42 protein-coding genes and 1 tRNA gene are annotated in these 47850 nt (G+C 43.1%); 19 read left to right on the forward strand and 24 right to left on the reverse strand.

What is annotated here, in order from left to right; genetic code table 11:
• Nucleotides 1-47: 47 nt before the first annotated feature.
• The 7 genes from DD657_RS01255 to DD657_RS01285 all read right to left on the reverse strand — a co-directional run bounded on the left by DD657_RS01255 (nucleotide 48) and on the right by DD657_RS01285 (nucleotide 11850).
• Nucleotides 48-1844, reverse strand: coding sequence for a right-handed parallel beta-helix repeat-containing protein (locus DD657_RS01255; RefSeq protein WP_227461774.1), 1797 nt, complete (start codon nucleotides 1842-1844; stop codon nucleotides 48-50).
• A 274-nt stretch (nucleotides 1845-2118) separates the two neighbouring features.
• Nucleotides 2119-3978 carry a membrane protein insertase YidC gene (yidC, locus tag DD657_RS01260; protein WP_068690573.1) on the reverse strand — a complete coding sequence of 620 codons (1860 nt, stop codon included), beginning with the start codon at nucleotides 3976-3978 and terminating at the stop codon, nucleotides 2119-2121.
• An 86-nt stretch (nucleotides 3979-4064) separates the two neighbouring features.
• Nucleotides 4065-5660, reverse strand: a complete 1596-nt coding sequence (pyrG, locus tag DD657_RS01265) for a CTP synthase (RefSeq protein ID WP_021988270.1) — start codon at nucleotides 5658-5660, stop codon at nucleotides 4065-4067.
• A 132-nt stretch (nucleotides 5661-5792) separates the two neighbouring features.
• Nucleotides 5793-7637, reverse strand: a complete 1845-nt coding sequence (locus tag DD657_RS01270; RefSeq protein WP_287048117.1) for a DUF349 domain-containing protein — start codon at nucleotides 7635-7637, stop codon at nucleotides 5793-5795.
• 110 nt (nucleotides 7638-7747) lie between these two features.
• Nucleotides 7748-8791, reverse strand: coding sequence for a GNAT family N-acetyltransferase (locus DD657_RS01275; RefSeq protein ID WP_021988272.1), 1044 nt, complete (start codon nucleotides 8789-8791; stop codon nucleotides 7748-7750).
• Nucleotides 8770-9660, reverse strand: a complete 891-nt coding sequence (locus DD657_RS01280) for a DUF2156 domain-containing protein (protein ID WP_021988273.1) — start codon at nucleotides 9658-9660, stop codon at nucleotides 8770-8772. Before DD657_RS01280 ends, DD657_RS01275 begins: the two co-directional genes overlap by 22 nt.
• 189 nt (nucleotides 9661-9849) lie before the next feature.
• Nucleotides 9850-11850 carry a retaining alpha-galactosidase gene (locus DD657_RS01285; protein WP_287048120.1) on the reverse strand — a complete coding sequence of 667 codons (2001 nt, stop codon included), beginning with the start codon at nucleotides 11848-11850 and terminating at the stop codon, nucleotides 9850-9852.
• A gap of 211 nt (nucleotides 11851-12061) precedes the next feature.
• Here DD657_RS01285 and DD657_RS01290 point away from each other — a divergent pair, with 211 nt between their 5' ends.
• From DD657_RS01290 to DD657_RS01345, 12 genes are all read left to right on the forward strand, one after another.
• Nucleotides 12062-12940 (forward strand): lysophospholipid acyltransferase family protein, encoded by an 879-nt coding sequence (locus DD657_RS01290; RefSeq protein WP_287048122.1) that lies wholly within the window; start codon nucleotides 12062-12064, stop codon nucleotides 12938-12940.
• Nucleotides 12941-13020: 80 nt separating this feature from the next.
• Entirely contained in the window at nucleotides 13021-14031 is a 1011-nt protein-coding gene (locus tag DD657_RS01295) for a glycosyltransferase family 2 protein (protein WP_287048123.1), read from the forward strand.
• Nucleotides 14032-14094: 63 nt separating this feature from the next.
• A complete protein-coding gene (locus DD657_RS01300) occupies nucleotides 14095-14655 on the forward strand; it encodes an RNA polymerase sigma factor (protein ID WP_202668898.1) in 561 nt (186 codons plus the stop codon).
• 25 nt (nucleotides 14656-14680) lie between these two features.
• Nucleotides 14681-15067, forward strand: a complete 387-nt coding sequence (locus DD657_RS01305; RefSeq protein ID WP_068690565.1) for a hypothetical protein — start codon at nucleotides 14681-14683, stop codon at nucleotides 15065-15067.
• Between the two features lie 7 nt (nucleotides 15068-15074).
• The gene (locus DD657_RS01310) at nucleotides 15075-15524 is read left to right on the forward strand and encodes a hypothetical protein (protein WP_021988279.1); all 450 of its coding nucleotides are present in this window, start codon (nucleotides 15075-15077) and stop codon (nucleotides 15522-15524) included.
• A gap of 102 nt (nucleotides 15525-15626) precedes the next feature.
• Nucleotides 15627-15714: transfer RNA gene (locus tag DD657_RS01315), tRNA-Ser, on the forward strand.
• A gap of 401 nt (nucleotides 15715-16115) precedes the next feature.
• The gene (locus DD657_RS01320) at nucleotides 16116-17174 is read left to right on the forward strand and encodes an NAD(P)H-dependent flavin oxidoreductase (RefSeq protein WP_068692228.1); all 1059 of its coding nucleotides are present in this window, start codon (nucleotides 16116-16118) and stop codon (nucleotides 17172-17174) included.
• 282 nt (nucleotides 17175-17456) lie between these two features.
• Nucleotides 17457-18395 (forward strand): DUF1848 domain-containing protein, encoded by a 939-nt coding sequence (locus tag DD657_RS01325; RefSeq protein WP_287048126.1) that lies wholly within the window; start codon nucleotides 17457-17459, stop codon nucleotides 18393-18395.
• A 594-nt stretch (nucleotides 18396-18989) separates the two neighbouring features.
• Complete coding sequence (locus tag DD657_RS01330; RefSeq protein WP_118773254.1) at nucleotides 18990-21182, forward strand: glutamine synthetase III family protein; 2193 nt, start codon at nucleotides 18990-18992, stop codon at nucleotides 21180-21182.
• Nucleotides 21183-21305: 123 nt separating this feature from the next.
• Entirely contained in the window at nucleotides 21306-22130 is an 825-nt protein-coding gene (gene nadE / locus DD657_RS01335) for an NAD(+) synthase (protein ID WP_273134924.1), read from the forward strand.
• A gap of 10 nt (nucleotides 22131-22140) precedes the next feature.
• Complete coding sequence (gene dapF / locus DD657_RS01340) at nucleotides 22141-22974, forward strand: diaminopimelate epimerase (protein ID WP_287048130.1); 834 nt, start codon at nucleotides 22141-22143, stop codon at nucleotides 22972-22974.
• Between the two features lie 33 nt (nucleotides 22975-23007).
• Complete coding sequence (locus tag DD657_RS01345) at nucleotides 23008-24231, forward strand: LL-diaminopimelate aminotransferase (RefSeq protein ID WP_118773257.1); 1224 nt, start codon at nucleotides 23008-23010, stop codon at nucleotides 24229-24231.
• A gap of 165 nt (nucleotides 24232-24396) precedes the next feature.
• Here the strand turns inward: DD657_RS01345 and DD657_RS01350 are convergent, their stop codons facing one another.
• On the reverse strand, nucleotides 24397-24645 hold the full coding sequence (locus DD657_RS01350; RefSeq protein WP_021986888.1) for a hypothetical protein: 249 nt from the start codon (nucleotides 24643-24645) through the stop codon (nucleotides 24397-24399).
• Between the two features lie 10 nt (nucleotides 24646-24655).
• The gene (locus tag DD657_RS01355; RefSeq protein WP_021986887.1) at nucleotides 24656-25057 is read right to left on the reverse strand and encodes an ATP-binding protein; all 402 of its coding nucleotides are present in this window, start codon (nucleotides 25055-25057) and stop codon (nucleotides 24656-24658) included.
• A gap of 173 nt (nucleotides 25058-25230) precedes the next feature.
• Between DD657_RS01355 and DD657_RS15175 the strand changes: the two genes are divergently transcribed.
• A complete protein-coding gene (locus tag DD657_RS15175) occupies nucleotides 25231-25407 on the forward strand; it encodes a helix-turn-helix domain-containing protein (protein ID WP_227461775.1) in 177 nt (58 codons plus the stop codon).
• A gap of 556 nt (nucleotides 25408-25963) precedes the next feature.
• Here DD657_RS15175 and DD657_RS01360 read toward each other — a convergent pair.
• The 10 genes from DD657_RS01360 to DD657_RS01405 all read right to left on the reverse strand — a co-directional run bounded on the left by DD657_RS01360 (nucleotide 25964) and on the right by DD657_RS01405 (nucleotide 37985).
• Nucleotides 25964-27064 carry an OmpA family protein gene (locus tag DD657_RS01360; protein ID WP_287048134.1) on the reverse strand — a complete coding sequence of 367 codons (1101 nt, stop codon included), beginning with the start codon at nucleotides 27062-27064 and terminating at the stop codon, nucleotides 25964-25966.
• Between the two features lies 1 nt (nucleotide 27065).
• Nucleotides 27066-27602, reverse strand: a complete 537-nt coding sequence (locus DD657_RS01365) for a DUF3575 domain-containing protein (protein WP_118774331.1) — start codon at nucleotides 27600-27602, stop codon at nucleotides 27066-27068.
• Nucleotides 27603-27648: 46 nt separating this feature from the next.
• Nucleotides 27649-29157: a hypothetical protein gene (locus tag DD657_RS01370; RefSeq protein ID WP_287048137.1), complete on the reverse strand. Its 1509-nt coding sequence runs from the start codon at nucleotides 29155-29157 to the stop codon at nucleotides 27649-27651.
• Nucleotides 29158-29174: 17 nt separating this feature from the next.
• Nucleotides 29175-30200, reverse strand: coding sequence for a hypothetical protein (locus DD657_RS01375; RefSeq protein WP_287048138.1), 1026 nt, complete (start codon nucleotides 30198-30200; stop codon nucleotides 29175-29177).
• Between the two features lie 135 nt (nucleotides 30201-30335).
• Complete coding sequence (locus tag DD657_RS01380) at nucleotides 30336-31415, reverse strand: FimB/Mfa2 family fimbrial subunit (RefSeq protein WP_287048139.1); 1080 nt, start codon at nucleotides 31413-31415, stop codon at nucleotides 30336-30338.
• Nucleotides 31416-31438: 23 nt separating this feature from the next.
• Nucleotides 31439-32317: a hypothetical protein gene (locus DD657_RS01385; protein ID WP_273134940.1), complete on the reverse strand. Its 879-nt coding sequence runs from the start codon at nucleotides 32315-32317 to the stop codon at nucleotides 31439-31441.
• Between the two features lie 171 nt (nucleotides 32318-32488).
• Complete coding sequence (locus DD657_RS01390; RefSeq protein ID WP_287048142.1) at nucleotides 32489-33952, reverse strand: sodium:solute symporter; 1464 nt, start codon at nucleotides 33950-33952, stop codon at nucleotides 32489-32491.
• Nucleotides 33949-35211, reverse strand: coding sequence for an MFS transporter (locus DD657_RS01395; protein ID WP_021986733.1), 1263 nt, complete (start codon nucleotides 35209-35211; stop codon nucleotides 33949-33951). The genes DD657_RS01390 and DD657_RS01395 overlap by 4 nt, the downstream gene beginning before the upstream one ends.
• The gene (locus DD657_RS01400; protein WP_287048145.1) at nucleotides 35204-36529 is read right to left on the reverse strand and encodes a SpoIID/LytB domain-containing protein; all 1326 of its coding nucleotides are present in this window, start codon (nucleotides 36527-36529) and stop codon (nucleotides 35204-35206) included. The genes DD657_RS01395 and DD657_RS01400 overlap by 8 nt, the downstream gene beginning before the upstream one ends.
• Nucleotide 36530: 1 nt before the next feature.
• The gene (locus DD657_RS01405; protein ID WP_118774339.1) at nucleotides 36531-37985 is read right to left on the reverse strand and encodes a glycosyltransferase family 2 protein; all 1455 of its coding nucleotides are present in this window, start codon (nucleotides 37983-37985) and stop codon (nucleotides 36531-36533) included.
• A 174-nt stretch (nucleotides 37986-38159) separates the two neighbouring features.
• On the opposite strand from DD657_RS01405, the gene DD657_RS01410 reads away from it, so the two are divergent.
• Nucleotides 38160-38999 carry an ATPase gene (locus tag DD657_RS01410; protein WP_287048147.1) on the forward strand — a complete coding sequence of 280 codons (840 nt, stop codon included), beginning with the start codon at nucleotides 38160-38162 and terminating at the stop codon, nucleotides 38997-38999.
• Nucleotides 39000-39160: 161 nt separating this feature from the next.
• Here the strand turns inward: DD657_RS01410 and DD657_RS01415 are convergent, their stop codons facing one another.
• A complete protein-coding gene (locus tag DD657_RS01415; protein ID WP_287048149.1) occupies nucleotides 39161-39772 on the reverse strand; it encodes an NUDIX hydrolase in 612 nt (203 codons plus the stop codon).
• Between the two features lie 83 nt (nucleotides 39773-39855).
• Between DD657_RS01415 and pyrE the strand changes: the two genes are divergently transcribed.
• Together pyrE and DD657_RS01425 are read left to right on the forward strand one after the other, a co-directional pair.
• Entirely contained in the window at nucleotides 39856-40485 is a 630-nt protein-coding gene (pyrE, locus tag DD657_RS01420; RefSeq protein ID WP_068690542.1) for an orotate phosphoribosyltransferase, read from the forward strand.
• A 65-nt stretch (nucleotides 40486-40550) separates the two neighbouring features.
• Complete coding sequence (locus tag DD657_RS01425; RefSeq protein WP_287048151.1) at nucleotides 40551-41018, forward strand: hypothetical protein; 468 nt, start codon at nucleotides 40551-40553, stop codon at nucleotides 41016-41018.
• A gap of 33 nt (nucleotides 41019-41051) precedes the next feature.
• On the opposite strand, the gene clpX is transcribed toward DD657_RS01425, so the two are convergent.
• From clpX to DD657_RS01440, 3 genes are all read right to left on the reverse strand, one after another.
• The gene (gene clpX, locus DD657_RS01430) at nucleotides 41052-42266 is read right to left on the reverse strand and encodes an ATP-dependent Clp protease ATP-binding subunit ClpX (RefSeq protein ID WP_068692222.1); all 1215 of its coding nucleotides are present in this window, start codon (nucleotides 42264-42266) and stop codon (nucleotides 41052-41054) included.
• Nucleotides 42256-42948, reverse strand: a complete 693-nt coding sequence (clpP, locus tag DD657_RS01435) for an ATP-dependent Clp endopeptidase proteolytic subunit ClpP (RefSeq protein WP_021986741.1) — start codon at nucleotides 42946-42948, stop codon at nucleotides 42256-42258. The genes clpX and clpP overlap by 11 nt, the downstream gene beginning before the upstream one ends.
• Before the next feature lie 62 nt (nucleotides 42949-43010).
• Entirely contained in the window at nucleotides 43011-43736 is a 726-nt protein-coding gene (locus DD657_RS01440; RefSeq protein WP_287048153.1) for a DUF4396 domain-containing protein, read from the reverse strand.
• Between the two features lie 298 nt (nucleotides 43737-44034).
• On the opposite strand from DD657_RS01440, the gene DD657_RS01445 reads away from it, so the two are divergent.
• Both DD657_RS01445 and DD657_RS01450 read left to right on the forward strand, forming a co-directional pair.
• On the forward strand, nucleotides 44035-44295 hold the full coding sequence (locus DD657_RS01445; RefSeq protein WP_502696211.1) for a pentapeptide repeat-containing protein: 261 nt from the start codon (nucleotides 44035-44037) through the stop codon (nucleotides 44293-44295).
• 250 nt (nucleotides 44296-44545) lie between these two features.
• Entirely contained in the window at nucleotides 44546-45802 is a 1257-nt protein-coding gene (locus tag DD657_RS01450; protein WP_287048155.1) for a YeiH family protein, read from the forward strand.
• A gap of 30 nt (nucleotides 45803-45832) precedes the next feature.
• On the opposite strand, the gene DD657_RS01455 is transcribed toward DD657_RS01450, so the two are convergent.
• Nucleotides 45833-46711, reverse strand: coding sequence for a carbohydrate kinase family protein (locus DD657_RS01455; protein ID WP_287048157.1), 879 nt, complete (start codon nucleotides 46709-46711; stop codon nucleotides 45833-45835).
• Between the two features lie 185 nt (nucleotides 46712-46896).
• On the opposite strand from DD657_RS01455, the gene DD657_RS01460 reads away from it, so the two are divergent.
• Nucleotides 46897-47715: a NigD1/NigD2 family lipoprotein gene (locus tag DD657_RS01460; protein ID WP_068690529.1), complete on the forward strand. Its 819-nt coding sequence runs from the start codon at nucleotides 46897-46899 to the stop codon at nucleotides 47713-47715.
• Nucleotides 47716-47850: the final 135 nt, after the last annotated feature.

Here is a 47850-nt window from a genome sequence, read left to right on the forward strand (position 1 = left end):
AACTTTTTGGGGGCATATCATATCATATCAGTACAACCCGGTTTTCTTTATTTTTCAGTAACGTCCCGCCGATAATCGAATCCGCCGTCGAATTTATTATGACGGATATCTATGTTTTTGACCCGTTCAAAAAGAAAGCGTTTTTTGTTCCAATGGAAGGCCGGATATTCCTGATTCTGCCGGATCGTATTTTTACGAAAGACAAATCCGTCCAGAGATTTGGCATATACGACCGGTTGGTCGAAAGTCTCGAAAAAGTTGTTTTCGATAATGACACCTTTACCCGGACCTCCGTGGAAGTATAATTTTTGGGCTTTCAGATCCGGAATTTCCGGATAGATGGAGATGATTGCATTGGTGAACTGGAACATATTCGTCAATGCGTTGATAAACCGGTTATTGCGGATGATGACTTCCCGGCAGGCTCCGGTTTCAAACCAGCCGTTACAGTCGCCGCAGAGCAGAATGGCGGTGCCGGAAGTATGGTCGAACGTATTGTTTTCGACGATGGTCTTTTTCGGTGTACTGAATAAGGCACCCCGGGCTCTGTTGTTACGGACTGTGTTATTGCTGAAAACAACTTCCGGAGTCCATTCAAGGTTTTCTATTCCGCAACCGGTTCGGGCATTGATGGCCGTATCTATGGGATGTTCGAATTGGATCAGGTATTCCCGGGCACCGGTTATCTCCTTTTTGTCATACGGATGAATCGTTTTGATTTTGTTGCCGTTCCCGACTAACTCCATGGTAGACGAGTTGACGAATTGAACGGCGTCGCCCGGCCGTCCCCATTCGAATCCCCAGGCTTGGTCGTGCATGTATCTCCCTACCAATGTGTTATTGTCCAAGCGCCGGATCACTTTCAGGTAGGTCCCGTGTATGTTGATGGCGTCGTCCATCATACCTTCATACAGTCCGTTTTTGGAGATGATTTTACCTTTGCATCCGGAAAAATGGGTCGCATCGGCCTGGGTGGTGAAGTAACGGGGATCGTTTTCCCCTTTCAGGCATACGCTGAAACCGTCTAAAGTGATGTTTTCGCACAATTGGGCCAATAGGCCCATGCCTTCTGCATAATGTACTTTTACATTTTGCAAACGGGTATTTCGGTTGTGGGAAAGAAACAGTCCCGGAGTCGGGCGATACCAGGTGCGCATAGCAATGACAGTTCCCGGTATGAGGCGTTTGTCTTTCCATTGCGGAGCCAGAATTGTACGGGGCGCTACTTCCTGAGCTCCCTGTGTGTTATAGAATAAATCGCTTGTATTGTATACGATGTGGCGGCTTTCGGCTTCAAAAGCAATTCCCGTAGATTGACGGGCTACCCAGCCTTCTCCCGTCGTTTCGAAATAACCTTCTTCTCCGATACGGTATTTTACCCACGGGGCTACTTCAAATGTGATCCCTTCCTGCGGATCATTTTTTAGCACTTTGATTTGGGCAATGTGGGGGTTTTCAAAATCGATACTGAAATTTTTCAGTGTACAGTTTTCCGAATTCAGCAGCGAAAGAGGAATCATACGTCCGTGAAAGACAAATTCGGAATGCTGACCGTCGATGGTGACATGTTTTAAATTTTCCAAAGCAATTCCGACAATTTTCGGGTTCACCTGGTCGTGGTTGGAAATATAATATTCGCGCCGGCTGGCTCCCGCTTCGTGGAAATCATATCTTCCGGCCGGAAAAATAAGGGTAATCCGATCCCCTTCGTGGTATTCGCCTTTTATGGTTTCAATCGCTTGGACCAATAGGGGGGAAGCATTTTCACCGCTGTTGGCTTTTAAACCGAAATCGGCCATGTTGTATACTTTGCTTTTACCTGTAGCTAGGAAAACGACACACATGAACAGAATACTTGTCAGTAAGTATTTTTTTCTCATATCCACTAGTTTAAATTAAAAAATCAGAATCACACTGCCACTTTATAAAATAATGGACAAAGATAACGGTTTTCTTGGATAATATATATTCCGAAACGAATTTGGCTATTGGAAAGATAATTCAGGTATCTCCAGGGGATTTAATTATTTTAAATAGGAGAAACCGCTAGAAGTAAAATAGAAAACGGAGAAGTAAAATTTTATTTACTCCTCCGTTTAGGATATTCAGCTAAATTTCTTAATTCTTTTTCTTCTTTTGTTGTTGTTCTCTGGCGCGTTGTTCCTGCATCCGTTGCATTTGTTCCAGACGTTCCTGGAATTTGGATTTTTTTACCGGTTTGGATTTTGCCAATTCGATCTGCCGCAACAATTTCTCATCGTTTACATAACGCTGGATAACCCATGTCTGGATGATCGTAATCAGCGTGGCAACGAAATAGTAATAACTCAAGCCGGAGGAGTAGCTGTTGAAAATAAACAGGAACATAATCGGCATGAGGTACATCATAGTCTGCATGCCTTTCAACTGATCGTTTTGCGGCTGGTTTTTCTTATTCATAATCATGTAGATGATATTGGTAGCTGTCATCAACAGGCAGAATAAACTGACATGATTACCATAGAACGGTATGGTGAACGGCAGAGTGGCGATGGAGTCATAGGAAGCCAGGTCGGTGGCCCATAGGAAACTTTTTTGCCGGAGTTCTATTGCACCGGGGAAGAACCAGAACAGGGCGATAAGAATCGGCATTTGCAACAGCATCGGCAAACAGCCTCCCATCGGATTTACACCGGCTTTTTTATACAAGGCCATTGTTGCTTTTTGGCGTTCCAGTGCTTTTTCTTTGGGGAATTTTTTATTGATTTCGTCGATTTGTGGTTTCAGTACCCGCATTTTGGCCTGTGACAAATAGGATTTGTAGGTTAAAGGGAAAAGTACCAGCTTAATGATCAACGTCAATAATAGAATGATCAAACCGTAGTTGGTCGTTACATGATTTTCCAAAAAGCCGAAAAGAGGAATCACAACATATTGGTTGAACCAAGCCACCCATTTCCATCCCAGGTTTACGAGTTTAGGTAATTCTATGTCGGCACCGTATTCTTTTAAAACAGGAAATGAATTCGGACCGAAGAAAAATTTCATATTGTAAGCTTCGTTGGCTTTTCCTTCGTAAACCAGAGGAATCTCTGCGTATACTTTTTTCAGATAACCGGGTTCATTGCTTATCTGGGTAGATAAACTGACGTCGGTAAACGACTCGCCTGCGATCAATACCGATGTAAAAAACTGTTGTTTGAATGCCACCCATTTAATTTTATTGGTCAACGTTTCTTTTTCATCGGATGTCATGGACATGTTTTCTACATCGTCGCTTAAGAAATCATAATACACTCCGGTATAGCGGTTTTCAAAATCCTTGCTTTTTTCCAATTGCGGCATATCGGCTCCCCAGAATAGAGTCAGGAAAGAAGAATTGGAAGCAATGACATCATTCATATTGTGGGTGAGGATACTGAAGTCGGCCATATAACTGTCCGGAGCCAGTTTATATAAAAATTCGACGTATTTATTGTCCTCGGAATAGAGTTTCAGCGATAATGTCTGTTCTCCGTTTTCGGCGTAGAGCACGGACTCAGTTGTATTGGGCTGAAACAGATATTTTTCGGTATTGACCTGTTTGTTGCGGGCGTAAAAATTCAGGCCGAACGTACTTTTGTTTTCGTTCCATAAAATAAGCGGCAGGGAATCGTGGGTGCAGTAGTCTTTTAAATCCACATTTACGATGCGCCCTCCCAGGGTACTGATCTGGAGCCGGATTTTGGCATTTTCCAGAGTAATGATTTTTTCCGTCAGACTATCTTGTACAAAGACTGTATTCTGATTTTGGGGTAACGAATCGTTTTGCCGGGCCAATTCGAAATCTTTCTTTTCCTGCTCGGCAACCTGTGCCGCTCTTGCTGCTTCTACGCGGGCGATGGAATCCCGTTGCTCCTGGGCACGTTGAAGCTCTGCTTCACTCGGACGAGTTAAATATGAAAATCCGATAAGGATTAAAAAAATAAGCACTAAGCCGAAAATGGTGTTTTTATCCATATTTAAAGGGTCTATAAATTTTTATGTTAAAGAAATCGGAGCTTTACGCGGAAAATAATCCGTAAATACTCCTGGTCTCTGGTGTATTAAGATATACAAGCTTTTATAAAGGCTACAAACAAAGGATGCGGTTTGATGACCGTACTCTTGTATTCCGGATGAAACTGTGTTCCGACGAACCATTTATGGCCGGGTATTTCTATAATTTCCGTCAGTCCGGTGTCCGGATTGATGCCGGTTGTGATCATTCCTGCTTTTTCGAAAGCTTCTTTATATTCATTGTTAAATTCGTAACGGTGACGATGTCTTTCTTCAATGGTTTTCTGTCCGTAAGCTTCATAAGCCTTAGAACCTTCTTTCAGTTCGCATTTGTAAGCCCCGAGCCGCATCGTTCCCCCTTTTTCCGTTATATCTTTCTGGCTGTCCATAAGATCGATTACCGGATATTTGGTTTTTGCCGCTATCTCGGTCGAATCGGCACCTTCCAGATTCAGTACATTGCGGGCAAATTCAATGACTGCCATTTGCATGCCCAGGCAAATACCGAAGAAAGGGATATTGTTGGTCCGGGCATAGTGAATAGCTGTCAGCTTGCCGTTAATACCCCGGTGGCCGAAACCGGGAGCAACCAAAATTCCGTGCAGATCTTTCAGTGTTGCTTCAACATTTGCTTCATTCAGGGCTTCACTGTGAATCCAATGGATATTTACTTTGCAGTCATTGACGGCTCCGGCATGAATAAAAGCCTCTGAAATGGATTTATAGGCATCGTGTAATTCTACGTATTTACCGACCAGACCGATTTGTACTTCCTGACGGTAGTTCTTTAATTTATACAAGAATTTTTTCCAGGAATCGAGATCCGGCTCACTGTTAAGAGGAAGGTCCAGTTTTTCGAGAACAATCTCATCCAGTTTTTCCTCTTCCATCTTAATCGGCACTTCATAGATCGTAGAAACATCTATCGATTCGATGACGGCTTCCGGTTGTACATTACAGAATAAAGCGACCTTCCGTTTGAGATCACTGTTTAACTTGTGCTCCGTACGCAGTACCAGAATATCGGGTTGTACTCCGATTTCCAACAGCGATTTTACAGAATGTTGTGTCGGTTTGGTTTTTAATTCGCCGGAAGCGGACAGGTAGGGCACCAGTGTCAAATGAATCAATACCGATTTTTCTCCCAGTTCCCATCTGAGCTGGCGAACTGCTTCGAGAAAAGGTAAAGATTCGATGTCGCCGACCGTGCCGCCGATTTCGGTAATGACAACGTCGTATTCACCTTTGCTGCCCAATAATTTGATGTTTCGTTTGATTTCGTCGGTAACGTGGGGTACGATCTGAACGGTTTTTCCCAGGTAATCCCCCCTTCTCTCTTTGTTGATGACGTTTTGGTAGATCCTTCCCGTAGTAATGTTGTTTGCCTGCGAGGTCGGACAGCCGGTAAAACGTTCGTAATGTCCGAGATCCAGGTCGGTTTCAGCGCCATCGTTCGTGACATAGCATTCTCCGTGTTCGTAAGGATTGAGGGTACCTGGGTCGATATTAATATATGGATCCAGTTTTTGATTAGCTACTTTATATCCCCTTGCCTGAAGCAATTTTGCCAGAGAGGAGGCGATAATACCTTTTCCTAACGAGGAGGCTACACCTCCGGTAACGAATACATACTTTGTTGACACGATTCAGAATTTTTAGTCTTTTCAATCAAAGTGACAAAGGTAATAAATTTAAAAGTGAAAAGTGAAAAGAAGGGCGGGAAAATGAACGAAAAATGCAGAGGGTAAACTCTGCATTTTCACATTTATTGTGTTTTAAATCAATGTATCGAGGGCTTTTAATTTTTCCTGTAATAAAGCCAGGCGTTGTTTTGTCTTTTCGATTTTATTTTTCAGCTCCCGGATCAAGCCTTCCGATTTATTGGATTTTGCTATGAACCCGATGTTGTTTTCCCAGGTATTGATATCTGTTTCCAACTGTCTGATTTTTATAACTAATTTCTCCCGTTCATTGATGATTTTGAATTCTTTGTTTTCATCTGTATCCAGTGCATTGATTTTCGCCCTGTATTTTTCCAGATTTTTATCGAATTCGTCCAGGTTCATTTTATCGAAATACGTGTTGATGGCATTCCTGAATTCATCCTGGAGGGAATCTTTGAATTTGATCGGAACATAACCGATTTCATTCCAGCGGGTCTGGAAGTCTTTCAGCTTTTGAATGTTTGCTTCCGTATTTTCGGACAATGTAAATTGTTTTACTTCTTCCAGCAAGGCTTTTTTCAGTTCCATATTTTTTTCCTGTTCGGAATCGATATCTTTAAAATGAGCCTTTTTATTGTTGAAGAAAGTGTCACAGGCTGCCCGGAAGCGCATCCAGACTTTATTGGAATATTTGCGGGGTGCTGGTCCGATTTTCTTCCATTCTTTTTGATAAGAAATAATTCTGTCCGTGGTGGTCTTCCACTCCGTGCTGTCCTGGATAGCCTCTACTTTTTCACATAGTTTGATTTTCAATTCCAGGTTTTTTTCCTGGTCAACCAGCATTTGCTTGTAAAATTCCCGTTTGCGATTGAAAAATTCGTCACAGGAGGCCCGGAAAGTTTTGAATATCCGGTTGCGTTCTTTTTGGGGAACCGTTCCGGAATGTTTCCATTCTTCCTGTAAATCAAGCAACGCTTTGGCTCCGTTATTCCATTCGGCAATTCCGTTGTATTCGGCAGCAGCAATAACCGCTGCTTTTTCACAGATTTCTTCTTTTACTTTCAGGTTATTTTCCTGTTCTTGCTTTAAGGTCTCGAAAAAATTGTGGTAGCTTTCATTGATTTTGCCGGTGGCCGTTTTAAAACGCTCCCAGATAGGTTCTTGCTGTTCTTTGGGGATCGGACCGATCTCTTTCCATTGGGCATGCAAAAACTGTAATTGTTTGAATGCTTCGTTTATGTCGTTTTTCTCAATCAGTTGTTCTGCTTCTTCGCAGAGTTTGATTTTGGCATCCAGATTTTTCTTTAAATCCAGATCCCGTAATTCTTTATTGATCTTGATGTAATTGTAGAAATTTTCTACGTGATGATGGTAGGTTTCAAGTAAGTTATTTACCTGGCCTTGAGGAACAAGCCCGGTATTCCGCCAGCGTTCCTGTATGTCTTTGAATTCCTGGAATGTTTTATTGAGAGCTTCCTCTTTTTGAACGAGTTCCTTCAATTCTTCGATTAGCTGAAGTTTGATCTCCAGATTCTTTTCCCGTTCAGCCTCTGTTTGTTTAGCCATTGCCACCTTTTTGTCTTTCAGACTTTTACAGAGGTTGTAAAATTTCTCCTTGGCATCATTTTTGTATTTGAAATCGGTGGCAGGAGTCCCGTCGGCGGTAAAGTCTGCCAATGCCTGATCGAATTCTTTCTGATACTGCTTCTCGAATATGTCCGGAAGATGATCGGTCTTTATTTGCCCCGGAGCGTATTGCTCTATCAGTTTTTGTAATTCAGAAACAATCTCCTGGGTACTCAATAACGTGAAATCTACATTCGGGATTTCAGGTTTATCCGGAGATTCTGCGGTTTCTGACGATAATTGTTCCGGAACATTGCTTTCCGTTTCGTTTGCTGGTACTTCGGAAGTATTGTTCAATTCTTCGTTCAGTAACGTGTTGTCTTGCTCCATAGTTTGTATGCCGTGTTAGAATTCACTATTATATTAACATACGAAATTAGTTAAATTCTATGAGAAAGACAATATTTGACCCGAAAAAGTCAAAAATGGTTTTAAACGAACTAATCCAGCATCAGGCTGATATAGGCCGGATAATGGAAAACAAGTTGGGTTAGTTCCTGTATATCCAATGATAGATCAGGACGTTGTACGCCTGCGCCCGTCCGGAAAACCTGACCGTTTTTCAACCGGTAATATCCGTTGTTAAAAGGAAGCTGCTTGTCGGATAAAAAAAGCAGGACAGATTGATGGGGATGATTGGCCGCATAGATACCGAGTACTTGGCGGGCGTCGATGATCCGTGCCATTCCTCTGCGGCTGCTGTGTCCGGAACGTGCCGGCACTTTACAGCTGATCTCATTCGTATGCCATATTCCGGCCGCTGTATTCAACAGAGCACTTTTCTCTTCTTCGGAATCATACAGCAATTCGTTGATCCGGATATTATCCGTGGTGGGAAGAGTGAAAGCCATTCCACCCGGTTGTCCCGAAGGATGCCGGAATACCAGTAAGCTTCCGCCTGAAAGGTATAAGTCTTCCAGAATGATATCGAAGTCTTCGGAGGAATGCTGTACGCAATTGGGACGACGTAGCATATTCCGGTTGAAATACTTGTATAATTCCTGGCGTTGTGCGAGCGTTTGTGCAGCGGTCAGTGCAGTTACGGCAGGATGCTTATGGTAGACGGGTAAATAATAATTTTCGGATGTGTACCGGAACACCGGAGCATAACCCGCCTGGCTGTAATAGTCGTATAACCAATCCTCCTGGGGAATCAGTATGCTGAAAATGAATTTCCGGTTTTTCATGGTGAAAAACGCTTCCGTCAGCAGCTTTTGCATCAATCCTTTATTACGGGCATCGGGATGTGTCGATGCCCCGGAAATATAAGAAACCGGAACTTCTTGCTGATTCCAGGTCATTGTATAAGGAAGCATTTGCAGGACGGAAACGATTTGTCCGTTTTCTTCAATACCGATTGTATTTTCATCCTTGTATTTCCGTTCGAAATAAAAACGGATAAATTCCTCCGTGTCATTGAAGCAAATGCGCCAAAGGTTAATCGTACCTTCTTTGAGTGTTTCTATTTTTTTATCGCTATGCATTTTTCCAATAATATGTCAGGATGGTATGAGAGTTTTGCCTGACGTAACCCCGGAAGCCCGAGGTCTTCTTCCCGGTTGATATAGAGATATTGCTCCGGAAGATGGGCGGCAAATTCTTTATTGATGATGCTGTATGTACCGTCTATTTTCATCGTGGCTTTTTCAACATGTGTTGCAAATGTGGTTTCATTGACTGGAGAGCCGAAGGTGAAGGCAAGCATTTTATCACCGACCCATATCGCTCCGCCCAAAAGTCCTAGTTCTTCATAGTGATGGATGTTATAGGTCAATGCCCGGCGTTCGGCTTTCATGCTTGCCTGTACGACGTAGTCGTGCTCCATGCACCAGCGGGATTCAAGTTCGAGACATTGAGGTAGCATCTCCGGTGTCAGCATTGTATAACGATATACGTGCTCTTTTACAAATTTGTTGACATGGTTTCTCTTGGGTTGGTAATATTTCCCTTTCAATTCCGCTAATGCCGAGCGGCTATAGATGTAATCGGCATAATCCCGGTGTATATCATATTCGAAAAGTGTCGGATAGTATTTTTCGAGTTTATCCCGGGTGTCCGGATAAGGACCTTGCAATCGTAAAGGCTGACCTTCTGCTGAAGCTTCCCGTTCCAACAGGTCGATGACATGCATGATGTTACCTTGTCCGATAGGCATTAGGTAAATGACTCGGTTGTCTTCCATACGAAAACGGATGACCAGACAATTTTCAACCTCGGCGAAGCTACTGTCATTACTGAAATGCCACGCGCACAAATTAGCAAATGAAAAATCACAATCCTGTGGAGCGTAAGTCAGCGTATATGAAGTAATGAGGTTTTTATCTTTTAGGGTAATTGGTTTAAAATCAATCATATATATGTGTGCAGAAAAATAAACATTCTTTTCGTTCGATAATACGAAATTATCTGATTTTAGGTTTAGTTCTGTGAAAAGAAATATATTTTTTTACGCAAACGAAATAAATTCAACGATTGAATTGTAGAATTTAGACCGGACTTCCAATTCTCCCTGTTCCGAAAAAACGATCGTAAATTTTAAATCCTATTCGGTTTTCTTCAGTACCAAGGCAAATCCGCCTCCCGGAGCTTCCTGTATGACAACTTGCTTATCCGTTGTCAATTCGAATTCCTCCCGCTTGTAGTCTCTTCCGCTACGGTCTGCATTTATACCGTCTTTAAAGAGGATAGCCTGATATTTATCGTTGCCTAAGAAATTGAGATCGAGCGTCGTTTCCCGGGGGGTCCAGTTGGTCAGGCCTCCGATATACCAGTTTGCACCTTTACGCCGGGCAATGGTTACGTATTCTCCGATTTTCCCTTCCAGAACACGTGTTTCGTCCCAGATAACGGGTATGCCGGCGATAAATTCCAGGGATTCTTTTTCACGGAGGTAGTTGCTGGGATTGTCACACAACATATTCAAAGGGGATTCAAAAATAATGTAGGTCGCTAACTGACGGCAGCGTGTACCCTGACTCATCGGTTCGGAATATACCGGCGCATAAGCACCTTTAGCTGCATTCCGCATAGCTCCTTGTGTGTAGTCCATCGGGCCGGCCGCCATGCGAATAAACGGAATAGTAACGTCGTATGTCACAAGGTCTGTAGAAGCCGGAGCCCATTTGGCATTTTCCAGGCCGAATACACCTTCATTGTTGAGCACATTCGGATAAGTGCGTTGTAAGCCCGTCGGTTTATAAATGCCGTGTAAATCCAATACTAAATTATAACGGGCTGCCGTCGCTGCCGCTTCATACACAAAATCAACGACTTGCTGGTCGTCCCGGTCCATAAAGTCAACTTTAAATCCTTTTACACCTATATTGGCATAATGTCTGCATACATTCTCCATATCTTTGCGGAAAGCTTCGTAACCGGCCCAAAGGATAATGCCGACTTCTCTGTCCATGGCATAATTGACCAGTTCCCGGATGTTTATTTCCGGTATGACTTGCAACAGATCGGCCTGTTTGTTTACCGCCCAGCCTTCGTCCAGAATCACATATTCGATACCGTTGCGGGAAGCAAAGTCGATGTAATATTTATAGGTGTCGTTGTTGATGCCGGCTTTGAAATCCACGCCGTCGATATTCCAGTCGTTCCACCAGTCCCAGGCCACTTTTCCCGGTTTGATCCAGGTGATGTCTCCGATGCGGGAAGGTGAGGCCAGACGATACACCATGTCGCAGTCTGCCAGTTGCTTATCGTCGGTGGAAATGACTGCAATTCTCCAGGGGAAATCGCGTTTTCCCTCTACTTTTGCCATGTACGGTTCCCGGGCTGTAACCAGTCCTTGCAACATATTGTGACCGCCTTGTACAACCGTCTTGGGGTAGGGGGCAAATACGCCGGTCAGGGCACGTTCTTTTTGCCCGCTGTTGAGATATAGTCCGGGGTAACTTTCGAGATCCGCCTCTGTGATCAATACTTTTCGGTTCTGTTCCAGTTCTACGACAAGGGGCAGGAACATCAGTTTATCTTTGTTTAACCGGGAAATAGAGGTGTGAGTATATGTATTTTCAAAGGAATTGAAAAATTGAGTTTCGAACGATTTCTCTTTGTCATGGCGGGCTTTTACATAAGGTACAATGGTATTGTAATCTTTATCAAAGCAAAAAGCGGCTTCTTCATTCACAATTGTAAAAGCCTTGTCTGCCAGATTCCGGAAGCGGTAGGCGACGCCGTCGTCGTAGACCCTGAATACCAATCCCCAGTTGCCTTTGAATGTCAATGTCAACTGATTGTAAATGTCGGCAACTTGATTTTTTTTATAAAAAGGGGCTGTGATGATGTTGTCGGCAGTTTGTTTGCTTGTTTTCTGTATGCGGGCATTTTGTCCCCAGATTTCTCCGTTCCCCAGCGTGACAGACAGGGGAGACGGAGCAATAATGGTTTGGTCTCCGGTCTTTACACTCCAGGTAATAATATTTCCGATTTCTACGGTTAATTGCAACCGTCCGTCGGGGGAAGTGATCTGTTCCCGCTTTTGCGCCTGCGTTGAAACGATTCCAACGAATAAGAGAAAAGAAAGTATAATTTTCATAAATAGTCGTTTTTATGAATTCTGAATTGGAAATTTTAACCGGATGTTAAGTGGTTAAAGCACACTTCGCTGATTGAAATTTGTAAATTTCCTTATGCAAATTAATGTAAAAATCAGGATAAATCAAAATTTTACCGTTTTCCGGGCAAAATAAGTCCGTATTTGGATATGAGTAGGAAAGGCTTTATCTTTGATAGCTGAAATGAAACTTATGCTCTCTTATATTTTATATGGCCTGATCTGGCTGGTAAGTTTTTTGCCGTTGTGGTTATTGTACTTGCTTTCGGATGTCTTGTATTATATTATATACTATGTTGTAAGATATCGCCGGGAAGTGGTGTGGGTTAATCTGCGTAATTCTTTTCCGGAAAAAAATGAAGCTGAATTGCGGAGAATCGAGCGGCGCTTTTACCGCAATCTGTGTGATTTTTTCGTAGAAATGTATAAGCCCTGGCATATGTCGGAACGGGCGATCCGCCGCCGTTGTGTATTCAAGCATGTCGAAATATTACAGCGTTATTTCGATGCCGGAAAAAGTGTGATAGGAGTATTGGGACATTATGGAAACTGGGAATGGATGGCGTCTTTTTCGTTATGGATGAAAGGAGATGTTGATTTTTATACCTTATACAAACCGCTTCATGATAAGGTGATGAATCGCCTGATGATACGTGTCCGCTCCCGTTTCGGGGCGAAGCCGGTTCCGAAGAAGGAGGTATTCAGACGGCTGGCCCGGGATTGTCAGCAGGGACATTTGTTTTTGGCCGGTTTTATCGGAGATCAGACTCCCGATAGCGGTAATCTGAATTTTTGGATGGAGTTTTTGCATCAGGATACGCCGGTATTGGAAGGAACAGAACGGATTGCGACGAAATTTAATCTTCCGGTTATTTCTTTACGCATGAGGAGGGTGAAACGGGGATATTATGAGGTCGATTTCGTGAATTTGTGTGAAGAACCTGTAAAACTGCAACCCGGGGAATTGACTCGGATGCATATGCGCCTGTTGGAACAGCAGATACAGGAAGCCCCTGAATATTGGCTGTGGTCCCATCGCCGATGGAAACACAAGCGGAATGTAAATCGCTGATGGTAAATTGTTCCGGAGTATTTTCCTGCAGAATTCACATTTTCAACTTTTAAATCTCCGAATTTTCAAATCTTGAATATATGGCACGGGTAGCGGTAATTATTTTAAATTGGAACGGCCGGCATTTGCTGGGAGAATATTTGCCGTCTGTTATCCGGAATACGAATCCGGCCTTGGGACGGGTTGTCGTTGCCGATAACTGCTCTACGGATGATTCATTGGCGTTACTAGCTGACGGATTTCCGGATGTGGATGTCATTCGGTTCTCTGAAAATTACGGTTTTGCCGGCGGATATAACCGGGCGATTGCACAGGTGGAAGAAGAGTATGTCGTTTTGTTGAATAGTGACGTAGAGGTGGCTCCGGGATGGTTAGAACCCATGATAGCTCTTTTGGACGGAGACTCCGGACTTGCGGCCGTCCAGCCTAAAGTACTTGCCTGGAAGGAAAAGAAACGGTTTGAATATGCAGGGGCCTGCGGCGGGTATATCGATAAGTGGGGATTTCCTTTTTGCCGCGGACGTATATTGGATACGACGGAGAAGGATGAAGGGCAATATGATGACGTGGCTGAAGTATTTTGGTGTACCGGGGCGGCTCTTTGTATCCGCCGGGACGTCTATTTAACCTGTGGTGGCTTGGATGAGCGTTTTTTTGCCCACATGGAAGAAATCGACCTTTGCTGGCGTTTGCGTAATAGGGGGTATACTTTGAAAGTTGAACCTGAATCTGTGGTTTATCATTTGGGAGGGGGGTCTTTACCGATGAATCACCCGCGTAAATTGTTTCTGAATTATCGTAACAATTTACTGATGATGTATAAAAATCTGGATGCTGCGAATTGGCGGCGGGTTATATGGTGGCGCCGTTTACTGGATTCGGCGGCGTTTGCACTTTTTTTGTTAAAAGGACAATGGGCCAATGCCCGTTCTGTGTGGAAGGCTTACCGGGCTTTTCGTAAATTGAAAAAAGAATATACTGAAGGAACGGGAAACCGGAAAGATAAGTGTATCTATAAAAAAAGTATTGTGTATGCTTATTTTATCAGGAAAATGCGTCGTTTTTCGGATTTGCAACAAGGGTGGAGATAAAAAATAATGTGGAAAGTAAACCTTTCGATCAGATATTTGTCAATATAAAGAGAATAGAATAAAATTTCCGGCATGGAGGACAAGGAGATTATAGAACTTTTTCATCTTAAGAATAAAAAGGAAGAAGCCTTTCGCTTGCTTGTAGATGAGTATAAGGAAAAGCTTTATTGGCATATCCGGAAAATTGTGCTCAGTCATGAAGATTGCAACGATATTCTACAGAATGTTTTTGTAAAAGTATGGCAGGGATTGAAAGAATTTAGGTATGAAGCGAAATTGTATACCTGGATGTACCGGATTGCGACGAATGAAGCGATTAATTTTCTGAATGAAAAGCGGCGGAAAGTATTTGGAAATTCGTCTGAAATTACGGATGTATTGGAGAATACGCTTGAGAGTGACCCTTGGTTTTGCGGAGACGAAATTCAGGCAGAATTGCAACGGGCTATTTTAAAATTGACGGACCGCCAACGCTTGATATTCAATATGAAGTATTTTGACGATATGACGTATGAAGATATTGCAGAGGTATTGGATGTTGCGGTAGGAACATTGAAAGCGACGTATCACAATGCCGTGAAAAAAATAGAAGAAAGTATGCGAATAGCCGATAACTGTTTCTGATGGTTCAACCTTAAAATTTGGAGCAATGGAAAACTTTGACGATAAATATAAAAAGAAAAATCCTTTCTCGGTTCCGGATGGATACTTCGATCATTTGACGGATCAGGTGATGGAACGGGTTAAAGAGGAGAAAAAGCCCCGGCGGACAAGTTTTGTACATATACTAAAGCCTTATATCGGTTTGGCTGCCATATTTTTATTGGCCCTGTTTGTGGTGCAGATTGTCCTGCCCCGTTTTATAGATAACTCCCGCATGCTGAAAAAGGAAAGTACGGAAGTTGTACAGGAGGCAAATGACAGGAAAGAGGATATAGAGCTGGATAGTAGTTTTAATCCAACCAGCGAGGAAATATTGGAATATCTTTCAACGGAGGTGAATAGTTATGATTTGATTTATGCTGAACTTTATTAATAGGATGATGAAATATTTGTTAATAATTATAGGTTTGTTGTCGGGTACGACACTATGGGCGCAAAATAATAAATTGAGTGAAGAAAAGCGCGATGAATTCGAGGCTCAGAAAGCTGCATTTTTTACGCAGGCTTTGGATCTTACACCTCAGGAGGCTGTCTCATTCTGGCCTTTATACAACGAGATGTTTAAAAAAATCCGGGAAAAAGATATGGAGATGCGTAAAAAAGCGAAGGTCATGCGGGAGACCAAAAACCTGACGGAAGCCGATGCACGTAAATATGTCGAGGGGTCTTTGGCTGCGGAACAGCAAATGCTGGATATCAAGAAACAATATTATCAGAAATTACTGGAAGTTATCCCGGCTAAAAAAATTGCGAAATTGGATTGGGTAGAACGTAAATTTCACAGGCAATTGTTGGATAAAATGCGTAAATGCTCGCAGCCTTCCAAATAAGCCGCGAAGATTTGCGGACCATCGTTAAAAAAATGATGCAAAAGTTTGCTGATTTAATTTAAAGCACTACTTTTGTGGACGCAATTCAGCACAGAACATCAAGGAGAGATGGGTGAGTGGCTGAAACCAACAGTTTGCTAAACTGTCGTATCCGATTAGGGTACCGGGGGTTCGAATCCCCCTCTCTCCGCCGAAGATTAAGCCAAAAACAAGAAAAATCCCTGCTAATCAATGATTGGCAGGGATTTTCTCTTTCCGGCAGATAGCCCAAAGGCAAAAATTTGCACACTTTTCGGGAGACTATCTTCCGGAGTGCTATAAACGGGGGGACGGGTATCTAATATTTACAATGATTTTATGGTTCCGGAGGATATAAATTGTAAATATATTTCTACCTTTACCGCTGTAAACAACGTGAGTTCATTCAGATCATTCTCTTCTGTGTATTTTTTTCGGAGTTTTAGCTCTGATTCTTTTCATTGTAGAACTAGACCGGTATAAGCTTTCTTTGTTCGGCGAATAAATGCCCCGATAGGTTCATGGTATGAATTAAAAAAAGGGGATATGTCAAATTTCAATGATTATGTAGATATGAGATCATTTTTTATTGGTAAATATGAAATTAAATTACCTATTATTCAAGGAGGTATGGGTGTTGGTGTATCGTTAAGCGGTTTGGCCTCTGCAGTTGCTAATGAAGGCGGGGTCGGAGTTATTTCGGCTGCCGGCTTGGGGTTACTTTATCCGCAATTCGGGGGAAATTATCTGGAGAAATGTATTTTGGGACTGAAAGAGGAAATTCATAAAGCCCGGGAAAAAACACAGGGGATAATAGGAGTTAATATTATGGTTGCCCTTTCTAATTTTTCCGATATGGTGCGGACGGCTATTGCCGAAAAAGCGGATATTATCTTTGCCGGTGCCGGCCTTCCCCTCAATTTGCCCTCGTTTCTGAATAAAGACAGTAAAACGATGCTGGTTCCTATTGTTTCTTCTTCGCGGGCAGCACAGGTGATTTGTGAAAAATGGGAAAACAATTACCATTATCTTCCGGATGCGCTTGTTGTGGAGGGACCTAAGGCTGGAGGACATCTCGGTTTTAAAAGCGAACAGATTGAAGACGAGCATTATTCGCTTGAACATCTTATACCTGAAGTGGTTGAAGTCGCTAAAACCTATGCCGGCAGAAAAAATATTCCGGTTATTGCAGCCGGAGGGATATCTACACCGGAGGATATTGCAAAATTTATACACTTGGGAGCTTCGGCTATACAGATGGGGTCGGTTTTTGTCCCGACCGAAGAATGTGATGCTTCCATTGAATTTAAGAAAGTATATATTGATTCGGGAGAAAAGGATATTCGTATTATCCAGAGTCCGGTGGGTATGCCCGGACGTGCTTTTGACGGTGAATTTATCCGGAAGGTGGCTGAAGGAAAAGAAAAACCGCGTTCATGTCCGTTTCATTGTATAAAAACATGCGATTATACCAAAAGTCCTTATTGTATCATCAAAGCCCTGTATAATGCGGCGAAAGGAAACATGGCGAAAGGGTATGCTTTCGCGGGGAAAAATGCCTATCTGGCCAGTAAGATAAGTAGTGTAAAAGAAGTTATCGAAAAACTGAAATCCGGTTTTTCTTTGGCTTAATAATGGCGGAAATGCTTTTTTTGCCTTATTTTATTGACGGTGAGTGGTAGTAAAATAACTGACCGTGAAATGGCAAGTACATATTGGATAAGGTTATTGCATATCGGAAAACAGGATTGAATACAATTGTAAATTCTTGATAATTAAGGATATCTTTTTGTTATTGAGGTGTTTGCAGATGAATTGAGTCCCGGGTATATCTGATTCTGACATTTCGGATTATTTTATATTTTTTATAAACATATCCTGTCGTGATGCCCGGCTTTTTGCTAAATTCGTTTTATGATAATCAGTGCCAGCCGAAGAACCGATATTCCGGCCTTTTATTCACCGTGGTTTTTTAACCGGATAAAGGAAGGATATGTACTTGTCCCTAATCCGTTTGATGTTCATCGGATCAGCCGGATTAATCTATCGCCAGTTGTGGTGGATTGTATTGTTTTCTGGACGAAGAATCCGGCTCCGATGCTCGATAATCTTGAATTATTGAAAGATTATAAATTCTATTTTCAGTTTACTTTGAATCCTTACGGGAGTGAGCTTGAGAATAATTTGCCCCGGTTTCATAAACGTATCGAAATATTTAAACGGCTTGCCGATAAGATCGGCCGGGAAAGAGTGATTTGGCGTTATGATCCTATTTTAACGAACGGGATCTATACGGTGCAATTTCACCGGGAAAAATTTGCAGAGACAGCGGAATTGCTGAAAGAACATACTGAAAAATGTATGCTCGGATTTATCGATCATTATCGTCACATCCGGTCTGCTGTCGGTAAATTCAATATACGTCCTTTATGGTCTGAGGAAATCAGACAAATGGCTGTTTCATTCCGGGAGACAATAGATGCTTATCCTGCGATAACCCTGGAAACCTGTACCTCGAAAGTCGATTTATCGGCTTTCGGAATTTCTGCCGGATTGTGTGTGGATAACAGGCTTGTCGAAAAAATTACGGGATACCCCATTATAGCCCGTAAAGATAAAAACCAGCGTAATATTTGTGCTTGTGTGGAAAGTATAGATATCGGCACTTATGAAACCTGTTTGAACGGATGTATCTATTGTTATGCTATCAAAGGAAATTATGCCACAGCCCGGCGTAATTCGGCAAAACACGATAAAACATCTCCTTTGCTTATCGGTCGGCTGAATGAAGGAGATATCGTCAAAGAACGCGAAGTAAAAAGTCTTCGGACCGATCAACTCTCCTTATTTTGATGATGAACAAAATTACAGAATGATCTTTTAACGCTCTGTAATCTGCCTTTAAAAATTCTCTAATTTATTTTTTACTTTATGCTGCAATGAAGCTGTCCGTTTTATTTTATTTGCATCCGGATCGTTTGGCGTATTTTTTAAGGGTGTATTTTAAAAAAATACATTTTTAAGTAAATATACCTGTATTTTATAGGGGTATTATTATTAAAATAGTATATTTGTATCGATATTTCAATAAAAAATGGGGGAGGTGATGAAATAAATGATGTTTTTGATGAAATATCGGGCCGTTTTTAAGAGGGGTGAAATTTTCAGTTATTCATGGTATAAGAAATAAGATTTTACGAATATGGAGAAAAATCGGAAAATCGGTTTTTTGACTTTCAGGAAAGTAAGATTGATAACAATCCGTTTTACGACTGAAAATTGTAATATAGGTGGAATTGAAAACCATAAAGGGGCGAATACGGCCTTGCTCGATTCTGTCGATATGTCGATACCGCATGCGATCGGTAAAAAGGGTGCTGTTCAGCACCCTTTTGTTTTTAATATAACTTACTGCTTTATATTGTTTACTACCTTAAAGTTTATTTTATGACTACGTTACGTTTTAAAATGGTGGAAGAAGCCATCAAAAGAAAAGCTCTGGAAGTAAGTGCTCCGGTTGGTCCGGGCTCGGAGTATTTCGGAATGAATGTATTTAGCCGGGAGAAAATGGCGAAGTATTTGCCGGATAATATATTCCGGGCGTTGATAGATACGATTGATAACGGTATACCCTTGGTCCGGGAGATTGCCGACGATGTGGCACAGGGAATGAAAAAATGGGCGATAGGGATGGGAGCTACTCACTATACCCATTGGTTTCAGCCATTGACAGGGGGAACTGCGGAGAAGCACGATGCTTTTCTGGAATTTGACGGAAAAGGGGGGATGATAGAAGAGTTTTCAGGTAAGTTATTGATACAACAGGAGCCGGATGCCTCGAGTTTTCCCAACGGAGGAATTCGTAATACTTTCGAAGCCCGGGGATACAGTGCCTGGGATGCTGCTTCCCCGGCGTTTATCGTAGATACGACACTTTGCATCCCGACGGTATTTATTTCTTATACGGGAGAGGCTTTGGACTATAAGGTTCCTTTGCTGAAAGCAGAGCATGCCATAGATAAGGCGGCGACAGAGGTATGTCGTTTGTTCGATACTTCCGTATCGAGAGTGGTTTCTTATCTGGGATGGGAACAGGAATATTTTCTGGTAGATGAAGGATTGTGGGCGGCTCGTCCGGATTTAATGCTGACGGGGCGGACTTTAATAGGACACGAAAGTGCTAAGAATCAGCAGTTGGAGGATCATTACTTCGGAGCCATTCCTACCCGTGTAATGGCTTTTATGAAAGATTTGGAGTTTGAATGTTTGAAGTTGGGTATCCCGGTGAAGACGCGTCATAATGAAGTGGCACCGAATCAGTTCGAGTTGGCTCCTGTTTTTGAGCGTATGAATCTGGCAAACGACCACAACCAGTTGCTGATGGCTGTTATGAAAAAAGTGGCTCGCCGGCATTCTTTCCGTTTGTTGCTGCATGAAAAACCTTTTAAAGGGATCAATGGGTCCGGTAAACACTGTAATTGGTCATTGGGTACAGATACAGGGGTGAATTTATTGGCCCCGGGAAAGACTCCGCAGGAGAACTTGCAATTTATTACGTTCTTGGTCAATATTCTGATGGCGGTATACCAGCGGAACGGTTTGTTGAAAGCCAGTATTTCGAGTGCGACGAATGCTCATCGTCTGGGTGCTAATGAGGCGCCTCCTGCTATTATTTCTTCTTTTTTAGGTTCACAGCTCACGAAGATTCTGGATCAGATAGAAAAAAGCGGCCTTGAAAGTTTGGTAAAGATGGGGGAAAAATCGGAGTTTCATTTGAAAGGTATTGCACATATTCCGGAATTGTTGATCGATAATACAGATCGTAACCGTACTTCGCCGTTTGCTTTTACGGGAAATCGTTTTGAATTCCGTGCTGTCGGGTCTTCGGCGAATTGTGCTAAAGCGATGATTGTGCTGAATACAGCAGTAGCCTGGCAGTTGAATGTGTTTAAGCAAAGTATGGATGTATTGATGTTGAAAGGAGAAACGAAAGAAAATGCGATTTATTCGTTGTTGCAGGAGTATATAAAAAAATGTCGTGCGATTCGGTTTGATGGAAATGGATATGGAGAGGAGTGGAAAAAAGAGGCGGAAAAAAGGGGATTGGATTGTGAGACTTCCATCCCGGTGATTCTGGGACAGTTTGTTACTCTCGAAGCGGTAAAGATGTTTGCTGAGACTGGAGTACTTACCGAAAAGGAATTACAGGCGCGTGAAGAGGTATATCTTGAAACTTATACGAAAAAAATACAGATAGAGGCACGGGTATTGGGTGATTTGGCGATCAATCACATCGTTCCTGTTGCGGATCGTTATCAGAATGTGCTTTTGGAAAAGGTAGAACGGATAAAAAGGCTTTTTCCGGAAGATAAAGTGAACGTATTGGCGAAATACGATTTGGAAATGATAGAGCGTTTATCGGTTCATATTACAGAGATTCAACTGGGGGTAGAGCAGTTGTCCGATAATCGAAAAAGTGCCAATAGGCTCGGTAATCAACGGGAAAAAGCAATGATGTACCAAGATACGGTAGTGCCTTTATTCGAAAAGATCCGATACCATATTGATAAATTGGAATTATATGTTGACGACGAATTATGGACACTGCCTAAATACAGAGAGCTGTTGTTTATCCGTTAGGGATTGGTTAAGTAAAAGAATAGGGTATAAGATGAAAAAAGGAGAGGTATATGGAGATCGGACGTGGTGTTTGAGGCGGAGTAGTCAGGTATGTATTGATGAATAATGTTTTTGTGAATTATAATGGAAAGAAATAAGGAAAATCAGGACTGGCTTCGGATTGCGTCTTCGATTCGGGACGATTTATACCGGTATGTGCAGGAACATGCTCTTCGGAGTTTGGTGTTGGGGGTTTCCGGTGGGATCGATTCGGCTCTGACAGCGGTTTTGGCATCGGAAGTATGTAAAAAATCGGGAATCCCCTTGATCGGGCGCAGTATTCCGATCGAGACGAATACTACAGAGGAAAGAGTGCGTGCACGAAAGGTGGGAGAAGCCTTTTGTGCAGATTTCCGGGAGGTGGATTTAACTCGTTTATATACAGAGGTGAGGGAAACTGTAGAAGAGGTGAACTGTACGGTTCCAACCCGGGAAGATAAGGTTAGACGGGGGAATATAAAGGCCCGTTTGCGGATGATCTATCTTTATCATTTGGCGCAACAATACCGGGGGATGGTATTGAGTACGGACAACCGGACGGAATATATGCTGGGATTCTGGACTCTGCATGGGGATGTCGGTGATTATACGCCTTTGTTCGGTTTGTGGAAGACCGAGGTATATGCTTTAGCGGAAACGTTGCTGGAACAGGAAAAGGATGTGAGGAGGAGCGAAGCTTTGGAGTCGTGCATACGGGCTTTGCCTACGGATGGATTGGGAATTACCCGGAGTGATGTGGAACAATTGGGAGCAGTGGATTACAGTGAGGTAGACATGACGTTGATGAGGTGCTGCCGCGGAGAGTTGGGAAGTGGTAATGAGATGGTCGTCCGGCGTTATCTGGATTCGGAATATAAAAGAAATAATCCCCGGGTGATTGTCCGGGATAGATTAGGGTTGAATTCGTAAAATTTGAAATATGAAATTTACAAAAATGCAGGGGGCGGGTAATGACTATGTATATGTCTATGGCTTCGGGAAGGATGAGCGGGGAATAGGCGATTTGGTGCGTAAGGTGAGCGACCGTCACCGGGGAATCGGATCGGATGGCATGATATTGATCGATCCTTCGGATAAAGCGGATTTCCGGATGCGGATGTTTAATGCAGACGGAAGCAAGTCGGCCATGTGCGGAAACGGAATTCGTTGTGTTGGAAAATATGTTTATGATAAAGGATATACAACGAGAACGGAGATCGATATTGAAACGGAGGCCGGAATCAGGCATCTGACGTTGTTTCCGGTAAACGGTAAAGTGAAGTGTGTAAAAGTCGATATGGGGGTGCCCATATTGAAGGCGCGTAATATTCCGGTAGATTACGAAGGGGAAAAAGTCGTGGATTTGCCCTTTCCTCTGGGGGAACGGGAGTTTCGTATTACCTGTGTCTCTATGGGGAATCCGCATGCAATTCTGTTTGTGGAAGATGTGGAGACGATTGATTTGGAAGGAATCGGTTCCCGGATGGAGTGTCACCCTTTTTTCCCGGAGCGAACGAATATCGGGTTTGTACAGATTGTTTCGCCGGCAGATTTGAAGATGAGAGTATGGGAGAGGGGGACGGGGGAAACAATGGCTTGCGGTACGGGGGCTTGTGCTTCCTTGGTCGCGGCGGTATTGAATAAGAAGGTCCGGCCACATGCTCTGGTGCATTTGAAAGGAGGCGATCTGGAGGTCGAATGGTATCCGGACGGACATGTGTATATGACAGGAGAGGCCGAAACGGTATTCGAGGGAGAGTGGGGATGTATATAAAGTGTATTTTATGTTGAATTTGGATGTTTGTGTATGGTTTTAATAAATGAGTCGTTTTTGAAGTTGCCGGAAAGTTATTTATTTTCGGAAATCGGAACGAGGATAAAACGTTTTAAAAAATCACATCCGGAGGCCGAGGTTATCCGGTTAGGAATCGGGGATGTGACCCGTCCTTTGGCGCCTTCGGTAATCAGGGCTTTACATGAGGCAGTAGATGAGATGTCCGGCGTTGATACATTCCGGGGGTATGGCCCGGAGCAAGGTTATGAATTTCTGAGGGAGGCCGTCGTTGCGAATGATTTTCATGTACGGGGAATCGGGTTGGATGCGGATGAGGTATTTATTAACGACGGAGCAAAAAGCGATCTCGGTAATTTTACGGACCTATTGGGAAGAGAAAACCGGGTAGCAGTGACGGATCCGGTGTATCCCGTGTATGTCGATACGAACGTTATGGGAGGGCGTGCCGGAGAGTTGTCGGATGACGGTCGGTGGAGCAATATGCTTTATTTACCTTGTACTGCAGAGAATGGATTTGTTCCGGAACTGCCGTCTGTGCGTCCGGATGTCATATACCTGTGTTTCCCGAATAACCCGACAGGTACGACATTGACTTTTGAGCAATTGAAAAGGTGGGTGGATTATGCATTGGAACATGACGTGTTGATATTGTTCGATGCGGCTTATGAAGCTTTTATACGGGATAGGAATATTCCGCACAGCATATACGAGATCGAAGGAGCGAAAAATGTGGCCGTCGAATTCCGGAGCTTTTCAAAGACGGCCGGTTTTACGGGCTTGCGTTGCGGATATACAGTGGTACCCAAAGAATTGAAAGTACGATGGAACGGGGAGCCGGTGGGATTGAATCGTCTGTGGAACCGTCGTCAGTGTACTAAATTTAACGGTACGCCTTATATTGTACAACGGGCGGCAGCGGCTGTGTATAGTTTGCGGGGACAGCAGGAAATAAAAGAAAATGTAGCTTATTATATGGAAAATGCGGCGATTATCCGAAAAGCATTGCTGGAGGTCGGATACGAGGTATATGGAGGGATGAACGCGCCGTATATTTGGTGGAAAGTCCCGCAGGGAGAGACTTCCTGGACCTTTTTCACCCGGCTTTTGATGGAATGCCATATTGTCGGTACTCCCGGAGTCGGATTCGGACCGAGTGGCGAGGGATATCTTCGGCTTACTGCGTTCGGTGAACGGGAACAGGCATTGAAGGCGATAGATCGGATCCGCAAGTGGTGAAGAGGATTTCTTAAATATACTTTTGGCCTTATCGGTGGTCTTATCATAACCGATTTCTCCAAACCGGAAAGAAAAAACTTACCCGGGCAAATGCTTTTTGTCCGTTACCGGCTTGCTGGCCGGAGGACACAGAGGATTTTTCCTCTGTGTCCTCTGTTTTATTCGTTATACCGGATGGCAATGCTCGGACTCCTGCTGTTGTAAATATTCCAGCCATACTTCCAGCCAGTCGTCTTCTTTATAGTTGATTATTTCCAAAGTTTTATCCTTGTCTTCAAAAGATTTGTTGTATTCTTCAATTTCTTGAAGTTGTTCTTTTTTCCATGTTTCATTTTCGATATACATGTCCCGGTAAAGATAACCGATGACCATGCCTAGAAGTAATGCGATAATTGTTGTACATATTGTTTTCATAATTTGAATATTAATTTAATACGAATGTCATCTCTACTTTTGCACCGTTTCGGGTAAATAACAAATTGTCGGTCAGAGTCATCATCAGATACAAACCTCTGCCTGTTGTTTTCATTAAATTTTCAGGAGTTGTGGGATTCGGAATGTGACTGAAATCAAATCCTTCTCCTTCATCTTCAACTGTTATGATCATTTCCCGGTTATTCATAGCAGCCGTCAATTTTACCGTTTTTTTTGAATCTTTTTTATTTCCGAATAAAATAGCATTGTTTACGGCTTCTATTACCGGAAGCATTATTCTGACCCGTAAATTTTCCTCTATCCCGAATTTATCAATCAGATTTTCAATGAAATCTTCAACTTCCGGAAGATTGTTCAAGTCTGAAAATATCGTAAGCTCTGATTTACTCATTTGATCATATTTTAATTGTATATCTTATCTCTGGTTATCTAAATTTTACATATAAATTAAAAATATGGGACAATTGCACCACCTATCGTATACAAAATATTTTTTCATTCGTAACTCAATTTATAACTATGAGAACTAAGATAGAGTTAGACATAATTGCTCGGGTGAAGAAAATGAGAGAAGTGCACGGATATACACAAGAAGCTTTATCTTATGCTCTTGGGTTTGAGCGTACATTTATCAATAAGTACGAGCGAGGGCTTAGGTGTTATAATTACAATCATTTAAATGCCTTAGCTAAGATATTCAAATGCTCTCCTCGTGATTTCCTTCCCGAAAATCCTATATAAAAATCATTACTATAAATCAATTCAGTTGGAGAAATACGTGCAAAGGGCGCGAATTATATCCTCTATTTCGCGAGTACCGTAGGTATCGCCAAACACCAGTCTCTGCCCGCTCATAGATTCAATAGTTCACGCCCCATAGGGGAGTTAAACTATTTTGTTAAATCATCTGGCAGAGAAAAAAATTTGGCGATTTTACGATACTAGATTATAAACAAAAAGTTTTAACTCTTTAATTTTTATATTTAATATTTATTCTATTTCTGTTTCTTTTTCTTATTTTTAATATTGATTACATTATGCAAAATTAAAATAACTAAGTCTATTTGCAAATATAATCTTCTTATTTTAGTATAATATATATATATGTTATGTTGTTTTTAAAGGAAGATTATTGGAATTGATAATGTGCTTTACGCTTCTGAAAGAGAGATATATGGACTAATCGGTTGATCGTGTAGAGAAAGATGATTTTACTAGATACAAAAAAAGTATTTGATATGTTATGAGACACATCAGATACTTTTTATGGCAGAAAATAAACAATTTAAAGTGGTAATTATTGAGGAACAATTTTAGTTTCCTCTTGGCGTTGGGTGTAATAAAATATACAGGTTACTTTTTGCAGGTCCGGGTACATATTTAGCCGGATGTATTTATATTGAGGTAATGCCTGCAACAATCTGTTGCGTTCGGCGTCATTGTAATTCCGGTTTATAATCCGGAGAATTGTTGTTTTGTCCGGGAGATCGGAATCACTGACCAATTTACGCAGGCCTGTCCAGTCTTCATTTATCATGTTGACGACAATGTGTTCAGGTGGGAGTAATTTACTTTCTTCTAATTGTTGTTTGATCGATAGGGCTCTTTGACCGGCCAGCCAGGCATTGAAATTCATATTGCCGATAGGTGAGCTGCTTCCGGTAATAACGATTTTATTTAATTTCATATCCGGATTGTTCCGGAGTGAATTTATCAGATCTTTCATAGCTTGCATACGTTCTACATTGCCGACATATTCCGGAGCGTAAAAATCCTGAGCAAGCGGATAGTAGAATTTAAATACAGCCACTTTCTCCGTTGTTACGGTATCTTTGGTGTATTGAATGGCTTCAGGCGTACTAACTAATTCCGGACCGGGGCCTTCGGGAAACCAGATAGCTCCATCTGCCAGGATGAGGGTTGCAGTTTCTTTTTCCCGGTCGCAGGCCTCTAAAATAATATCTGCCTGTAATTTTGACTGTGCCATCCACACTTGAAAGGGAATAGTGTCCGATAGTTCTATTTGCATACTGTCTTTCTCCGCTTTTAGATAAATGGCATTCGGAATCTCCCGGTAGTTACCGTTTAATTCTTCCAGTCTTTTCTCTTGCCGGATATTTTTGCGACCGCTAATGACGAGTGTAGGTAAGTCATAACGGTGTCCGGGTGTCAGAAAATAGGGCCTGTATATCAGCCGGGCACAAGAATGAATATAATGTGGCGGGATATGCAGAGTATAAGCGATCTTAATCGTATATGGATCGGTTTGCTGATCGACGAATAGCTGCAATTTTTGGGGTGAGACAGTCACTCCCGGACGTTTGTCGGTTAAACGTGCAGCACTGCATAAAGACATAATGCATATAATTCCGAAACATACAGTTATAAACCTGTTCATTTTATCTGGCTTTAAAAAGGTACATAAAACTGATACTTAATTTGGTCGGTCCCCAATAATTACGGTGTCCTGAATCGATAAACCGTCCGCAGCGGTTCCGTAGGTATTTATCGTAGTCCAGATATGCATATCCGACGCCGATTTCTGTTTCCAGATTCCAGTGTTTTCCGATGATCCATTGATAGCCGTATGATACACCGCCGCCTGCAAACCAACCTTCATAGCGGTATTTTTCCAAACCTCCGTTGTATTTTCCTCCATGGGCATGTATGCCGATGAAATGTCCCATAAAACGCCGGCAGGTCCAGTAACGCCATTCGGGTTGTACTGCCCAATGCATGATCTTTTTGTTATCGCTAAAGCGGAAAGGATTGTAGGTCGCTGTTAAATCGAGAGTCTGCCGGGGTGCGAGTGCCATTTCTCCGCCGATATTCAGGGTAGTTGTAGCCCAATAGGCTGCATTGGTCTTTACGGCCCATTTCTGACCGTAAATCATTCCCGAAGTGAAGCAGAACAGTAACACGAGTATCTTTTTCATGTTGTTTTTTAGTTTATGAACCGTTTATTTTCCAGAATGTCCCCTTTTAATACGATGTGGGGGTACTCCATCCTCCGCTGAGTTTTAAATTATCAACGCCGAGTAACGGAAGGTTAAGCGGAACGGAGATGGTAATATTTTTAATCGGGCTGAGAACGAGATTTAAAATCGTATTGAGTATGGGTAATCCTCCTAATATACCGTTAATGTTAGCAATTTCCGTAAGTTGGACGGTGACACTGAGTGAATGGTTACCGTCGGTTTGTTGTGTATATGACTTCAAGCCCAGATCCAAAAGCGAATAGTCGGCCTTGTAACGGCGATTGGCAGGAACATTATAGGATAGCGGATCGTTGATATCGATAAATGCTCCGTTTAATAAAAGCGGACTGTCTACAATTCCGTCGAATACGACCCCACTCAACAAGCCTTTTTTTATTACATTGATTTTTCGTATATCGAATAAGCTGGAAAAACCTTTAATATACAAGCATTTTTGAGCAAAGAAGGTGTTGTTGACAAAATCGTAGCGGAAGTTGTGGAGTCCGGTGTATTTGTCTGTTACGTTCAGGTTGAAATCGATGGTTTTGGGGAAATCGTTGATTGTGACAATGGCCGTATGTGCCTGGCTGAATTCCCAGGGATTGAGCAGTTCTCCCAAAACTCCTAACAGACCGTTTTGATTCTCATTGGCTCCCAGGGTCGTACCGATCTGATTGACCAGTTGTTTTAGGAGACGGTTGTACAGCGTATCCGTAACCGGTTGTATCAGATTGGCAACAATCGGATTGACAATGGCATCGATACCTCCGAGCAGGCCGATCGTAATTCCGTCGACTCTGCTTCCGACGATATTTTTTATTTCTGTTGTCAATAGTCCCTGGGCTGTATTTTGAATGATATTTTTATACCCGATTTGGGTAACGATGTTATTGACCAGTTTGTTTAAAGCATCCTGTGCGTCTACGACATTCCGGTGTACATTCATCATCCCGATGATTCTTTGCAATAGAATATAGGGCGTCGGTGAAACATCTGAAAAAGTAACATTTGCCCAATAATATTCGGAATTATTTCGGAATTCGGCATTGGGTAAGGCTATCCGGGCATTGCTGTAGGTGGTGGTATAATTCAGTAATATATCCTTGTAGTTTACTGCAGCAGAAGAGGTGGCATAAGGGAATTGCGTTTTTTCAGTATTCCCTAAAAAAACAGCCCGGTATGACCCTTTGGGCAGTGTGTCTTTTTGGGCGGCAAGAGGCCATTGGGTACTTGTACCGTTTTTTGAGAACACCAGGCGTTCCTTGACAAATTCTCCGGTAGATTTGTATAAAATATAGCGCAAAGATTGTACTCTGGAGGTGGTGTCGTTGATGGCAGCCCGGCTATCCGGAGAAAATCCGGAAAAAGTTACGACAAAATACCCTTCAGGTATATCTGCATCAGGAACCGGAGTAAATTCCGGATCATCTTCGGATGGCAATAATTCCGTTTTGCCGCAACCTGATAATAGCAGCAGGGCCAATAATCCGATGAGTGTCAAATGTAATTTCATATCAATAATCGTAAAAGTCAAGGTGTCGGGTTTATGCCGTCCCAGACATCATCTTCCAGGTTGATGTCACGGGTGATGACAAACCCGTAATTTATTTTGTCGTAGCCGGCAGAAACGATGACAGCATCGTTGGGGAGTAACATCAGTTTCCCGCCTTGTGTAACATTGGAATCTTCGATATACATCGTATATCGCTGGGTTAAAGAGCCGAGACCGATGTCCAGGTAAAAAGTCAGTTTATTGGTTTTGCCTGAAGGCAATAGAAATACACCGAAATCGACAGTCCCGTTGACTACGTTTTGTTGACGGATGACCCGGCTTTCATTATCTCCGGTCGTCTGTATAACTGTAATTGTCGTATCTGCGACCCGGATTGCTTTTACCATATTGTCGGCCAGTAAGGTTACTGAGTTCACATAGGAAGGAATATTGGTAATCTTCACTCCCAGGCCGCTGACGATACGTCCGAGGGTACCGCTCAGGGTAACTCCGTCGTCCGGAACGAATACAGTACCTAGTGTCGTACTTCCCTTAGAGGCAGTTCCATAACAGATAAAAAATTCAGGAACTTGATTGGGTAATTTCGGATAAAGTTGGAAATTCGCCAAAGTCGTCGGTAACGGTTGTGCCGAAAGAATCACCCGGTTACCACTACCGGAAGGGTTATTATGGTCGTAGTCTGCATGATTGTAACCGATAACCAATATCTTGTACGTTTTCGAGTTCTCGAGAGTGAATGATAGATTTGTAGATGGAAATACCGGAATATTATATTGCCGGGCAAGGGGCCAGACCGGAATAAAGTTGTCGTTTTGTGTATCGGGTAATGACAAATTTACTTTTTGGAAAGGGAGGACCAGGATCCGGTCTACCGAATGTGTCGCCACTCCGATATCCGATGATGTACGGGTACTCATGTCGGTATTCAGTGATAATTTCACCTCTACCAATCCTTTTTCGTTGAGTAGCTTATCGTCCGAACAAGCGGACAAACTCCAGCATAATATGCCCAACCACCAGATGTAGTGTATAACCTTTGTCATTCTATTTCGGTTTAATATTGTCCGGTCCGTTTATTGTCGGTAATAGGGTTGTCTGAAAAGTTTTTTTTACCCGGTAAATAATGGTGTCGTGATATAAACATCACTATTCCGGACTTTTCAGACAACCTTAGAATTTTAGTTGATAGTCAGATTATGAATGGTATTCCAGTTGGGATCTACCGTTATAACGATAACCTGATCTTTTAATAAGTCTACAGGAGCGTCGTCATCTCCGGGATCAGGAGTACCGCCACCGGTGACATCACCTTTGCTTACTTTTTGTCCCAGGCCATAAAAATGGTTAGCCGTAATATTGAACGTCGTGTTGCCATTGTCTTGTACACTCCAGGTTTTCAGGGCATTTCCGTTGGCGTCGTACAATCCTAATGTCAATGTAATATTACCGACGGGCAGCATGAAATTACCGTATAGTTGAGAATTGTCGACTTTTACGACTCCTTGTGCCGATAAATCGTTGCCGGTATAAACCCCTAAATCCGTATTTTTGGCTTGTCCGGAGAGGTCTGCATTGATCAGCATATAAGATGCATTCGTTGGGTTGCTTCCGTTACCGGTGGCCAGGATGACAGCCGTATCTGCATTTGTGAAAGTCAGACGTAAATATTTTACGGCACTCCCGTTTATATCGTAAGGAACATTTTTAAAATATCCCAATACACCGGCCACTTTCCGGGTCATTTGCATGGTTATCCGAATCCCTTGTGAAGATACCGTTACCGGTTTTGTTCCGGCGAAAATTTCAGATTCTTGCCCGGGAGTAGTTATGTGGGCAATCATATCGTTTATTTTGGTTGTGCCGACAACCGGTGTGGGAATTCTGTAGTTGTCCGTAGCCTCTCGTCCGATAGCCAAAAACTGGTAGTCGCCGGCAGTCAGCTTGTCGTTGTCCGGAACAGCAAAACGCATGAAGCTTGAACCTTTATTCCAACCCGATACGGTATAGGTTTTCAGGTAAAAATAGTCGGATGAACTGGCATTATAGCTAAAAACATAGATACTCACCCTTTCTATTTCCTGTATAGCCTCCTGACTATACAGCGGTCGTGTACGGGTTATTGCATTTCCGTCCGTCGGCTCATTTACTGCCGTTAGTTCGATAACCTGTCCTGAAGGTTCGTCTATTGAGGTGCCTTCCTCTTTTGAGCAAGCAAATATCAGTATACTTGCCGCCATTATTAAAAAAAACTTTTTCATCATTTGTCGTATTAGATTAATATTCATTCCAAATCCATATTGTGTTGTTGACTCCATCCTCCATCAGCGTATACCCATATTTCAATGCCACCTTCGGGTTTATAATTTATTTTTACGGATGAGATTTCATTTCTTTTTATTTTCAGAACGATGTCCGGCAAATACATAAACGGTCGTGTCGCGTCGGAACTGTAAAAAGCCAGTTTTAAAATCGATTCTTCATTTGCAGGCGTAGGGGCCGCATATAGGGACAGATTGGTAAGAGAAGACTGCTCCCGGGTAAAGAGTTTATTTACGGACGTTTTTACGGCATAATTCAGGGCGGGGTCCGTTTCTCCGTATACATTTTGCAGTTGCAGGCCAATTTGACTGACACTGTCCGGAACGCCTTCCAGTTGAATCATCAGATAACCTTTGGTCCGTTGTAATTCAACGGAGTGGTTTGTCGCTTTCGGATGGAAACTCAACGTATCTCCGCCTACATAAATATCAGTGCCTTCTGCTCCGTTCGGATGTAAAATCCGGCGTGAATCCGGGATGTCTGTCCTGGAAGAGGCTATTGTATTCCCAGATATGTCCAATATGTAATCTCCCTCTTTAAATGAAGGGAAAATAAGGGATGTTGTCTGGTCATTATGAGTGACCGGTTGTGCTGAAACGGTCGTTATCGGATTACCCGTAGTTTGTTCCAGTAAGCTGTATGAAAGATCCCTGACATACATTCTGAACGGCAGTTGCTCATCTACAGGAGAAAGACCTACAAAATCGCTGATATTGAAATAGTTTTTGTCTTTGACTTCCACTGTTACAGTGTAATCAAACGAACATTTATCCTTATCTTGTTCTTTTAGACAAGAGCAGAGACAAACAGATAGTAGTATGCCGATATAAGCAAATTTCATTTCATAACTTTTTTCTTCGTTACAAAACGAATTGTATGGAATTATGTTTATTGTTTGAGTGTTAAAAAACGGCTATACATATGAATAATCAGTAATTTTTCAGAGAGTATGAAAAATGCAGGCAGAAATAGGATTGTATTTCTGCCTGTAAAGAATCGCCGGGGGCTTATTTTATTGTCGGGCGGCATGATGTTTTTTCCGGAACAGCAGTAAGCCGATAATGGTGATCAGTCCATTGACCAGAAGTATTTCAAAGCCAAAACGATAGCCGTTGAATAGAGTGGTGGAGTAACGGTCGATCAATACGGTTAAAACAATCGATAGAGCTGCGATATAAGGGATGGCTTTATCATATACCTGAGTTTTATATAAAATACCGATAAAGAACAGTCCGAGTAACGGACCGTAGGTGTAGCCGGCAAATTTGAATATCGCATACACGACGCTTTCGTTGTGAAAGGCATTGAAAGCTACGATGACTAGTGCCACGATGACGGCATTGGCGAGATGTGTATAAAACCGGATGCGTTTTTGTTGTTGCTCGGTTTTGTTTTGTATGCCGTAAATATCCACGGTAAAGGACGTCGTCATGGCAATAAGGGCTGAGTTGGCACTTGAGAAGGCTGCAGCAATGACACCCAGCATAAAAAAGACACCGGTGGCTGCCGGTAGATATTGGGTTGCCAATAAGGGATAAATACTGTCGGTTTTGGCCGGAATAGGAATGCCGTTGATATTCATATAAATAAAAAATAATACTCCCAGACAAAGGAATATGAAATTGACAGGAATAAACGCGAGACTGAATGAAAGAAAATTCTTTTTGGCTTCTTTTATGTTTTTAAGGCTGAGGTTTTTTTGCATCATATCCTGATCGAGTCCGTTCATTACAATGGCGATAAAGATACCCGCTATGAATTGCTTCCAGAAATTGTTCGGGTTGGACCAGGGATCAGAGAAGTCGAATATTTGTGACTGTGGGTTCCCGGCAATTGCCGATACCATATCTCCGAAAGAGAAGCCGAGGGCTTTCTGAATGGAAAAAATCGTAAATATAACGGCAAAAATCAGGAAAAATGTTTGTATCAAATCTGTCCAGATAATGGTTTTGATACCTCCTTTAAACGTATAGGCCCAGATGATGAATACAGAAAAAAAGGCGTTAAAAATAAACGGAATATGCAAGGGTTCGAATATGGTGATCTGCAATACAAGGGTTACGATAAACAGTCGGAAAGCAGCCCCGATGATTTTGGATAAAAGAAATAGTACGGCACTCGTTTTATAGGCTTTATACCCGAATCGTTTTTCTATATAGGTGTAAATGGAGGTCAGGCTTAACTTGTAATAGAGGGGAAGCAATACCTGGGCAATAATCAGGTAGCCGGCAAAATTGCCCAATATAACGGCCATATAAGTCATTTTGGCGGGTGAGGACACCCAACCCGGTACGGAGATGAAGGTGACGCCGGAAAGAGTGGTCCCTATCATGCCGAAAGCTACGGCCCACCAGGGTGATTTATTGCTGCCTTTATAAAAATCTGCCGTGTCTGAATGTCGTGCCGTATACCACGAAATCAATAGCAGCATTACAAAATAAGCGATTAGAATGGAAATAGAAAACCAGGCATTCATAATTGTTCTTTTTCAGGGATTCGGAGATAACGGACGACGATAAAGGCTGGAATAGTACAAAGCATTACCCATAGAAAAAAACGGGGATAGCCTTTTGCTTCCTGTATGTAACCGGAAATCATTCCGGGCAGCATCATACCGAGAGCCATAAAGCCGGTACAAATCGCATAATGGGCTGTTTTGTATTTTCCCGCACTGAATAAAATGAGAAACAGGGTATAGGCCGTAAAGCCAAGGCCATAACCGAATTGTTCTACAGCAACACAGGAAGATATAAGCAATATATTTTCCGGCTGGGCATGAGCGAGCCAGACGTATACCAGGTTGGGTAAATTCATGGCGGCGGTCATCCACCATATCCAGCGTTTTAGACCGTTACGGGCGATAAGTATTCCTCCTGTAATGCCGCCCAGGGCCAGTGCGATGACACCGACAGTTCCGTAGATAAATCCGACAACGGAAGTTGAAAGCCCCAGGCCTCCGGCCGCGCGTTCATCGAGCATAAAGGGGGAAGCCAGTTTTAGTAATTGAGATTCTGCCAATCGGAACAATAACATAAACGCCAGTGCAATACCGATGTGGTCTTTTCGGAAAAAGCTGGCGAATGTATCCCAGAATTCCTGCCATATATTTTTCCCGCTTGCAGCACTGCGGTCTTCTGTGGGCCGGGGGAGTACAAACAGGTGATAAATGAAAAACAGAATAAAGAGAACGGACAGGAAGCCGATGGCAATTGCCCAGGCATAAGCGACGGGCATCTGTTTTTCGAGTTGTCCTGCCAGCATGACGGCACCGCCTTGGCCGACAATGAGTGCTAACCGGTAAAATGTGTTTCGTATGCCGACAAAATAAGCCTGGTCTTTGGGGTGGAGACCGATCATATAAAACCCGTCGGCGGCTATGTCGTGAGTTGCAGAACTGAAAGCCAGCAACCAGAAAAAGACCAGCGAGTACCGGAAAAAGTCCGGCCCGGGTAAAGAGAGGGCTACTCCTGCCAAACCGGTTCCGATAACCAGTTGCATGGTCGTGATCCACCAACGTTTGGTTTTGAAAAGGTCGACGATGGGACTCCACAGGGGCTTGATAACCCATGGCAGATAGAGCCAACTGGTGTATAAAGCCAGTTCGCTGTTGGAAATTTCCATCCGTTTATAAAGAATGGCAGAAACGGTTATGACAACGATATAAGGGATGCCTTCCGCTAAATAGAGGGAAGATATCCAATACCACGGGTTTATCTTGTCGGACGATTTATTCATAAGCTTTTAATATGTCGGTACCGGGAAAATAATGTTGCAGAATTTCCCGGTAATTATATCCTTTGGCACTCATCACTGCTGCGCCGATTTGACAAAGTCCTACGCCATGTCCCCAGCCGGCACCGCGTAAACGGAAACCGCTGGTTTTTCCGTTCTCCGTTATTTTCTCGACGGTAAATGCTGAACTGTATAAATGAGTCGGCGAGAGGGCTTTCCGGATAAGCAGTTCTTTACCGATAATCAATGTCTTCCGGGTACCCGTTATTTTCAGCCGTATCAATCGCCCCGACGCTCCTCTTTCGATAGGAATGAGATCGGTGACGGTCCCGAAATCGATGGATAATTTTTGTCTTATCAATTCGGAAATTTCTTCGGTTCGGTAAGAGACTTCCCAACGGAAAAAATTTGTGGTTTCCCGGTCATAATCATTCAGTACTTCAGATAGTATATGGGTGTCGGTTGTGTTGCAGAATACGTCCGGATGACTTTCCACCCAGCGGGCGGTGTCACTTTCCCGGTGTATGTCGCATTGTCCGGGTTGCTTCGCGCCGTCATAAATAGCTTTGAGATAAGGATGGGGGCGGGGCTCCCATACATTTTCAAAACTTTCGGTAATACCTCCGCAGCATTTGGAGAAACGGGCGTCGCAAATCGTGTTGTTGTAATAAAGCACCTCTCCTCTGGTGGCGGCGATAGCTTCGCGTACGGCGGCTGTCGTCGCTTTTTGTATCCCTTGATAACGTTGGCAATGATCATCGGCACAAACGTCAAAATTCGTATGATCTTCCCGGTCAAACCAACGGATGTATTCGTCTTCCTTATGGATGGAAGATCGGTAACCGGCATGATCCCGGCGAATGGCTTTTGCCTTATTTTGCTGAGCCAGTAACCAGCTGCGTGAAATGACGGCATGGGTTTTCAATAACTCCAAAGAGGACGTCGCACTCATTTCGGACGAGATAACACTTTGCAAATAATCCTCAAGGTCGAGGATATTGATAACCCTTACCTGGCCGGATTCTTCAATGCAGGAGAGTGTGCCCTGGAATTGCTGGTTTTCTTTGCGTTCCCAGTGAAAATCAATGCCGATAGTCACGTCTGCCAGCTCGAAAAAAGAGGTGGCAGGCTCCACAGGACTGAAAGTTACCGGTAAGTTTACCGGTTCTTCGGTTGAATCTGCTTGTATGAAAAAGTCCTGTCCTTTTCGTATGAGGTCTATTTCTCCCCGGTAAATATTTCCGTTATCGGATCTTTTGTATGCGCCGTTGAAACGGACTTTTATTTCAGGTCGGGCGAGTATGCCTACTTTTATTTCCATATTATCTGTCGCTTAAGTTCCTCCGTGCTGCGATTTCTGAAGAACGGATCCAGTCTTTGTAATAATTGTTTTTATTTTCCTGCTGGATACTGAGTGCAGCATCCGAATTACCTTCCCATCGGCGGCACAGGTATAGCGGTTCGAATATCCGGGCAATACGGTGACTGCGCGAAACGGCCAGAACTGCTGCGTAGTCTTCGCCGTAACTGGTATCGGGAAAACCGATATCCCGGATGATGGGTGTAAAAAATGCCCGAGGAGCACCAAATCCGTTGATGCGTAGTGCGTTGTTAGGTCCGTTTTCCGGGGTCCATTCCCGGTGATCGATCAGACCGGGCGGGATTTCCTGAAGCCGGAAATCGACCATACGATAGGAACCGATAACGGCAGCGGCTTTTTCCCGGTAGAAAGCGGTTACGATGCGTCGGATAACAGACGTATCGATATACAGGTCGTCGCTGTCGAGTTGTATGCAGAACCGTCCGCAGCGGGAATCGTGCAATGCCAGATTCCAGCATCCGCCGATCCCCAGGTCGGTCCGGTCGGGGATCAGGTGCACCAGTCTCGGATTTTTCCGGGCTATATCTTCCAATATCCGGGTTGTTCCGTCGGTGGAATGATTGTCTACGGCTAATACGTTAAAATCAAAATCTGTTGTTTGCTGCAGGGCAGAATGTACGGCATCGGCAATGGTCCGCTCCCGGTTGCGTACGGGGATGATAACGCTGGCTTCTACCGGAAAATTTCCGGTAGAAAAATCGGTGTCTTTTCTCATGGGGGGAAGCCAGGCTCTTGTATCTTTCAGATAGCGGGTACAGGCCTGCTCCATTTCAGTTTGCACTTCCCGGTTACGTGGGTTTACATAGTCAAATTGCTTTTCTCCGGTTCTGCGGATATCCTGTTCTTTTTCCGTATAGAGATATTCCGGAATATGTACGATATTGCCTTGCAAAGATAATTTCAACCGTAAATCGTACAGGGCTGCAGCATGGTAATGGATTTGCATAAGGGCAACCGCTTCCTTAAATTGCCGGGTGTCGATGAACCACAGCGAACCGAAATTGAAATCATCCCGTAGGCTGCCTTGTTGGTAACCGATCAGTGGGTGAGGACATATCTGGCCGTTTTTATCTTCATAATAATCGGCATATACGAAAGCTGCAGAAGTGGCCCGGGCTATTTGAACAAATCGCTTTAAAGCCGTAGGCTTTAACCGTATCGTAGTCGGTTTGTTGGATAGTAATAAATAGGGCGTATCGCAGATATCCGACAGCCGGATCAATGTTTCTGTTTGACAGAGAGATCCGCCGCCTGTCGGCTGTAAATGGGGCAGAGGTGAAGACTCTCCTGCCAGATAAACGGTTTTTACCTCCGGATAGCCGGAAAATTCAGTGTAATTTTTCCGGATGTCTTCCGTGTGACTACCGGTGATAAAGCAAGTAATTATTTTTTCCATAAACGACGCAGCTTACTTTATATTTTGCACGAAAACGATAACAAATTTAAACGGTAAAATTTATGCGGCGATAAATTTATCAAATATATGGCTTTTCCTGAAATAAATTCCCGTTTTCGGTTTTCGGTTTTTAAGATTGTTCTATCTTTGTTTAGAAGAATAAAGTAGTGCGATATGACTTATGTAATTGCAGATAGCGGTTCGACGAAAACGCAGTGGTGTGTGGTAAGTGACGGGAAGGAAGAAATGTATCATACGACGGGTATTAATCCGATGTATTTGTCGGAAAGTGAGATTGTCGGCTTGTTGGAGCGGGAATTTGCGGGGCGGCCCCGTCAGGTTGGCCGGGTGTGGTTTTACGGTGCCGGTTGTGCTTTCCCGGAAAAAAATGAATTTGTAAGAAGGGCGTTGTGTCGTTGTTTCGGAACGGCAGAGGCTGAAGTGATGACGGACCTCGAAGGAGCTGCCCGGGCACTGTGTGGCTGTAACCCCGGTATTGTCTGTATTTTGGGTACGGGGTCTAATTCCTGTTATTATGACGGAGAAATGATTCGTGAAAATGTTTCTCCTTTGGGATTTATTCTCGGGGATGAAGGCAGCGGGGCAGTCCTGGGAAAGAAGTTGCTGGCGGATGTGTTGAAAGGGGTGGCTCCGGGAGAAGTGAAGCAACTGTTCTTTCAGGAAACCGGACTGACGTATGCAGAATTAATGGACCGGATTTACGGTCGCCCGTTAGCCAATCGTTTTTTGGCTACTTTTACTACGTTCCTGTCTGCGCATATCGATATGCCTTATATAGAGGGACTTGTTTCCGGCAGTTTTGACGAATTTATCCGGCGTAATATACTGCAATACAAAATGGCGCAGCAATTGCCGGTATCCTTTACCGGAAGTGTTGCCTGTGTTTTCCGCCCGCAACTGGAAAAACTGTTATTGCAAAATGGCTTACAGCCGGGGAGGTTTATGCCGGCCCCCATGCAGGGGTTGATTACATATCACCGGGACAGATCCTGAATTTCAGATTTCATTTGAGGGAAAATAAGATTTGGAAATTGGGAGAAAACGGCGGACCGGATAGAAATTGTAGTTTTGATTTTTGGGGGTGTAACAAATCTGCCGGTTCCGGATTCAGTTGTGGAGTGGACGGAATCCGGAAGTCCGCTAAAAATCGTAAATCAAAAATCCTGTTTCTGCATTTGTTCCAGCACCGGTCTTAAAGAGGCGTAGGTTTTCGGTAAAATGTGCGAAATATCGGCGGTTTTCAACCAGAATACTTCTTCAATATCTTCTTCGGTTTGTGGTGTCAGATGTTGGATAGGGGGGCAGTGCATGACAAACCAATAGGTGTGTTTCAGATGCCATTGCCCGTCCCGGTAATAGATATGCCAGGTATCGTTCAGGGGAATGTCTGTTTCCAGACCCTGTACACCGCATTCTTCGGTAACTTCGCGGACGGCACATTTTTCCGCATTTTCTCCGGGTTCGATATGTCCTTTGGGCAGATCGTACATGCCAAGCCTTTTTATCATAAGTATGGTGTCGTTTTGCCGGACGACACCTCCTGCTGCCCCGACTACTTTAAAGCAGGCTTTGAAATCTTCGAACAAACGGCTGATGTCCCGGTGATAAATCGTGATATGAAAAATTTCGTCCTGCTGTAATCGGGTGTAAATGTGATTGCAGGTCGTTGCCCTATCTGTATGGACGAAAGAGTCCGGAACATTTTTTAACCGGGATTGGTTATCGGTTAACAGAAAGGAGGATTCTTTAAAAAATACTTTGTACATTTGCGGTGTTATATTGGTTTCGGCCTTTAGGGGAAGAAACGACATAATGAGCATTGAATAATAACCTTACAAAAATAGTAAAAATGAGTACAGTTGCTGAAAATGTAGCCTTACATTTATTGAAAATCAAAGCAATTAAACTGGAACCCGCTCATCCGTTTACCTGGGCTTCCGGTTGGAAATCTCCGATTTATTGCGATAACCGGAAGACCTTGTCTTACCCGGAGGTACGTTCGTATATCCGTGATCAGTTTGCGGCTGTCGTACGCGAAAAGTATCCGCAGGCTGAAGTAATTGCCGGAGTTGCTACGGGAGCGATTGCCCAGGGGGTATTGGTAGCTCAGGAACTGAATTTACCTTTTATATATATACGTTCTTCTGCAAAATCGCACGGATTGGAAAATCTGATCGAAGGGGAATACAAAGCCGGACAAAAGGTTGTGGTTATTGAAGATCTGATATCTACGGGCGGTTCCAGCTTACAGGCTGTCGAGGCGTTGCGGAAAGCCGGTTGTGAAGTGTTGGGTATGGCGGCGATATTTACTTATGGTTTTCAGAAGGCAACCGATAATTTTAAGGCAGCCGCTTGTGAATTGACAACGTTGAGTAATTATAACGCGATGATCGATCTGGCCGTGAAGACGGGATATGTACAGGAGGCCGATGTCGAGAAGCTGAAAGAATGGCGGAAGAGCCCGGAAACATATCAATAAAAATCAGAAAGACAAGACATCACAGGGGAAAGTTGATAGCGTGAATGTTATGAAATGTTTTATTTATGGCAGAAGTAAAAATTGTAAGCGAGATTGTAAAAATTGACAGTACGATCGATAGCGTATATTCCTTTTTGTCGGATTTCAATCGTATCGGGACAGTGGTGAATATGGCAAAGCAAATGGGGGTAGGACAGGAGCAGATGAAAGAGGTGAGTGATAAGATCGAGGATATCCGTTTTGAAGAGGATAGATGTACTTTTAAAGTAAAAGGACTTGGGGATGTAGCAGTAAAAATAATAGAAAAAGAAGAACCTAAGCTGATAAAGATCGGGGGAGACGGGAGTGTGTCTTTTGAGTTTAACCTATGGGTACAGTTGCTGGAGAACGGTCCTTACGATACGCGCTTGCGGCTTACTTTTCTGGCAGAAATGAATATGATGCTGAAAATGATGCTGAAAGGAAAATTGGAGAAAGGAATCAATCAGTTGGCGGAGGGACTTACCAAAATTCCTTATATGATGTTTAAATAAAAAAAGCGAATCGGAAGATTCGCTTTTTTTATTTCAGGCTCTTAGTTGTTGTGCATTGAGGTGGCTGAGTCGCTTCTCTGCATAAGCTTTGGTTACTGTAATGCTTTTTTGAGTCCCCGAGGGCACCTCATACATCAGATCAGTCATGATGGCCTCGCAAATAGAGCGCAATCCGCGTGCCCCGAGTTTGAATTCGACAGCCTTGTCTACAATATATTCATATACCTCTTCATCGAATTTCAGGGCAATGCCGTCCAATTCGAACAGCTTGATATATTGACGGATAATAGCATTTTTCGGCTCTGTCAGGATATTCCGCAATGTTGCCCTGTCCAACGGTTCCAGATAGGTCAGAATCGGAAGCCGGCCGATGATTTCCGGTATCAGTCCGAAAGCTTTCAAATCCTGGGGAGCGATATATTGTAAGAAATTGTCCCGGTCGATCATGGCATTATTCTGGCTGGCATTAAATCCGACTACTTTGGTATTCAGGCGTAATGCAATTTTACGCTCGATACCGTCGAAAGCGCCTCCGCAGATAAACAATATGTTTTTTGTATTTACGGGAATCATTTTTTGCTCGGGATGCTTACGTCCGCCCTGGGGAGGAACATTTACAACCGAGCCTTCCAGTAATTTCAGAAGTCCTTGCTGCACCCCTTCTCCGCTTACATCGCGGGTAATCGACGGATTGTCGCCTTTGCGGGCGATTTTATCCAGTTCGTCGATAAATACGATTCCTTTTTCAGCAGCTTCGACGTCGTAGTCGGCTGCTTGTAACAGGCGGGTCAGGATCGATTCGATATCCTCTCCGACATACCCCGCTTCCGTTAATACCGTAGCATCCACAATCGTAAACGGCACGTGCAGCATTTTAGCAATGGTGCGGGCCAAAAGTGTTTTTCCGGTTCCGGTGCGTCCGACCATGATGATATTGGATTTCTCGATTTCCACATCGTCGTCCTGTCCCTTTTGGGTGAGTCGTTTGTAATGATTGTATACGGCAACAGCTATGTGTTTTTTAGCCTCGTCCTGTCCCACGACATATTGGTCAAGAAAAGCCTTGATCTCCATCGGTTTTTTTACTTCGATATTGTTCAGGTCGAGAGTCGATTTACTCTTCATCTCTTCTTTGACGATCTCGAAAGCCTGGGTAGCACACTGGTCGCAAATAAATCCGTCGGTTCCTGCAATCAATAAGTCGACTTCATTGCGGAAACGACCGCAAAACGAGCACTTATCCTGCATTTTCATTCTTTTTTTCTCTGATTAATACTTTATCGATCATGCCGTAGTCCATCGCTTCCTGGGCAGTCATCCAGTAGTCACGATCGGAATCTTTTTCTACTTTCTTATAAGGATTACCGGAATGGTCGGCGATGATTGTGAACAATTCTTTTTTCAGTTTTTGTATTTCCCGGGCTGTGATCTCGATATCTGAAGCTTGCCCCTGGGCTCCTCCCAGCGGCTGATGGATCATGATGCGGGAATGGCGCAAAGCCGAGCGTTTTCCTTTTGTACCTGCGGTCAGCAGTACGGCACTCATAGAAGCTGCCAGGCCTGTACAGGTCGTTGCAACATCACACGATATGTATTGCATGGTATCGTAAATCCCCAATCCGGCATAAACCGATCCTCCGGGGCTGTTGAAATAAATCTGGATGTCTTTTCCGGGATCGGAAGTTTCCAGAAACAGCAATTGAGCCATGATAATGTTGGCGACATCGTCGTCGATAGGTACACCGAGGAAGATAATGCGGTCCATCATCAAGCGGGAAAAAACGTCCATTGAAGCAATATTCAATTGACGTTCTTCAATGATATTCGGGGTTAAATAGCTATTGGTCACAGATTGGAATTTTTCCAGTGTCAAACTGTTGATCCCTTTGTGTCTTACAGCATATTTCTTGAATTCGTCTTGTGAAAACATATTCTATTTTTTTAATTCAGACGGCTAAATTACAAAAAACTAACCGAACAAAAAAAGATTTTCTACATACCGTGTTTTATACTGGCTTTGATCAGAAGTTTGTTGACAGGATAAGAGGTCAGGAAACCGGCACACATGGCGAGTTGCATGATAAACCAAAATTCCCAGGAGGTTTTCGGTGGAAGGAAACCGCTGTTGAATCCGAAAATAAACAGAGCCATGCAACCGTACATACCTGTTTGCCAGGCAGTGAGTGAAAGAAAATCGACTTTAAATGCTTTCCAGATACCCTGAAATATCGGTAAATGTTCCATTGATTGTATCGCTGCATATTGAAAAAATATACCGATGATTAAGGCCAGGATATAGTCGAGTACCCATTGGCCGGCCAGCAGGCTGCCGCCGATATACAGAGGGATAAAGAAGGTGAACCATTCCCCGGTGATATCGGCTAATGAGCATCCGGCTCCGCAATGAAGTGTCGAAAGGGTTGTTTGCTGCCAATGGGGGCGGATGGTTTTATTATTTATGTGATTTCTGTTCATTTCAGACCTATCCATTCCGGGCATATCGTTCATATTCATCGAAGAATCAGAACGCGCGGATGCTTTCCCGAAAGCATAATAGGCCCACAGGGCCAGCCAACTGGCCCAAAGTCCGGTCAGTGGCCATACGGCTTCCATGATTCTCATCGGTTGCGGGTGTTTCCGTATATGCAAGGCGATAATTCCGGCACATACGAAACCGGATATGACAAAAAAAGCTGAGATAATCTGAAGGGTTGTCATTGTATTTTTGTTTTTTTGTTTAACGAAGTTTCCGGTAAAAGGTTGAATGCTTAAAGGAAAAGTATAACGTTTGTTGTTCTGTTGCTTTGGTTCGGGACGATGTATATGTGTCGGTAAAAAAGACACAACAGCTTTTTATGATACTTGTGATTTTTCACTTTCCAAGCTAAAATATATGGCGTTTTACGATGTTCTTTTTAAAGAATGTAAACTCACGGGAACGGATTTTTCTTCCTGCAATCTTTTTTCCTCTTTTCGTTTCGGGCAATGTCAGATGCGTTATGTCAATTTCAGAAAGATGAAAATGATAAAAACGTCTTTTACAATGTGTGATATGGCAGGTGCGGATTTTGCAAATGCCAATCTGCAAGGAAGTTTTTTCGGACAATGTGATTTGTCCGGAGCGATGTTTCATAATACGGACCTTACGGCGGCCGACTTTTCTATAGCCTATAATAGGGTTGTTATTCCCGGAAATAATAAGCTGAAAAATGCCGTTTTTTCCCGTTTCAACATAGAAGGGTTAGTTGTTCATCTGGGAATTAAACTGAAGGGTTGAATGAAAGATGTTGATTTGTAGATAAATAGGGTGTGAGCTGCATTTTTTCGGATCGATGTCGGCTGTCGCTTCCTCGCGATATATGAGGTCGTCTATAGTTCATTCTTGTCTGTAAAATCTGCCGGATCTGGCCTGAAATTGTAAACCGGCAATGAAAACATGAGTCTAAAATAAAGAGGGAATCAGCAAAAATGCCTATTAAAATTTGAGAAAGAATGTTCATTTTTGCAGCGAAAAAAATGATAAAAAAATGAAGCGATTTAAATTAACGGAAGATTGGACGGCTACGGTTGTCGGGTGGTTGATTATTTTATTGATTGTGTGTCAGTTTAAACCGACTTGGCCTTCGTTTGCATGGCCGGATGCAGAAATATTGTTGAATAAGGTAATAGCCTTGGATAATGTCGGGCATTCCCTGATCGTATTCGGTTTTATGTTTTGTCTGGCGTTGATCGCCGGTTTGTTTTCCGGTAAGAGATGGACTGCAGTGGTTTACAGTTTCCCGGTCGTCTTTTTGCTGACGTTGATAGCGATGGTTGTCGGCGGCAATAAATTTTTAAAGACCTGGGGATTCGAAACCGTGATATTCAGTTTATTGCTAGGACTTTTTATCAGTAATATATTTACCTTGCCGAAATGGTTGAAAGATTCGCTTTCTTCTGAACTTTTTGTAAAGATCGGATTGGTATTGCTCGGAACAAATGTTTTATTCGGTGATTTACTTGAAGCGGGAGCTCTGGGATTGATCCAGTCTTGTGTCGTGGTGTTTGTGGTTTGGAATTTTTGTTTTTGGCTTTGCCGGAAAATGAAAATCGATAAAGAAATGGCTTTGATGTTGTCGAGTGCCGTATCTATTTGCGGTGTGTCGGCAGCGGTTGCTACGGCCGGAGCTATCAAGGGAGATAAGAAAAAACTGTCTTATGTCGTGTCGCTGGTAATGGTGGTAGCGGTGCCTATGATTATTATATTACCTGTACTGGCGAAGTTAATGGGGTTGTCGGAACCGATGGCCGGAGCCTGGATCGGAGGTACGATCGATACGACAGGAGCTGTTGCGGCTACGGGGGCAATTTATGGGGACGTAGCTTTGCAGACGAGCACGATTGTAAAGTTTTCACAGAATGTATTGCTGGGAGTGGCTGCTTTTGCCATCAGTATTTATTGGTCGTATACGAAAAAAGAAGGTGTTGAGGAAGAAAAACCGGGTTTAAAGGTGATTTGGCTGCGGTTCCCGAAATTTGTCCTGGGTTTTGTGGCTGCTTCATTGATTTTTTCCTTTGCGGTATCACCTGAAGTCGTCAAAGAGACTACTCCTATTTTGAAAAATATTCAGGGGATGTGGTTTGCTTTGGCGTTCACCTCGATTGGTCTGGAAACCGATTTCCGCAGTTTACTGACCTCGGAAAACAGGCGCTCTACCTATGCTTTTATCGGCGCACAGACATTCAATGTGTTTTTTACGCTTTTAATGGCTTGGTTATTGTTCAGCGGAATTTTGACTGCATAAGGACAGAGCCCCGGTGAAGGGGCTCTGTGTTTAATATTTCAGGTGATCGGGCAACGGGGGCATTGCGCCGTCTTGTGTACAGACATAGGCTGAAACTTCTACAGCCAGACGATGGGCTTCCCGGAGATTCCGGTTTTTGAGCAAGGCTGCACAGAACGTCGCCGTGAAAGAATCTCCGGCACCGACAGTATCCCGTACCTGTATACGGGGAGTTTCGTAAAACGAATTTCCCTCGCAGGTAAATACATAACTGCCGTTTACCCCGCAGGTCAAAATCACTATTTTCAGATCGTAATCCGAGCGCAGAGCGTTGCAGATAGCCTGAGTATCCGTTTGTTTATAACCGAACATATTCCGGATAATCACTAATTCTTCATCGTTTAGCTTCAAAATGTTGCATCTGCGGAACGATTGTGCGAGTATTTCCCGGTTATAAAAATGCTGCCGGAGATTGATATCGAATATTTTATATTGTTTGTCTCCGTCTGGCATACGGTCGAGAAAGCGGTTTATCGTGACGCGGGACACCTCTTCGCGTTGCGCCAGCGTACCGAAACATACCGCATTGGTTCGGGCTGCGATCTCTTCCAGTTCCGGGGTATAGGCAACATTATCCCAAGCCACTTGCTGTTTGATTTCATAACACGGAATCCCTGCCTCATCTAAATGAACCAACACACTGCCCGTCGGATAATCGGTTTGTCGGATACTGTAATTTAATTTTTTCATTTTCAGGTGTTCCAATATCTCCCGACCTGCATTGTCGTTACCGATTGCACTGACAACACAACTGTTTAATCCCGACTGACCGGCATGATAAGCAAAATTGGCGGGAGCACCTCCCAGTTTTTTTCCTTCGGGTAGCATATCCCATAGAATCTCTCCGATTCCGACGATAAGTTTGTCCATGATTGATCGTGTATGTATAAAATCGTCTCTAAATTACTAATTTTTCAATGAATCTGATTCGATGGGAGGAGGAATGATAACCATAAGTTTCCTCTTTTAGTTAAAATTTCTTATTCTACGCAACTTCTGTTGTTTTTATACATCTATTAAACAGAATTTATGAACAATAATGAAAAAATAAAAGCATGAAAACGGCGAGTATAATGAAGACAGAACAGGTTGCTGCAAATAAAAACAAATCTTTTTTTAAAGGATTTACAAAAGCGAAGTATTTGTTTATTGCATTTTTTACTTTGTTGTTACTGAATATACTGTTATCATCTTGCGATGACGACGGTTATAGTCTAAACGATCTTTACGGAGATTACGGTGTCGTAAATAAAGAAGGGAGCTCCTATACGATCAGTACTGATTTAGGAGCGGTGTTATTTCCGTCCGCCTCGAATGTTTCTCCGAATTATCTGGAAGACAAAGACCGGGTTATTGTTACTTTTTCAATCTTGGGAGATGCTGACACCAGTAGTATGTACGATTATTATGTGAAAGTTGTGGATGTTTATAAAGTACTGACGAAAGATGTTATTCCTTTTTCCGCCTCTATATCGGATAGTTTGGGAAACGATCCGGTAATATTGGATAAGGCTTGGATTAAACACGATTATCTGACTTTCGATTTTGTATTCGGCGGGGGACTGCCCGGTTTGAAACATATGGTGAATCTGGCACAACACCCGCAGAAAACCGAGGATGGACGTATTCTGCTGGAATTCCGTCACAATGCATTCAGAGATATGAGTAATTATGCCTATCGTGGAGTCGTGGCTTTCCCGGTCTCTTCCATTCAGACAGAGGCACAGGATTCTGTACAGCTTCGTATAAAATACCGGGAAAATGGACGGGATAAGCAATACGATCTTACCTGGTACAAGGATGAACCGCAAAATTCCGGTGATAAATTGTATTCTATAACAGGAAAACGTTATCAATCAGAGAGTCTGAAATAGAGTTATAGATTGTAGGTTTGTTATGTGTAATTTTTTAGGTGAAAAATTTGCGGTTTAAAAACAAAGGGCTATCTTTGTACCCGCAAAAGAAACAACAGTTCTTTGATAAGATGGGGAGATACCAAAGCGGCCAAC

The organism is Culturomica sp., from assembly GCF_003524185.1.
Lineage (GTDB): Bacteria > Bacteroidota > Bacteroidia > Bacteroidales > Marinifilaceae > Culturomica > Culturomica massiliensis.

Bases quoted from the DNA above. Each gene is read 5' to 3' on its own strand.
- DD657_RS01255 (WP_227461774.1), bottom strand. From the start codon at position 1,844: ATGTGTGTCGTTTTCCTAGCTACAGGTAAAAGCAAAGTATACAACATG.
- yidC (WP_068690573.1), bottom strand. From the start codon at position 3,978: ATGGATAAAAACACCATTTTCGGCTTAGTGCTTATTTTTTTAATCCTT.
- DD657_RS01270 (WP_287048117.1), bottom strand. From the start codon at position 7,637: ATGGAGCAAGACAACACGTTACTGAACGAAGAATTGAACAATACTTCC.
- DD657_RS01275 (WP_021988272.1), bottom strand. From the start codon at position 8,791: ATGCATAGCGATAAAAAAATAGAAACACTCAAAGAAGGTACGATTAAC.
- DD657_RS01280 (WP_021988273.1), bottom strand. From the start codon at position 9,660: ATGATTGATTTTAAACCAATTACCCTAAAAGATAAAAACCTCATTACT.
- DD657_RS01285 (WP_287048120.1), bottom strand. From the start codon at position 11,850: ATGAAAATTATACTTTCTTTTCTCTTATTCGTTGGAATCGTTTCAACG.
- DD657_RS01290 (WP_287048122.1), top strand. From the start codon at position 12,062: ATGCTCTCTTATATTTTATATGGCCTGATCTGGCTGGTAAGTTTTTTG.
- DD657_RS01295 (WP_287048123.1), top strand. From the start codon at position 13,021: ATGGCACGGGTAGCGGTAATTATTTTAAATTGGAACGGCCGGCATTTG.
- DD657_RS01305 (WP_068690565.1), top strand. From the start codon at position 14,681: ATGGAAAACTTTGACGATAAATATAAAAAGAAAAATCCTTTCTCGGTT.
- DD657_RS01310 (WP_021988279.1), top strand. From the start codon at position 15,075: ATGAAATATTTGTTAATAATTATAGGTTTGTTGTCGGGTACGACACTA.
- DD657_RS01320 (WP_068692228.1), top strand. From the start codon at position 16,116: ATGAGATCATTTTTTATTGGTAAATATGAAATTAAATTACCTATTATT.
- DD657_RS01325 (WP_287048126.1), top strand. From the start codon at position 17,457: ATGATAATCAGTGCCAGCCGAAGAACCGATATTCCGGCCTTTTATTCA.
- DD657_RS01330 (WP_118773254.1), top strand. From the start codon at position 18,990: ATGACTACGTTACGTTTTAAAATGGTGGAAGAAGCCATCAAAAGAAAA.
- nadE (WP_273134924.1), top strand. From the start codon at position 21,306: ATGGAAAGAAATAAGGAAAATCAGGACTGGCTTCGGATTGCGTCTTCG.
- dapF (WP_287048130.1), top strand. From the start codon at position 22,141: ATGAAATTTACAAAAATGCAGGGGGCGGGTAATGACTATGTATATGTC.
- DD657_RS01345 (WP_118773257.1), top strand. From the start codon at position 23,008: ATGGTTTTAATAAATGAGTCGTTTTTGAAGTTGCCGGAAAGTTATTTA.
- DD657_RS01350 (WP_021986888.1), bottom strand. From the start codon at position 24,645: ATGAAAACAATATGTACAACAATTATCGCATTACTTCTAGGCATGGTC.
- DD657_RS01355 (WP_021986887.1), bottom strand. From the start codon at position 25,057: ATGAGTAAATCAGAGCTTACGATATTTTCAGACTTGAACAATCTTCCG.
- DD657_RS15175 (WP_227461775.1), top strand. From the start codon at position 25,231: ATGAGAGAAGTGCACGGATATACACAAGAAGCTTTATCTTATGCTCTT.
- DD657_RS01360 (WP_287048134.1), bottom strand. From the start codon at position 27,064: ATGAACAGGTTTATAACTGTATGTTTCGGAATTATATGCATTATGTCT.
- DD657_RS01365 (WP_118774331.1), bottom strand. From the start codon at position 27,602: ATGAAAAAGATACTCGTGTTACTGTTCTGCTTCACTTCGGGAATGATT.
- DD657_RS01370 (WP_287048137.1), bottom strand. From the start codon at position 29,157: ATGAAATTACATTTGACACTCATCGGATTATTGGCCCTGCTGCTATTA.
- DD657_RS01375 (WP_287048138.1), bottom strand. From the start codon at position 30,200: ATGACAAAGGTTATACACTACATCTGGTGGTTGGGCATATTATGCTGG.
- DD657_RS01380 (WP_287048139.1), bottom strand. From the start codon at position 31,415: ATGAAAAAGTTTTTTTTAATAATGGCGGCAAGTATACTGATATTTGCT.
- DD657_RS01385 (WP_273134940.1), bottom strand. From the start codon at position 32,317: ATGAAATTTGCTTATATCGGCATACTACTATCTGTTTGTCTCTGCTCT.
- DD657_RS01390 (WP_287048142.1), bottom strand. From the start codon at position 33,952: ATGAATGCCTGGTTTTCTATTTCCATTCTAATCGCTTATTTTGTAATG.
- DD657_RS01395 (WP_021986733.1), bottom strand. From the start codon at position 35,211: ATGAATAAATCGTCCGACAAGATAAACCCGTGGTATTGGATATCTTCC.
- DD657_RS01400 (WP_287048145.1), bottom strand. From the start codon at position 36,529: ATGGAAATAAAAGTAGGCATACTCGCCCGACCTGAAATAAAAGTCCGT.
- DD657_RS01405 (WP_118774339.1), bottom strand. From the start codon at position 37,985: ATGGAAAAAATAATTACTTGCTTTATCACCGGTAGTCACACGGAAGAC.
- DD657_RS01410 (WP_287048147.1), top strand. From the start codon at position 38,160: ATGACTTATGTAATTGCAGATAGCGGTTCGACGAAAACGCAGTGGTGT.
- DD657_RS01415 (WP_287048149.1), bottom strand. From the start codon at position 39,772: ATGTACAAAGTATTTTTTAAAGAATCCTCCTTTCTGTTAACCGATAAC.
- pyrE (WP_068690542.1), top strand. From the start codon at position 39,856: ATGAGTACAGTTGCTGAAAATGTAGCCTTACATTTATTGAAAATCAAA.
- DD657_RS01425 (WP_287048151.1), top strand. From the start codon at position 40,551: ATGGCAGAAGTAAAAATTGTAAGCGAGATTGTAAAAATTGACAGTACG.
- clpX (WP_068692222.1), bottom strand. From the start codon at position 42,266: ATGCAGGATAAGTGCTCGTTTTGCGGTCGTTTCCGCAATGAAGTCGAC.
- clpP (WP_021986741.1), bottom strand. From the start codon at position 42,948: ATGTTTTCACAAGACGAATTCAAGAAATATGCTGTAAGACACAAAGGG.
- DD657_RS01440 (WP_287048153.1), bottom strand. From the start codon at position 43,736: ATGACAACCCTTCAGATTATCTCAGCTTTTTTTGTCATATCCGGTTTC.
- DD657_RS01445 (WP_502696211.1), top strand. From the start codon at position 44,035: ATGAAAATGATAAAAACGTCTTTTACAATGTGTGATATGGCAGGTGCG.
- DD657_RS01450 (WP_287048155.1), top strand. From the start codon at position 44,546: ATGAAGCGATTTAAATTAACGGAAGATTGGACGGCTACGGTTGTCGGG.
- DD657_RS01455 (WP_287048157.1), bottom strand. From the start codon at position 46,711: ATGGACAAACTTATCGTCGGAATCGGAGAGATTCTATGGGATATGCTA.
- DD657_RS01460 (WP_068690529.1), top strand. From the start codon at position 46,897: ATGAAAACGGCGAGTATAATGAAGACAGAACAGGTTGCTGCAAATAAA.